The sequence below is a fragment of the Microbulbifer sediminum genome, assembly GCF_021729035.1.
GTDB lineage: Bacteria > Pseudomonadota > Gammaproteobacteria > Pseudomonadales > Cellvibrionaceae > Microbulbifer > Microbulbifer sediminum.
Genome location: NZ_JAJSAP010000006.1, coordinates 229,105 through 276,874 on the forward strand (window position 1 = coordinate 229,105; position 47,770 = coordinate 276,874).

The 47,770-nt window shown below is 62.9% G+C and carries 45 protein-coding genes (1 of these 45 cut by a window edge); 21 read left to right on the forward strand and 24 right to left on the reverse strand.

The features are described 5' to 3' along the window. Both LVD11_RS12340 and LVD11_RS12345 read right to left on the reverse strand, forming a co-directional pair. Positions 1-1,082: the 5' portion of a peptidylprolyl isomerase gene (locus LVD11_RS12340; protein WP_237059455.1), read on the reverse strand. It extends 262 nt beyond the left edge of the window; 1,082 of the gene's 1,344 nt are visible here — the first part of the coding sequence; the start codon lies at positions 1,080-1,082; the stop codon falls past the left edge of the window. 8 nt (positions 1,083-1,090) lie between these two features. Next, positions 1,091-3,658 (reverse strand): LPS-assembly protein LptD, encoded by a 2,568-nt coding sequence (locus LVD11_RS12345; protein WP_237059458.1) that lies wholly within the window; start codon positions 3,656-3,658, stop codon positions 1,091-1,093. Between the two features lie 207 nt (positions 3,659-3,865). Here LVD11_RS12345 and LVD11_RS12350 point away from each other — a divergent pair, with 207 nt between their 5' ends. The 8 genes from LVD11_RS12350 to trpC all read left to right on the forward strand — a co-directional run bounded on the left by LVD11_RS12350 (position 3,866) and on the right by trpC (position 11,439). Then, the gene (locus tag LVD11_RS12350) at positions 3,866-4,921 is read left to right on the forward strand and encodes an aminoglycoside phosphotransferase family protein (RefSeq protein ID WP_237059459.1); all 1,056 of its coding nucleotides are present in this window, start codon (positions 3,866-3,868) and stop codon (positions 4,919-4,921) included. 33 nt (positions 4,922-4,954) lie between these two features. Further along, a complete protein-coding gene (locus LVD11_RS12355) occupies positions 4,955-5,662 on the forward strand; it encodes a nucleotidyltransferase family protein (protein WP_237059461.1) in 708 nt (235 codons plus the stop codon). A gap of 15 nt (positions 5,663-5,677) precedes the next feature. Next, on the forward strand, positions 5,678-6,343 hold the full coding sequence (gene rpe, locus LVD11_RS12360) for a ribulose-phosphate 3-epimerase (protein WP_237059463.1): 666 nt from the start codon (positions 5,678-5,680) through the stop codon (positions 6,341-6,343). A gap of 270 nt (positions 6,344-6,613) precedes the next feature. Beyond that, entirely contained in the window at positions 6,614-8,146 is a 1,533-nt protein-coding gene (trpE, locus tag LVD11_RS12365; RefSeq protein ID WP_237059465.1) for an anthranilate synthase component I, read from the forward strand. After that, positions 8,139-9,002 carry an ion transporter gene (locus LVD11_RS12370; protein WP_237059467.1) on the forward strand — a complete coding sequence of 288 codons (864 nt, stop codon included), beginning with the start codon at positions 8,139-8,141 and terminating at the stop codon, positions 9,000-9,002. The genes trpE and LVD11_RS12370 overlap by 8 nt, the downstream gene beginning before the upstream one ends. After that, on the forward strand, positions 8,999-9,577 hold the full coding sequence (locus LVD11_RS12375) for an anthranilate synthase component II (protein ID WP_237059469.1): 579 nt from the start codon (positions 8,999-9,001) through the stop codon (positions 9,575-9,577). The genes LVD11_RS12370 and LVD11_RS12375 overlap by 4 nt, the downstream gene beginning before the upstream one ends. A gap of 21 nt (positions 9,578-9,598) precedes the next feature. Continuing rightward, positions 9,599-10,648 (forward strand): anthranilate phosphoribosyltransferase, encoded by a 1,050-nt coding sequence (trpD, locus tag LVD11_RS12380; protein WP_237059470.1) that lies wholly within the window; start codon positions 9,599-9,601, stop codon positions 10,646-10,648. Next, entirely contained in the window at positions 10,645-11,439 is a 795-nt protein-coding gene (trpC, locus tag LVD11_RS12385; RefSeq protein ID WP_237059472.1) for an indole-3-glycerol phosphate synthase TrpC, read from the forward strand. The genes trpD and trpC overlap by 4 nt, the downstream gene beginning before the upstream one ends. A gap of 113 nt (positions 11,440-11,552) precedes the next feature. Here trpC and crp read toward each other — a convergent pair whose 3' ends face one another. Next, positions 11,553-12,188 carry a cAMP-activated global transcriptional regulator CRP gene (crp, locus tag LVD11_RS12390; protein WP_255701134.1) on the reverse strand — a complete coding sequence of 212 codons (636 nt, stop codon included), beginning with the start codon at positions 12,186-12,188 and terminating at the stop codon, positions 11,553-11,555. Positions 12,189-12,535: 347 nt separating this feature from the next. Here crp and LVD11_RS12395 point away from each other — a divergent pair, with 347 nt between their 5' ends. Beyond that, a complete protein-coding gene (locus LVD11_RS12395; protein ID WP_237059474.1) occupies positions 12,536-12,943 on the forward strand; it encodes an OsmC family protein in 408 nt (135 codons plus the stop codon). Between the two features lie 24 nt (positions 12,944-12,967). Here the strand turns inward: LVD11_RS12395 and coq7 are convergent, their stop codons facing one another. The 11 genes from coq7 to LVD11_RS12450 form a co-directional block, all read right to left on the reverse strand. After that, the gene (coq7, locus tag LVD11_RS12400; RefSeq protein WP_237059476.1) at positions 12,968-13,615 is read right to left on the reverse strand and encodes a 2-polyprenyl-3-methyl-6-methoxy-1,4-benzoquinone monooxygenase; all 648 of its coding nucleotides are present in this window, start codon (positions 13,613-13,615) and stop codon (positions 12,968-12,970) included. Positions 13,616-13,640: 25 nt separating this feature from the next. Next, positions 13,641-14,939, reverse strand: coding sequence for a phosphoribosylamine--glycine ligase (gene purD, locus LVD11_RS12405; protein WP_237059478.1), 1,299 nt, complete (start codon positions 14,937-14,939; stop codon positions 13,641-13,643). A 127-nt stretch (positions 14,940-15,066) separates the two neighbouring features. Further along, on the reverse strand, positions 15,067-16,638 hold the full coding sequence (gene purH / locus LVD11_RS12410; protein ID WP_237059479.1) for a bifunctional phosphoribosylaminoimidazolecarboxamide formyltransferase/IMP cyclohydrolase: 1,572 nt from the start codon (positions 16,636-16,638) through the stop codon (positions 15,067-15,069). A 164-nt stretch (positions 16,639-16,802) separates the two neighbouring features. Next, the gene (fis, locus tag LVD11_RS12415; RefSeq protein WP_232940836.1) at positions 16,803-17,114 is read right to left on the reverse strand and encodes a DNA-binding transcriptional regulator Fis; all 312 of its coding nucleotides are present in this window, start codon (positions 17,112-17,114) and stop codon (positions 16,803-16,805) included. Continuing rightward, the gene (gene dusB / locus LVD11_RS12420) at positions 17,111-18,049 is read right to left on the reverse strand and encodes a tRNA dihydrouridine synthase DusB (RefSeq protein WP_237059550.1); all 939 of its coding nucleotides are present in this window, start codon (positions 18,047-18,049) and stop codon (positions 17,111-17,113) included. The genes fis and dusB overlap by 4 nt, the downstream gene beginning before the upstream one ends. Positions 18,050-18,281: 232 nt before the next feature. Further along, positions 18,282-19,415, reverse strand: coding sequence for a DUF3426 domain-containing protein (locus LVD11_RS12425; RefSeq protein WP_237059480.1), 1,134 nt, complete (start codon positions 19,413-19,415; stop codon positions 18,282-18,284). Positions 19,416-19,519: 104 nt separating this feature from the next. Next, a complete protein-coding gene (gene prmA / locus LVD11_RS12430) occupies positions 19,520-20,401 on the reverse strand; it encodes a 50S ribosomal protein L11 methyltransferase (RefSeq protein ID WP_237059481.1) in 882 nt (293 codons plus the stop codon). Positions 20,402-20,519: 118 nt separating this feature from the next. Next, positions 20,520-21,860: an acetyl-CoA carboxylase biotin carboxylase subunit gene (gene accC / locus LVD11_RS12435; protein WP_237059482.1), complete on the reverse strand. Its 1,341-nt coding sequence runs from the start codon at positions 21,858-21,860 to the stop codon at positions 20,520-20,522. Between the two features lie 15 nt (positions 21,861-21,875). Then, entirely contained in the window at positions 21,876-22,349 is a 474-nt protein-coding gene (gene accB / locus LVD11_RS12440) for an acetyl-CoA carboxylase biotin carboxyl carrier protein (protein WP_237059483.1), read from the reverse strand. Between the two features lie 42 nt (positions 22,350-22,391). Continuing rightward, on the reverse strand, positions 22,392-22,826 hold the full coding sequence (gene aroQ / locus LVD11_RS12445) for a type II 3-dehydroquinate dehydratase (protein WP_237059484.1): 435 nt from the start codon (positions 22,824-22,826) through the stop codon (positions 22,392-22,394). Between the two features lie 257 nt (positions 22,827-23,083). Continuing rightward, a complete protein-coding gene (locus LVD11_RS12450) occupies positions 23,084-24,868 on the reverse strand; it encodes a protein-disulfide reductase DsbD family protein (RefSeq protein ID WP_237059486.1) in 1,785 nt (594 codons plus the stop codon). A 135-nt stretch (positions 24,869-25,003) separates the two neighbouring features. Between LVD11_RS12450 and LVD11_RS12455 the strand changes: the two genes are divergently transcribed. The 4 genes from LVD11_RS12455 to LVD11_RS12470 all read left to right on the forward strand — a co-directional run bounded on the left by LVD11_RS12455 (position 25,004) and on the right by LVD11_RS12470 (position 28,679). Next, positions 25,004-25,744 carry an N-acetylglucosaminyltransferase gene (locus LVD11_RS12455; protein ID WP_237059488.1) on the forward strand — a complete coding sequence of 247 codons (741 nt, stop codon included), beginning with the start codon at positions 25,004-25,006 and terminating at the stop codon, positions 25,742-25,744. Between the two features lie 6 nt (positions 25,745-25,750). Beyond that, positions 25,751-26,197 (forward strand): copper chaperone PCu(A)C, encoded by a 447-nt coding sequence (locus LVD11_RS12460; RefSeq protein WP_237059489.1) that lies wholly within the window; start codon positions 25,751-25,753, stop codon positions 26,195-26,197. 63 nt (positions 26,198-26,260) lie between these two features. Then, positions 26,261-26,830, forward strand: coding sequence for a YajG family lipoprotein (locus LVD11_RS12465; protein ID WP_237059490.1), 570 nt, complete (start codon positions 26,261-26,263; stop codon positions 26,828-26,830). 127 nt (positions 26,831-26,957) lie between these two features. After that, positions 26,958-28,679, forward strand: coding sequence for a putative bifunctional diguanylate cyclase/phosphodiesterase (locus LVD11_RS12470; RefSeq protein WP_237059491.1), 1,722 nt, complete (start codon positions 26,958-26,960; stop codon positions 28,677-28,679). Between the two features lie 12 nt (positions 28,680-28,691). Here LVD11_RS12470 and LVD11_RS12475 read toward each other — a convergent pair whose 3' ends face one another. Continuing rightward, positions 28,692-29,720 carry an adenosine kinase gene (locus LVD11_RS12475; protein WP_237059492.1) on the reverse strand — a complete coding sequence of 343 codons (1,029 nt, stop codon included), beginning with the start codon at positions 29,718-29,720 and terminating at the stop codon, positions 28,692-28,694. Between the two features lie 221 nt (positions 29,721-29,941). Here LVD11_RS12475 and mrcB point away from each other — a divergent pair, with 221 nt between their 5' ends. Beyond that, entirely contained in the window at positions 29,942-32,602 is a 2,661-nt protein-coding gene (gene mrcB / locus LVD11_RS12480; protein WP_237059493.1) for a penicillin-binding protein 1B, read from the forward strand. Between the two features lie 9 nt (positions 32,603-32,611). Here mrcB and LVD11_RS12485 read toward each other — a convergent pair whose 3' ends face one another. Further along, positions 32,612-32,965, reverse strand: coding sequence for a winged helix-turn-helix transcriptional regulator (locus LVD11_RS12485; RefSeq protein WP_237059495.1), 354 nt, complete (start codon positions 32,963-32,965; stop codon positions 32,612-32,614). A gap of 192 nt (positions 32,966-33,157) precedes the next feature. Between LVD11_RS12485 and LVD11_RS12490 the strand changes: the two genes are divergently transcribed. Then, the gene (locus tag LVD11_RS12490) at positions 33,158-33,787 is read left to right on the forward strand and encodes an NAD(P)H-dependent oxidoreductase (protein ID WP_237059497.1); all 630 of its coding nucleotides are present in this window, start codon (positions 33,158-33,160) and stop codon (positions 33,785-33,787) included. Positions 33,788-34,075: 288 nt separating this feature from the next. Here LVD11_RS12490 and hemB read toward each other — a convergent pair whose 3' ends face one another. Continuing rightward, positions 34,076-35,089 (reverse strand): porphobilinogen synthase, encoded by a 1,014-nt coding sequence (gene hemB, locus LVD11_RS12495; protein ID WP_237059499.1) that lies wholly within the window; start codon positions 35,087-35,089, stop codon positions 34,076-34,078. Between the two features lie 132 nt (positions 35,090-35,221). Here hemB and LVD11_RS12500 point away from each other — a divergent pair, with 132 nt between their 5' ends. Next, positions 35,222-35,608: an MAPEG family protein gene (locus LVD11_RS12500; protein WP_237059501.1), complete on the forward strand. Its 387-nt coding sequence runs from the start codon at positions 35,222-35,224 to the stop codon at positions 35,606-35,608. A gap of 28 nt (positions 35,609-35,636) precedes the next feature. Here the strand turns inward: LVD11_RS12500 and hemL are convergent, their stop codons facing one another. From hemL to LVD11_RS12520, 4 genes are all read right to left on the reverse strand, one after another. Beyond that, positions 35,637-36,926 (reverse strand): glutamate-1-semialdehyde 2,1-aminomutase, encoded by a 1,290-nt coding sequence (hemL, locus tag LVD11_RS12505; RefSeq protein WP_237059503.1) that lies wholly within the window; start codon positions 36,924-36,926, stop codon positions 35,637-35,639. A gap of 133 nt (positions 36,927-37,059) precedes the next feature. Beyond that, a complete protein-coding gene (thiD, locus tag LVD11_RS12510; RefSeq protein ID WP_237059506.1) occupies positions 37,060-37,848 on the reverse strand; it encodes a bifunctional hydroxymethylpyrimidine kinase/phosphomethylpyrimidine kinase in 789 nt (262 codons plus the stop codon). A 92-nt stretch (positions 37,849-37,940) separates the two neighbouring features. Then, a complete protein-coding gene (gene hemJ, locus LVD11_RS12515) occupies positions 37,941-38,363 on the reverse strand; it encodes a protoporphyrinogen oxidase HemJ (protein ID WP_237059508.1) in 423 nt (140 codons plus the stop codon). A gap of 57 nt (positions 38,364-38,420) precedes the next feature. After that, positions 38,421-40,250 carry a chloride channel protein gene (locus LVD11_RS12520; protein ID WP_237059510.1) on the reverse strand — a complete coding sequence of 610 codons (1,830 nt, stop codon included), beginning with the start codon at positions 40,248-40,250 and terminating at the stop codon, positions 38,421-38,423. A 112-nt stretch (positions 40,251-40,362) separates the two neighbouring features. Here LVD11_RS12520 and argC point away from each other — a divergent pair, with 112 nt between their 5' ends. The 4 genes from argC to erpA all read left to right on the forward strand — a co-directional run bounded on the left by argC (position 40,363) and on the right by erpA (position 43,219). Next, positions 40,363-41,409, forward strand: coding sequence for an N-acetyl-gamma-glutamyl-phosphate reductase (argC, locus tag LVD11_RS12525; RefSeq protein ID WP_237059518.1), 1,047 nt, complete (start codon positions 40,363-40,365; stop codon positions 41,407-41,409). 61 nt (positions 41,410-41,470) lie between these two features. Then, on the forward strand, positions 41,471-42,214 hold the full coding sequence (locus LVD11_RS12530; RefSeq protein ID WP_237059520.1) for a DUF6776 family protein: 744 nt from the start codon (positions 41,471-41,473) through the stop codon (positions 42,212-42,214). Between the two features lie 72 nt (positions 42,215-42,286). Then, complete coding sequence (locus tag LVD11_RS12535) at positions 42,287-42,697, forward strand: bactofilin family protein (RefSeq protein WP_237059522.1); 411 nt, start codon at positions 42,287-42,289, stop codon at positions 42,695-42,697. A gap of 168 nt (positions 42,698-42,865) precedes the next feature. Next, positions 42,866-43,219: an iron-sulfur cluster insertion protein ErpA gene (gene erpA / locus LVD11_RS12540; RefSeq protein ID WP_237059523.1), complete on the forward strand. Its 354-nt coding sequence runs from the start codon at positions 42,866-42,868 to the stop codon at positions 43,217-43,219. An 82-nt stretch (positions 43,220-43,301) separates the two neighbouring features. Here erpA and LVD11_RS12545 read toward each other — a convergent pair whose 3' ends face one another. Both LVD11_RS12545 and LVD11_RS12550 read right to left on the reverse strand, forming a co-directional pair. Continuing rightward, entirely contained in the window at positions 43,302-44,411 is a 1,110-nt protein-coding gene (locus LVD11_RS12545) for an anhydro-N-acetylmuramic acid kinase (protein ID WP_237059525.1), read from the reverse strand. Between the two features lie 4 nt (positions 44,412-44,415). Further along, positions 44,416-45,798, reverse strand: a complete 1,383-nt coding sequence (locus tag LVD11_RS12550; protein WP_237059527.1) for a peptidoglycan DD-metalloendopeptidase family protein — start codon at positions 45,796-45,798, stop codon at positions 44,416-44,418. 278 nt (positions 45,799-46,076) lie between these two features. Between LVD11_RS12550 and tyrS the strand changes: the two genes are divergently transcribed. After that, positions 46,077-47,381 carry a tyrosine--tRNA ligase gene (gene tyrS, locus LVD11_RS12555; RefSeq protein WP_237059529.1) on the forward strand — a complete coding sequence of 435 codons (1,305 nt, stop codon included), beginning with the start codon at positions 46,077-46,079 and terminating at the stop codon, positions 47,379-47,381. Positions 47,382-47,526: 145 nt separating this feature from the next. Here the strand turns inward: tyrS and LVD11_RS12560 are convergent. Further along, a partial coding sequence (locus LVD11_RS12560; RefSeq protein WP_237059531.1) for a hypothetical protein occupies positions 47,527-47,770 on the reverse strand: 244 nt, incomplete at its 5' end.

Here is a 47,770-nt window from a genome sequence, read left to right on the forward strand (position 1 = left end):
ATGGCTTCGGTGAACTCAGGCACAAACTGCCCGGGCATGGACCAGCCCAGGTCACCGCCGGCGAGCATGGTGCCGATATCCTCTGAGTGCTCGCGGGCCAGCTCTTCGAAGCTGGCGCCGTCCTGGATCTGCTTGCGCAGGTTGATCAACAGGTTGTAGGCGTCGTCATCGTCGCGGATGGCGCTGGTCTTGACCAGGATATGGCGCACCTTGGTCTGTTCCACCACCTGTTCGTTGGCACCCCGCTGGGCGTGGATCTTCAGCAGGTGGAAGCCTGCATCGCTGCGGAACGGCTCGCTCACATCGCCGACCTTGAGGCCATTCAGCGCATTGGAAAACAGGCTTGGCAGCTCCACGGTCTTGCGCCAGCCCAGATCGCCACCGGACAGTGCGTTCTGGCCGGCGGAATTGGCAATGGCCAGCTCGCGGAAATCTGCACCGCCGGAAATCCGCTCAGCCAGTCGTTCGGCTTTCTTGCGAGCTTTCTCGACCTCGTCGGCGGGGGCGCTGGAGCTGACCGGGATCAGGATATGGCCCAGCTCGTATTGCGGCGACTTCCAGAACTCTCCCTCCTTGGAGCGCAGGAAGTTGTCGATATCCTGGTCGCTGATCTGGATCCGGTTGTTGACGCTTCCCTGTTCCACCCGGCGGATCAGGATCTCACGGCGGATCTGTTCGCGGAATTCCCGCATGGAGATACCGTCTTCCTCCAGCCGCTGCCGGAATTGCTCAGGGCTGGCGCCGGCATTCTGCTGTACCCGGGCCATGGCCTGCTCCAGCTCTGCGTCAGAAACAGTGACACCGGCGCGTTGCGCCATCTGCAGCTGCAGCCGCTCAATGATCAGCTGCTCCAGCACCTGGCGGCGGAGCACGTCCAGCGGTGGTGCCTGGACCTGCTGGGAGCGAATCTGGTTCTGGATGGTGTTGAGGCGCTGTTGTAACTCGCTGGCCATCACGACGTCGTCGTCGACAACCGCTACTACTCGGTCAAGCGCCTGCACCTGTGCCATCGCGGTACCGGTAAACAGGGCGCAGGCCGCGACCAGCGCCAGCAGGCTTTTCTTTGCGACGGACTTGGTCATTATTTTCTTCACTGTTTCAGTACTTCTCTCTGTTCAAAGTTGGGTATCCCCTGGCTGAGCATGTTCGTCACGGTGGTGCCCAGGCCGGCGAGACCTTTCAGCTGGAACTCAATATACACGCCTTCGTCATAAGTCAGCTCCTCAGGAGTTACCACATCCGCCAGGTCGTTGTCCAATGTGCGCCGCCAGGCCAGGCGCACCTGGTAGCAGCAACTGTCATATTCGACGCCCGCCATGTACTCCAGTTCCCGGTCGAAAGTGACGTCATAGTTGGCTCGTGCCAGCAGTGAGGTGCCGCCGGCGACAGGAAGTGCCATCGAGGCGTCCAGCTGCTCGATGGGACCCTGGGTCAGGTTACCGCTGTCGTCAAATTCTTCCTCCTGGCGCAGGTACCGGTAGCTCAGGTTGAGCAGGCGCAGGTCCTCGTCCAGGTAGCGCGCAGTGATATTGCCGCGGTTCAGCTCCGCCTCCTCCTCGTCGTAGATCAGTTCGCTGCTCAGGCGCAGTGACTGGACCGGCCGGCTCTCGAGGCGGGCGGCGAACTCCGAGCGGGGGGACTCAATAATGGGGTCCCTGAGGCCCACCTGGATGTCGTCGGAGTAAAAGATCTGGCCGACGCTGGCCGCGAGGAGGTCACGGCCACTGCGGGGATCGATAAAGCGGGTGGTCAGGCCCAGGGCAATCCGGTCGGCATCGTCGATGCGGTCGTTGCCATTGAACCGACTGTCACGGAAAAGCTGGTCATAGCTGAAGGTGAACAGCGAAGTATCAAACAACAGGTCATTGCCGCCGTCGCTGGGATTGGTGGTGATATTGGTGAAGTCATCCTGTTCGGCGTTGGAACTGACCAGACCAAACAGCCGCGGTTCCAGCGTCTGTACATATTCGTAGTCACGGAACTGGCCGTTGCGCTCGAAGTACAGGCCCGTATCCAGGGTAAATTGCGCGGCAGAGGCTTCGGGAGTGTCGGTGCTTTCCGGCTTCAGAAACTGGTCATCGAGGTCATAGCTCAGGTAACGCAGCGCCACACCGGGGGTGAAGTAGCCCCACAGCCATTGCCGGTCCCAGTCCAGCTCATAGTCCAGGCGGGCGCGGTCCGCGGTCACGAAGTCGCGTTCGCGCGTGGTGATACTGTCGAGGTTGCGGGTGTCATCGATAAAACGGATTGTCTGGGTCTCATCGTGATCGAAACTGGTCATCTCGTGTTCGAGATTCAACACCCAGTCCCCCCAGCGATAGTTGCCATCCACGTCCAGCCGTGGCAGCTGGCTGTAGGTGTCGAAGCGGTCCTTGACCAGCTGCTGGTATTCCTGCAAGCGGATATTGGCGGCCCAGTGATTGCCCAACAGCCCGAACTGGGCCCGCTGGCTGAGTGCGGTCTCTGCTGAGACACTCAGGTTGGACGTGTCCAGGTCGCGGAAGTAGTCGGGATCGCTGACCTTGGTGTAATCGATGGCGGTGCGCCAGGCGGAGCCACTGCTGCCCTGTTGTTCGACATTGACGAGCCAGCGATCCTCTCCCTTGGCGGGCAGTACCAGTTCCTCGGGGAATCCCTGGCGGATAAGCTCGCGGGCGTCCTCGTCGTCACCGCCCTCATCGTCCGGGAGACCGGCAACGCGGATCTCGGTGTTGAACCAGCGGTGCAGGTGGCGCACCTCGGCTTCCGCGCCGGTGCCGCGGTACTGGATATAGCGCGGCACAATAGTCGCGTCCATCTGTGGGGCGATATTCCAGTAGTAGGGTATTGCAACGTCCCAGCCGTTTTCGTCGCTGTTGCTGATGCTTGGGAACAACAGGCCGGACAGCCTTGCGTCCCCCACGGGGAAGCGGAGGTAGGGGAAGTAGAAGACCGGCACGTCGAGGATCTCGAGGCGAACATTGCGCGCCACACCCTGGCGCTCGACGTTGTCGATATTGATTTCGCCCCCGTTCATGCGCCAGACCACGTGGCCTGGCTCACAGCGGGTGTAATTGCCGCCGGAAAGGTTCAGCTCGCCACTGGCCTCGCGTGAGGCGAAGGCGGCACTGCCATGAATGAACTGGTCATGGATGACGTAGGTCGCATCCTCAATCTGTGCCGCCTTGCTGTCTGTTTGAATCTCTGCCGCGCGCCCCCGCACCAGCAGGTTGGGCTCGCGCATCTCGATGGCGCCGCTCAGATAGGCCGTGCTGTCCCGGCGGTCCACATCCACCTGGTCCGCAAAAAGCTGACGGTAGCCCTGGGTGATATGGACATTACCGCGCAGGCGGGCCGTGCCGTCGTCCAGCCACTCGGAAGCATCTGCCGTCGCCCGCAGAGGGGCCTCGTTCGGCAGTAGATCGGCGTCGGCATAGTTGCTCGGCGGTGCCACGAAGGCACCGCTGCACACCGGTGGCAGGCCGGCGCGCAGTTCCGGGTCCAGTTGCCACGCCGGCATCCAGTCCAGGAACAGGTAAGGGTTGTCTTCTCCGGTGGGGGGCTCCTGGGCCTGCGCCCACAGGGGTTGGGCGGCCATGAGGCCGAGGACCAGGGTTCGCGGGCGTGAAATCTGGGCGATCGCCAATGTCAGGCGGCGCCAGCGGGAGGCTTCCAGCATCAGGTGATAAGTTCCGACTATCTTTAGAGTCTCTTCCCTAGGGAGCAGTGCGCAAAAAACAGCGGGTGATTCTACTTGAATGTAATGATGGTTAACACTAATAGCACGTGTGCAGCCGGGCGTGGCGGCAAATTTTGCCGCGTTCGCTGGACGGCGCCACTGGCGCCGTTACAATGCGTGCCGGAACTGGTGGAGTAGTAGCGGCGCATGAGTGAGCGTTCGACAGATGAAGTAGACATGCGGCGCACGGAGCTTGGCCAGTGGGCCACGCGCGCGCTGTCGGCGGCACAGCCGGTGCAGCTGTGGCCACTGTCGGGCGATGCCGGCTTCCGCCGCTATTTCCGCGCCAGCGGTGAGCCGAGCCTGATAGCGGTGGATTCCCCGCCCGAGCGCACCAACCCTGCGCGATTTGTGGCGCTTTCGGACTACCTGCGCCGTTACGGCATCCATACTCCCCTGGTGGTCGCCGCCGATGTCAGCCAGGGCTTTATGCTGCTGGAGGACCTGGGTGACCGGCAGCTGCTGTCGCTGCTCAACGCGGACACGGTAGAGGGCCTGTATGGCGAGATGCTCACCGAGCTTTTGTGCCTGCAGCAGATTCCGCGTTCGGAGGAGTTACTGCCGCTGTACAGCCGCGAGTTGCTGCGGACGGAAATGCAGATCCTGCCCGAGTGGCTGGTGGAAAAGCTGCTGGGGTACACCCTGAGCGCTGATGAGCGGCGCTTGCTGGACAGGACTTTCGACCTGCTGCTGGACGCCGCAGAGGAGCAGCCCCGGGTGCTGGTGCATCGGGATTACCACAGCCGCAACCTGATGGTGCGTGAGGGCGAGCGCCCGGGCGTGGTGGATTTCCAGGATGCGGTGTGGGGGCCGGTAACCTATGACCTGGCTTCGCTATTGCGTGACTGTTATATCCGCTGGCCCCGCGAACAGGTGGAAAACTGGGCGCTGTGTTATGCGTCTACGGCCGAGTCGGCGGGTATCCTGCCGGCGGTGGATCGCGAGACGTTCCTGCGCTGGTTCGACTGGATGGGCCTGCAGCGACATATTAAGGTGCTGGGTATCTTCCCGAGGCTTTACCTGCGCGACGGCAAGCAGGGCTATCTGCCCGATCTGCCACTGGTGATTCGCTATACCCTGGAAGTCGCCGGCCGTTACCCTGAACTGAAACCCTTTGCCGAGTGGTTTGGCGCAGAACTTTTGCCTCTGGCCGAGCGTCAGAGTTGGTACCGCGACTACCGTACGGCAGGTGAGCGCGGCTGATAAACTCAAGCTGCGAACCGCACGAAGACTGGAATGAGCCAAGCAAAAGATAATCAGGTCCCCACAGCCATGGTGCTGGCAGCCGGGTTCGGCAAGCGCATGCGGCCACTGACCGATAACACACCCAAGCCGTTGCTGTCGGTAGCGGGCAAGCCGCTGATCGACCATGCCCTTGATCGGCTGGCGGCTGTGGGGGTGCGTCGGGTGGTGATCAACCTGGGTTACCTGGGCGAGAAGATTCGCCAGCACGTCGGTAACGGCGAGCGCTGGGGGCTCGAGGTGAGCTATTCGGTCGAGGGGGAGCCGGTGGAAACTGCCGGTGGTATTCTCAAGGCCCTGCCCCTGCTGGGCGACAGCCCGTTCCTGGTCGTCAACGGCGACGTCTGGTGTGACTTCGACCTGTCGGTCTGGCTGGAGCGGCCGCTGCCGGCCGGCTGCCCCGGCCGCCTGCTGATGGTGCCCAACCCGCCACACAACCCCGAGGGTGACTTCGGTATCGACGAGGGGCTGCTGTCTGGCACGGCCACTCCGCGCTACACCTTTGCCGGGATCAGCTGGTTGCGCCCCGAGACGCTGACCGCTTATCCGCGCCGGCGCACCTGCTTCGGCCTGGGGGAGGTCTTCGTGCACAATGAGGACCGCCTGCAGGCAGAGCTCTATGAGGGCGACTGGTGTGATGTGGGGACCCCGGAGCGCCTGCAGCGGCTGGACGCACGCCTGTGCGGTAAATCTGAACAATAAGTGACAGGAATCACCATGCCCGACTTCAAGATTGCCCCGTCTATCCTTTCCGCCAATTTCGCCCGCCTCGGGGAAGAGGTGGATGCCGTGTTGGCAGCGGGTGCCGACTGGGTCCATTTCGATGTAATGGACAATCACTATGTCCCCAACCTGACCATCGGGCCCATGGTTTGTCAGGCGCTGCGCAAGCATGGGGTCGAGGCACCCATCGACGTGCACCTGATGGTGGAGCCGGTGGATGACATGATCCGCATGTTTGCCGATGCCGGCGCGACCTACATCACCTTTCATCCGGAGGCGTCGCGCCATGTGGACCGCTCACTGCAGCTGATCCAGAGTCTCGGCTGCAAGGCGGGGCTGGTGCTGAACCCGGCCACCGGCCTGGAGTCCGTGAAATACGTGATGGACAGGCTCGACATGATCCTGCTGATGTCGGTCAACCCGGGTTTCGGCGGCCAGAAGTTTATCCCCGCCACCCTCGACAAGCTGCGGGAGGCGCGCGGCTTGATCGATGGTTCCGGTCGCGATATCCGGCTCGAGATCGACGGCGGCGTGACCCGGGACAATATCGCCGAAATCGCCGCCGCAGGTGCCGATACTTTTGTGGCCGGTTCGGCGATATTCAATGCGGGCGACTACGCCGAGGTGATCGGCGCGATGCGCCGCGAACTCGCTCCCTGATCCGGTTCGTCCCGCCCGGTACCCCTCCGGCCGGGGCGGGCCTTGCCCACCCGGCGGCAGGTTTGTAAACTTGCCAGCTCGAATGACGAGGCCACCCCGTGATCGCAACTGCTTCCCACTTCCACAGCTGGCGATGGCGCCACTGACCCGCTGACCGGTGCCCCCTCCCTGAAGGGCTTGCGCCTGGCAAACCGCGGGCGGAGTTTGTCCAATCCGCTCGGGCTATAACCCAGAACTATACGATTGGTTTCAATCTTCTCCGGAGTCGCCATGACCCCCAGTGAATACACCCAGCTTGCGTCTGCAGGATACAACCGCATACCGCTTGTCCGCCGTGTTTTGGCGGATATCGAAACGCCCCTGTCCACTTACCTGAAACTGGCCGCGGGCCGCTACAGCTACCTGCTCGAATCGGTGCAGGGTGGTGAGAAGTGGGGCCGCTACTCGATTATCGGCCTGCCGGCGCGCACCGTGCTGCGGGTCCGGGGTCACCAGGTTGAGATTGAGCGGGACGGCGATGTGGTGGAAACCGCCGAGGTTGCGGATCCGCTGGCTTTCGTCGAGTCCTTCCAGCAGCGCTACAGCGCTCCGGAACTGCCCGGCCTGCCGCGCTTCAATGGCGGGCTGGTGGGTTATTTTAGCTACGACTGCGTGCGCTATATCGAGCCGCGCCTGGCCGCCAGCTGCCCGCCGGATACATTGGGCAATCCGGATATCCTGCTGATGGTGAGCGACGAGCTGGTGGTGTTCGACAACCTGGCCGGCACGGTCATCTTTATCGCCCATGCCGACCCGTCACGGGACGGGGATTTCGAGCGGGCCCAGCAGCGGCTCGGCGATCTGGTGGCACAGCTGGCGCGCCCGCTGCCCGATACCCCGCCGCTGGACCTGGACGCCAGTGGTATCGAGGAGGGCGCGTTCCGCTCCCATTTCGGCGAGGAAGCCTTCAAGCGCAGCGTAGCCCGGGTAAAGGACTACATTCTCGCCGGGGACGTGATGCAGGTGGTGCCCTCGCAGCGACTGTCGGCGCCCTATAGCGCTCCACCGCTGAATCTGTACCGCGCACTGCGCAGCCTGAACCCGTCGCCGTACATGTATTTCCTCGACCTGGGGGACCACCAGGTAGTGGGTTCCAGTCCGGAGATCCTGGTGCACCTGGAAGACGGTGACATGACCGTGCGGCCCATCGCGGGCACCCGTAAGCGCGGTGATACCGAGGAAGAGGACGTGGCCCTGGAGCAGGAGCTGCTCTCGGACCCGAAGGAACTTGCCGAACACCTGATGCTGATCGACCTGGGGCGCAATGACGTGGGCCGGGTGGCGGAAACCGGCAGCGTCCGGGTTACCGAGCAGATGGCGGTGGAGCGGTATTCCCACGTCATGCATATCGTGTCCAATGTGACGGGGCGCATCCGGCCGGGCCTGGCCGCCATCGACGCCCTGCGGGCGGCGCTGCCGGCGGGAACCCTGTCCGGGGCACCGAAAATCCGCGCCATGGAGATCATCGACGAACTGGAGCCGGAAAAGCGCGGCATCTACGGCGGTGCGGTGGGGTATCTGGCCTGGAACGGCAATATGGACACTGCCATCGCCATCCGTACGGCGGTCATCAAGGACGGGCAGGTGTATATCCAGGCGGGCGCCGGGCTGGTCGCCGACTCGGACCCGCAATCGGAGTGGGATGAGACCATGAACAAGGCGCGGGCGCTCTTCCGTGCCGTGGCGATCGCGGTGGCCGGCGAATCCCGCCCGGCTACCGGGACAAGAGATGACGAGAGTAGTGAGACGGTAAATCATGACTGAAGTCACAGTGCCGGTGAGGGCCGGTATTGCCGATACCTGTGCCCGCCTGGTGGCGGCGCCGCTGTTTAACCAGGTGATTATTGGCCTGATCCTGCTTAACGGTGTGGCGGTGGGGCTCGAGACTTCGACCTGGGTCGTCGAGCGCTTCGGCGGTTTCCTGCACGGGATCAACCAGTTGATCCTGGTGTCGTTCGTGCTGGAGGCGATCGTGAAGATGGCCGCGCATGGCAGCCGCCCATGGCGCTATTTTGCCAGCGGCTGGAACTGCTTCGATTTCTCCATCATTGTGCTGAGCCTGGTTCCCGCCGCCGGTCCCATGGCCACCCTGGCGCGGCTGGTACGGGTGTTGCGTGTGCTGCGACTGGTTTCCGCGTTCCCCGAGCTGCGACTGCTGGTGGACACCCTGCTGCGCAGCCTGCCGAGCATGTTCCATATCGCGCTGCTGATGGGCATCATCTTTTATATTTATGGAGTCGCCGGTTATTTCCTGTTTTCTGAAATCGACCCGACCCACTGGCGCAGCCTGCCGATCGCGCTGCTGAGCCTGTTCCGGATCGTCACTTTCGAGGACTGGACCGACATCATGTACACCGCCATGGAGACGCTACCCTGGGCATGGCTGTATTTCGTCAGCTTCGTGGTCATGGGTGCTTTCGTGATGATCAACCTGTTTATCGGCGTGGTGCTCAACAACCTTGAGGAAGCCAAGCTGCGCCGGCTCGATGAACTGCAGCTGCCGCCCAGCCAGACCGAGATACTCCGCGAGCTCCGCGCCACACAGGATGCGCTGGCGCGACTGCAGAGACGTATGGACAAATCCGCCGCACAGCCAACAGGAGAGGCCACCGAACAATGATACTGATGATCGACAATTACGACTCCTTCACCTGGAATGTCGTGCAGTACATGGCCGAGCTGGGGGCGACCGTGGAGGTGCGCCGCAACGATGAAATCACCGTGACGGATATCGAGCGTCTGGCACCGGAGAAGGTTGTGATTTCGCCGGGCCCCTGTACACCGAATGAGGCCGGCATTTCCATGGAGGCAATACGCCGGTTTGCCGGCGAAATCCCGCTCCTGGGGATCTGCCTGGGACACCAGAGTATTGGCCAGGTCTTCGGTGGGCGGGTGGTCCGCGCAGGGCAGGTAATGCACGGCAAGACATCGATGATCGTGCACAACAACCGTGGTGTGTTCCATAACCTCTCCAACCCGTTCGAGGCCACCCGCTATCACTCCCTGGTGGTGGAGAAGGGCAGCCTGCCGGAATGCCTTGAGGTGACCGCCTGGACGGAAACCGAAAGCGGCGAGATTGACGAGATCATGGGCCTGCGCCACCGGGAGTTGGCGGTGGAGGGGGTGCAATTCCATCCGGAGTCGATCCTCACCCAGCATGGCCACGACCTGCTGAGAAATTTTGTCGACGCCTGATCAAAACCTGGGGGAAAGACTATGGATATCAAGCAAGCCATTGCCCGGTTAGTGGAGGGCGGGGGCCTGACCCGTACCGAGATGCGTGAGGCCATGGGCCAGATCATGCGTGGTGAGGCAGAGGACGCCCAGATCGGTGCGTTTCTGGTGGCACTGCGGATACGGGGAGAGACTGTCGAGGAAATCACCGGGGCTGTGGAGGTGATGCGTGAGCTGGCCACGCCGGTCGAGATTGACCAGGCACACGCGGTCGATATTGTCGGGACCGGTGGCGACGATGCCAACCTGTTCAACGTCTCCAGTGCGGCAAGTTTTATCGCCGCGGCTGCCGGGGCGCGGGTTGCCAAGCATGGCAATCGCTCGGTCTCTTCCAGTAGCGGCGCTGCGGACCTGCTGGAGGCGGCGGGCATTTACCTGCCCCTCTCGCCGGAACAGGTGGGTCGCTGTGTCGATACCATCGGTGTTGGTTTCATGTTTGCGCCGAGCTACCACAGTGCCATGCGCCATGCGATCGGGCCGCGCCGGGCACTCGGGCTGCGCACCATTTTCAACCTGCTGGGCCCCCTGACCAATCCGGCCGGTGTGCGCCGCCAGCTGATAGGCGTCTATGACCGCCGTTACTGTCGCATGCTGGCGGAGGTGCTTCAGAACCTGGGCGCTGAACACGTGATCGTCATGCACAGCGAGGATGGCCTGGACGAGGCGAGTATCGCCGCCGATACCTACGCGGTAGAGCTGAAAGGCGGCGAGCTGCGCGAGCGTACCTTCCGGCCAGAGGACTTCGGGATCGAACGCGACACTCTCGATGGGCTGGAAGTATCTGGCGCGGAAGAGTCGCTGGCGCTGATCCGCGATGCGCTGGGCAAATGCGAGACACCTGCGGGCCGCAAGGCCGCCGATATCCTGGCCCTGAATGCAGGGCTGGCGATCTACGTCAGCGGCGTTGCAGGCACCGCGGAAGAGGGCGTGGCGATGGCGCAGGACGCCATTGCCAGTGGCCTGGCTGGCGAAAAAATCAAGGACCTGGCGGCATTTACCAGCGCCTTCCGTCCGGAGGATGTGGAATCATGAGTACGCCGACGATCCTGAAGACCATTGTCGAGCGCAAGTGGCAGGAAGTGGCCGAGCGCAAGGCGCGCATGTCCCAGGCTGCCGTGCGCGGTCTGGCCGAGCAGCAGCCGGCCTGCCGTGGATTTGTGGATGCCATCGAGGGCAGGATTGCCGCAGGTGAGGCGGCGGTGATTGCCGAGATCAAAAAAGCCTCTCCCAGCAAGGGGGTGATCCGTCCCGACTTTATTCCCGCGGAAATCGCCAGCAGTTATGCCCGTGGCGGCGCAGCCTGCCTGTCTGTGCTGACCGATGTGGACTTTTTCCAGGGAGCCGACGAGTACCTGCAGCAGGCCCGCAACGCCGTGCGCCTGCCGGTGCTGCGCAAGGATTTTACCGTGGATCCATATCAGGTATTCGAGGCGCGGGCGATCGGGGCAGACTGTATCCTGCTGATCGCGGCTTGCCTGGACGACGCGCAAATGCGGGACCTGAATGCGCTGGCGACCGAGCTGGGTCTGGATGTACTGGTGGAAGTCCACAACCGCGCGGAACTGGAGCGAGCCCTGGCGCTGCCCAACCGTCTGGTGGGCATCAACAACCGCAACCTGCATACCTTCGAGGTCCAGCTGGAAACCACCTTCAAGCTGCTAGACCTCATCCCGGACGACCGCATTGTGGTCACGGAAAGTGGGATTCATACCACTGACGACGTAGCGGCCATGCGCGGTCATAACGTCAACGCTTTCCTGGTGGGTGAGGCCTTTATGCGAGAGGAGGAGCCGGGACGTAAGCTGATGGAAATGTTCAACTAGCTGCCCCACCCGGATTGTTGGTCGTGCGGGACAGCTTTATAGCCGCCCCGCAATAGAAAAAGGGCGAGCCTGTGCGGGCTCGCCCTTTTTCTATTGCGGTTCAGGCGGCGGCGTCAGCGGGTGCCGTAAACCACCATGGTCTTGCCCTTCACCGATACCAGACCCTGTTCCTCCAGGGTCTTGAGTACCCGGCCGACCATTTCCCGGGAGCAGCCCACGATGCGACCGATTTCCTGCCGGGTGATCTTGATCTGCATGCCCTCGGGGTGGGTCATGGCATCCGGCTCGTTACAGAGGTCGAGCAGGGTGCGGGCCACGCGGCCGGTGACGTCCAGGAAGGCCAGGTCACCGACCTTGCGGGTGGTATTGCGCAGGCGGCTCGCCATCTGCGTGGCCAGGGAAAACAGGAATTCCGGGTGCTGGCGGGTAAGCTCCTGGAACTTGCCATAGGAGATTTCCGCAACCTCGCACTCGGTCTTGGTGCGTACCCAGGCGCTGCGGGTGTCCTGGTCGAACAGTCCCATCTCGCCAAAAAAGTCGCCATCATTCAGGTAGGCGACGATCATTTCCCGGCCCTCATCGTCCTCGATCAGGACGGTCACGGAGCCGCGCATGATGAAGTAAAGAGATTCGCAGCGGTCGCCGGCATAGATGATTGTGCTCTTGGCCGGGTAGCGACGCCGGTGGCAATGGGCAAGAAAGTCTTCGATATTGCCAGTGGACATGGATTCTTCGGTAGCAACCGTCACGGATCTACTCCTTATTCTTAAATTTGTGCCTGATCCCCACCGGGAGTGCAATCAACACATGCCGGTGAATTATCCCCTGATTCGCCGGTTCCAAACAGTGGCACCACTCGGGAATCACTCGCGTTGTGACCTGAGACACCGTCACCGTGCCAACTGTTTTGCTATGGCCGGGCGGATACCCACAACGGAGTCTGTGAGAGGGCGGTCAGTACAGATGCCTACTATACCGCATTGAGCGCCTGCGAAAAGGCTGGGGCGGTGATTGGTAGTGACTCCCGGGACGCGTATAAGTTCCCGTGTGGTAAGCTTGCCGCCCAATTTTGTGAGATTGCAGGAGGAGCAGGCGCATGCAGGCCAGAGTAACCTGGGTGGATGGTGTCACTTTTGTCGGCGAAGCCGGTAGCGGTAACTCCGTGGTGATGGAGGGTGGCGAAAAAAACAATGGCATCCGGCCGATGGAGATGATGCTGCTGGGGGCCGGCGGTTGCGCATCCTACGATGTGGTCACCATCCTGCAGAAGGCCCGGCAGGAAGTCATCAGCTGCCACTGTGAGCTCAAGGGCGAGCGTCCCGATGCAACGCCGGCACCGTTTACCCGGATCGAGATGGAATTTGTCGTGCGGGGCAGGAATATCAAGGAGAGCCAGGTGGCCAGGGCTGTGGAGCTGTCTGCGGACAAGTACTGCTCCGCCTCCATCATGCTGAAAAATGCCGGCGTGGAGATTGTGCACCGCTACCGCATTGAGGAGGCGTGATACGCCTCCCCGTGCCTGCGGCCCCTAAACCCGGTAGCTGGCCGAAGTCATCAGCTTCGAGACCAGTGTCATCAGGCCCTTCACCGGAGCCGGGAAGCGGGCGCCGCCGGCGGCGAGTGCCGCGTGCTGGTGCTCGGCTTCATCCTCGCGCATCTGTTCGACAATTGCCCGGCTTTTGGTGTCCTGGGCCGGCAGCCGCTCCAGGTGGCTGTCCAGGTGTTTGCAGACCTGCTCCTCGGTGGCTGCGACAAAACCCAGGCTGACCCGGTCGCTGACCTTGCCGGCCGCAGCGCCGAGACCAAACGAAAGGCCATACCAGAGAGGGTTGAGGAGGCTGGGACGACTGTCCAGCTCGCGCAGTCGCTGTTCGCACCAGGCCAGGTGGTCAATCTCCTCCTCCGCGGCCTGCTCCATCTCCTCGCGTACGTCGGGCAGCTTTGCCGTCAGTGCCTGCCCCTGGTAAAGCGCCTGGGCACAGACCTCACCGCTGTGGTTGACCCGCATCAGGCCCGCCGCGTGGCGCCGTTCCCGGTCATCCAGTTGCGGTTCCTCGGTAGCCCGGGCCGGTGACGGCCGCGGATGGGCGGGCGCCCCGGGGCTGAGGGTCCGCAGGGCGCGGTCCGCCTGTAGCAGCAGGCGGTCCAGGCCGGTCAGTTGGCGCTCTCTGGACATGGCAGGACTCCGTTCGGTGTTCGGGTTATTGCTTGCTGGTTTGCTGTTCCCGTTCCACCGCACGATAGCCGATATCCTTGCGGTAGAAAACGCCATCCCAGTAGATGGCCCTGGCGGCGTTGTAGGCATTGGCCTGCGCTTCGGCAACGGTGTCACCGAGCGCCGTGGCACAAAGGACCCGGCCGCCACTGGTGACGACCCGGTCGCCATCCAGGGCGGTACCGGCGTGGAATACCTTGGCATCGTCCCCGTCCGCCCGCTCCAGCCCGGAGATGGCATCGCCCTTGCGGTAGCTTCCGGGATAACCGTTGGCGGCCAGCACCACGCCAAGCGCCGGGCGTGAGTCCCAGTCGACGCTTACCTGGTCGAGGCGTTTCTCTGTCGCTGCCTGGCACAGCTCCACCAGGTCAGACTTGAGGCGCATCATGATGGGCTGGGTTTCCGGATCGCCAAAACGGCAGTTGTACTCGATGACCTTGGGGGCGCCGTCCGCATTGATCATCAGGCCCGCATACAGGAAACCGGTGTAGGGCATGCCTTCCTCGGCGAGGCCGCGCACGGTGGGCTCGATAACCTCTTCCATGATGCGCTGGTAGACCTTGTCGGTGACCACCGGTGCCGGGGAATAGGCGCCCATGCCACCGGTATTGGGGCCGGTGTCACCGTCACCCACGCGCTTGTGGTCCTGGCTGGTGGCCATCGGCAGGATGTGCTCGCCGTCCACCATCACAATAAAACTGGCTTCCTCGCCGGTCAGGAACTCCTCGATCACCACGCGGCAACCGGCCTCGCCGAAAGCGTTGCCGGACAGCATGTCGCGCACCGCCAGCTCGGCTTGTTGCTCGGTTTCGGCGACGATAACGCCCTTGCCTGCGGCCAGGCCGTCAGCCTTGACCACGATGGGGGCACCCTGCTCACGGATATAGGCCACGGCTGGCTCGATCTCGGTGAAGTTGCGATAAGCGGCCGTGGGGATCTGGTGCCGTTCCAGGAAGTCTTTGGTAAAGGCCTTGGAGCCCTCGAGCTGTGCGGCCGCCCTGGTGGGGCCAAAGATCGGCAGGCCGCGGCTGTTGAACAGGTCGACGATACCATCCACCAGTGGCGCTTCCGGGCCCACAATGGTCATCTGAATATCATTGGTCTCGGCGAATTCCGCCAGCGCGGAGAAATTGTCCACGCCAATGGCGACATTCTGCAGCCTGGGCTCGCGCGCGGTGCCGGCATTGCCCGGCGCCACGAATACGGTATCGACCGCGGGGTTCTGCGCAGCCTTCCAGGCCAGGGCGTGCTCACGGCCGCCGGCGCCAATTACCAGTACATTCATCCTCAAATCCCCCTCTGTCGGCCGGTTGGATGCAAATTTGTTGCGCTATTTTAGCCCGGAATCACTCCGGGATTGTGGCGAACGGGCAAAGCCGGGACAAATCCCGGCTTTGCCGTTGCCGCTGCGATCAGTGCCGGAAGTGGCGCATGCCGGTGAAGACCATGGCCATATCGTGCTCGTCGGCTGCGGCGATCACCTCGTCGTCGCGGATAGAGCCGCCCGGCTGGATGACACAACTGATGCCGACCTTGGCAGCATTGTCGATGCCGTCGCGGAAGGGGAAAAAGGCGTCTGAGGCCATTACCGAACCCTGTACTTCCAGCCCCGCGTGATCGGCCTTGATGGCGGCAATACGCGCGGAGTTGACACGGCTCATCTGGCCGGCGCCCACACCGATGGTGCGGCCGTCCTTGCCATAGACGATGGCATTGGATTTGACGAATTTCGCGACTTTCCAGGTGAACAGCAGGTCGCGGATTTCCGCTTCGCTGGGTTGGCGCTTGCTGACCACCTTCAGGTCCGCGGCGGTAATGATGCCGTCGTCGCGGTCCTGCACCAGCAGCCCGCCATTGACGCGCTTGTAGTCCAGGGGCGGGGTGCGCTCGGTGCTCCACTCGCCGCAGGCCAGCAGGCGCACGTTTTTCTTCTCGGCCACGGCGGCCCGGGCCTCTGCAGAAATGGCCGGGGCGATGATCACCTCGACAAACTGCCGCTCGACGATGGCCCTGGCGGTGTCCCCGTCCAGTTCCCGGTTGAAGGCAATAATGCCGCCGAACGCGGATTCGCTGTCGGTATCGAATGCCAGGTCGTACGCCTTGCGGATATTGTCAGCGATGGCCACGCCACAGGGGTTGGCATGCTTGACGATCACACAGGCGGGTTCGTCAAAGGCCTTGACGCACTCCAGTGCCGCATCGGTGTCGGCGATGTTGTTGTAGCTCAGTTCCTTGCCCTGCAGCTGCTCGGCAGTGGCGATGCTCGCCTCGGCGGGGTTGGCCTCCACGTAAAAGGCGGACTTCTGGTGCGGGTTCTCGCCGTAGCGCAGGTCCATCTTCTTGATGAACTGGCTGTTGAAGGTACGCGGGAAGGGCTCCTTCTCTCCGTCCTTGATGGCGCCCAGGTAGTTGGCGATGGCGCCGTCGTAGCCGGCGGTGTGCTCGAACGCCTTGACCGCAAGGTCGAAGCGGCGGGCCTGGTCGAGAGCGCCGTCGGTGGCCTTCATCTCGGTGATGATGCCGTCGTAGTCGGCGGCATTGACCACAATGGCGACATCCTTGTGGTTCTTGGCGGCGGCGCGGACCATGGTGGGGCCGCCTATATCGATATTCTCAATGGCGTCAGGCAGCGTGCAGTCCGGCTTCGCCACGGTCTGGGCGAACGGGTAGAGGTTGACCACCACCATATCTATGGGGGTGATGCCGTGCTCTGACATCACGCTGTCGTCAGTGCCGCGACGGCCCAGGATGCCGCCGTGGACTTTCGGGTGCAGGGTCTTCACCCGCCCGTCCATCATCTCCGGGAAACCGGTGTAGTCGGAGACTTCAACCACCGGGATACCGGCTTCCTTGAGCTGGCGGTGGGTACCCCCGGTCGAGAGGAGTTCCACGCCCATGGCGGACAGCTCGCGGGCGAATTCAACGATTCCGGTCTTGTCCGACACGCTGATCAGCGCGCGGCGAATCGCAACCTTGTCAGTCATAACATTGGGTCCGTCTGTTTTCTGAAAGGGGTTGTGCCGCCGATCCCGTCAGCGGCGAGGCCCGGGGAGTCCCGGTGCCGGTAAAATCGACTTACAGTAAATAGTGAGGGGGGATGAGTGTCCCCATCCCCCCTCGCGATATACAGTGCGCTGTGCGCCCGGGCTCAGAGGAGTCCGTAACGTTTCAGTTTCTTGCGCAGGGTGCCGCGATTCAGTCCCAGCAGCTGGGCCGCACGGGTCTGGTTGTGGCGGGTGTATTTCATCACCACTTCCAGCATAGGCGCTTCGATCTCGGACAGGACCATATCGTAGACATCGGTGACCATCTGGCCGTCCAGATGCCGGAAGTAGTTCTCCATCGCGTGCTCCACCGCATCGCGCAGGGACTGCTGCTGCGGCTGCTGGAGTTGCGTCTGGCCCCCGGTGGCTACTTCTTCTTCGTTGCCCGTATCCGGAATGATTGCTTCGTTGTTCATGCCGCTTGTGCCCCTCTCGTTATTCGGCGTTCAAACCACTCTTGAACGCTGGCATGTTGTGCTTCTGCGCTGTCTAGTTGGAAAAAGGTCTTGCGAAAGGACTCGCTGTCCGCGAGTGTCTTCAGGTACCAACCCACATGCTTGCGGGCGATACGGACCCCCATCACTTCACCGTAAAAACGGTGCAATTCACCCAAGTGGGCGAGCAAAATATCCCTTACTTCTTCCGGTGAGGGTTCGGGCAGCCGCTCGCCGGTGGCGAGGTAGTGGGCTATTTCCCGAAATATCCATGGCCGTCCCTGCGCTGCCCGGCCAATCATCACTGCAGCGGCTCCGGTGTAGTCGAGCACCTCGCGGGCGCGTTCGGCACCGGTAATGTCCCCATTGGCGAAAACCGGGATCTTCACCCTGGATACAATTTCGGCAATGGTATCGAATTCAGCCTGCCCGTGGTAGCCACAGGCGCGGGTGCGCCCGTGTACGGCCAGGGCTGTGATGCCCAGTTCCTCTGCCATCCTGGCCACGGTGACACCATTGCGTGATTCCGTGCACCAGCCGGTACGGATCTTCAGCGTCACCGGCACCGGTACCGCTTCGACCACGGCCTTGAGGATTTCCCCCACCAGTTTTTCGTCCCGCAGCAGGGCGGAGCCCGCCGCTTTCTTGCACACCTTTTTTGCTGGGCAACCCATGTTGATATCGATGATCTGGGCGCCCCGGCGCACATTCTCCCGCGCCGCCTCGGCCATCATTTCCGGGTCCCCGCCGGCGATCTGTACCGAGATCGGGTCCTCTTCGCCACTATGGTCGAGCCGCAGGCGCGACTTGCGGCTGTTCCATAGGCGCGTGTCCGAGGTCACCATCTCGGATACCACCAGGCCCGCACCCATGCGCCTGCATAGTTGGCGGAAGGGGCGGTCGGTAACACCGGCCATCGGTGCCAGAATTACCGGGTTGCCGATAATGTAGGGCCCGATGGCGATGTTGCTCGACAAGATTTGCTCCGCGGACTGGGCGTCAAAAGAGGCGCCTATGATAGCGGCTGGCCCGGAAATGGAAAAGCGAAAAACCGTGCAAATTGGTTGCAAGCTGCGCGTTTAGGTTGATGATTGCGCAGTTTTCGCCGCTTTAAGCGCCAATTACGCCATTTTGGCGCTGTCTCCACGGTCATTCGGCCGTGAGCAATTCATAGTTGATGGCCTCCCGGCCCGGATCCTCGATCTCGATGGCGATATGCACCGGGCTGCCGGACGGCATTTCCTTGCGGCCCGCCAGCTCACCCTGCAGGTATTCGCGCGGGCGGAAGCGGCGGCTGGCGACCGGCTGGTTTTTCAGGTTGCTGAAGCGCAGCAACAGGTCCGGGAAGGGCTGGTCGAAGGCCGCTGTGTTCAGCATTACCGCATCCACCACCAGCGCGCCGTCGATCTCCGGATGGCTGCGGACCACCAGGTTGGAGGTGCGGATTGCGTGCAGGTCCCGGAGTTGCGGTAGCTCGCAGCCGAGTGTCGGGCAGGCCCAGTCGAACACAGTCCGCCAGGGTTGGAGGCGGGCCAGGCTGTCAAAGCGATAGAAGCCCAGTTGTGCCACCAGTCCTGCGGACAGCACCAGGGCCAGTATGGCCCACAGCCAGCCGGGCACACGTCGCTGTTGTTGTGGTGCCCAGCTCACCTCCAGTGGCGCCGGTTCGATTGAGGACAGCAGGCGCTCGCGCTCGGGGCGTTGATCCCCGGGCAGAGAGGTATCGGCACTGCTGCGAGTTCGGTGATCCTCCCCTGGACCCGGGGGAAGATCTCCGGCCGGTATATCGTCGTGTGGGGCGTATTCGTCCCGGCCCGGGCTGCGCAGGGTTTCCGGCAATTCGTCGCCTGCGACCGGGTCGCTGTCCTCCTTGAGCACGTCCTCGATGTCCGGCTCCGCCGGGGAGGGGGCATCATCTTCCCTGGCATCAAGGTCTCGCCACTGGCTCTCGCCAAAGGCGTCGCCGATCAGGGGCTGGTCAGCGTCCCCGGTGTCGCCGGCGGGGGAATCTGCTGTCGCACTGGTCGCCACGGTTGGCGGCGTCGGCCTTTCGCCGTCCTCCAGCAGTATGTCGTCGTGGATCAGGAAGTCGTCGTCTTCCAGCAGGGCTTCCAGATCCTTCTCCGAATCGACTTCGCTGTCGGCGAAAAGAATATTCTCGTCGGCGCGGAAGACCTGCAGGCAGGAACCACAGCGCACGGCGCCTCGAGCGGCACGTAGCTGCTGTTCGCTGACATGAAAAGACGTGCTGCAGTGGGGGCAGCGGGTAACCAGTTGCGACATTCGACTTTGGCAGAATTTATTGGGTGGCCAAGTTTAGGCGCCCTCGGAGCTGCGGGGCAAGACCGTGTAAGGGCGAGTATGTAGTCCGGGTGAGTGGTTGCTCCCTAACTGCGCCGGGTGCCGCTCAATCGAACCCAGTCCTCCCGCTGCCCGTCCTCCTCAAACTCGACCCAGGGACTGTACGCTTCGCGCACCTGCTCGGCCTGGGAGGCGAGGATGCCGGAGAGGCACAGGCGGCCGCCGGGGCGGGTGAGGGCGATCAGTTTGGGCGCCAGTTCCACAAGAGGCCCCGCCAGGATATTGGCCAGTACCAGGTCCACTGGCGCCTGCGGCAGCTTCTCCGGCATAAAGACCGGGAATTGCTCCGGGGCCAGCCCGTTGCGGACCGCATTGTCGGCGCTGGCGCGCAGTGCCTGGGGATCGATATCGGTGCCCAGCGCGTGTTCGGCACCCAGCAGCAGCGCGGCAATGCCCAGGATGCCTGAGCCGCAACCGAAGTCGATGACGCTCTTGCCCGCAACGGGCTCCCGCGCCAGCCACTCGAGACACAGGAAAGTGGTCGGGTGGGTGCCGGTGCCGAAGGCCAGGCCGGGGTCGAGCATCAGGTTTACCGCGTCCGGTGCCGGCGGCTCACACCAGCTGGGGCAGATCCACAGGTTGTCGCCACACTGGATCGGGTGGTAGTGGGCCATCCACTCGCGCTCCCAGTCCTTGTCCTCAAGCTGCTCCCAGCGCGCATTCGGCAATGCCTCGCCCAGGCTGGACGCCGCACGTGCCTCGGCGACTGCGGTATCCACCTCGGCGTCGAACAGCCCGGTAACCCGGGTCTCATCCCAGAGTGGCACCTCGCCCAGGCCCGGCTCGAGGATTGGCTGGTCGGCGTTGTCCTGCAGGGTGACGGATACTGCCCCCGCGAACAGCAGGGCATCCTCGATCTGTTCTGCGCGTTCGCGGTTGGTGTCAACGCGCAATTGTAGCCAGGGCATGGCAAAAACCTCAGGTAGGGAAGGGGCGCCAGGATGCGCACGGGCGGGTAAGGTAGTCCGGCAGGTGGCCGGGAGCAAGCCCGCCGCGCCTTTCCCTGGCGCGGCCGGCTGTGCCGGGTCAGAGACCCAGCTTCTTTTCCAGGTAGTGGATATTGACCCCGCCCTCGGCAAAGGCGCTGTCGCGGACCAGCTCCTCCTGCAGCGGGATATTGGTCTTGATGCCGTCAACGATGAGCTCGGAGAGGGCCACGCGCATACGCGCCAGCGCCTCCTCACGATTCTCGGCGTGGGTGATCACCTTGGCGATCATCGAGTCGTAGTTGGCCGGAACCGTGTAGCCCGAGTACAGGTGTGAGTCCACCCGCACGCCCAGGCCGCCGGGGGTGTGGAAGTTGTTGACCTTACCGGGGCAGGGGAAGAAAGTCTTCGGGTCCTCGGCATTGATGCGGCATTCGAAGGCGTGACCGCGGATCACCACGTCTTCCTGGCGGATGGAAAGCTTCTCTCCGGCGCACACGCGGATCTGTTCCTTGATCAGGTCGACGCCGGTAACCATCTCGGTAACCGGGTGCTCTACCTGGATGCGGGTATTCATCTCGATGAAGTAGAAACGCTCGTCCTCGTACAGGAACTCGAAGGTGCCAGCACCGCGATAACCGATATCGATACACGCCTGGACGCAGGACTCCTGCACGTCGCGGCGGACATCGTCGGGAATGCCGGGGGCCGGCGCTTCCTCGAGCACCTTCTGGTGGCGGCGCTGCAGCGAGCAGTCGCGGTCGCCCAGGTGAATGGCGTTGCCCTGGCCATCCGACATTACCTGGATTTCCACGTGCCGCGGGTTCTGCAGGAACTTCTCCATATAGACGGTGCTGTCGCCAAAGGCGGCACCGGCTTCGGACTTGGTCACGGAGATGGCATTGAGCAGGGCCGCCTCGGTATGCACCACGCGCATGCCGCGGCCACCACCGCCGGCGGCGGCCTTGATGATCACCGGGTAACCGATCTCCCGGGCGATCTCGATACAGCGGTCGCCGTTTTCAGGCAGTGACCCGTTGGAGCCCGGCACGGTGGGGACGCCGGCCTTCTTCATGGCGGCGATCGCGGATACCTTGTCGCCCATCAGCCGGATCACGTCCGCGTCCGGGCCGATAAAGGTGAAGCCGCTCTTCTGGACCTGCTCGGCGAAATCGGCATTTTCGGCGAGAAAGCCGTAGCCGGGGTGCACCGCCACGGAATCGGTGATCTCCATCGCCGAGATGATCGCCGGAATATTCAGGTAACTTTGCGGGGACGGGTTGGGGCCGATGCACACGGCCTCGTCGGCGAGGCGCACATGCTTGAGGTCGCGGTCCACCTGCGAGTGCACGGCAACGGTGGAGATGCCCATCTCCTTGCAGGCGCGCAGGATACGCAGCGCGATCTCCCCCCGGTTGGCAATCAGTACTTTATCAAACATGCTGGATTATCCCGGTCAGACGATGGTGACGAGCGGCTGGTCGAATTCTACCGGCTGGCCATCCTCAACCAGGATGCTCTCGATGGTGCCGGCCTTGTCCGCCTCGATCTGGTTCATCATTTTCATGGCCTCGACGATGCAGACCACATCACCGGGCTTCACCTCCTGGCCCACCTTCACAAACGGCTCTGCGCCCGGGCTGGGTGCGGCGTAGTAGGTGCCAACCATCGGTGACTTGACCGCATGGCCGGTCAGGGCCGGCACGGATTCCTCAGGCTCGCCGGCCGGGGCTGCCGGGGCTTCCGCGGGAGCGGCTGCCGGGGCGGCGGGCGCTGCAGCCATCTGGGCCGGCATCTGCATCATCGGTTGCGGGGCATTGCTGACGCCGCGGCTGATGCGCACCGACTCTTCGCCTTCCTTGATCTCCAGCTCGCCGATATCCGATTCTTCGAGCAGTTCAATCAGTTTCTTAATTTTGCGGATATCCATAGTTCTCACTCGCAGTCTTGGGTGATGACAGTATTGGGTTGGTTAAAGGTCTTGCAGCGCCGCCTCCAGCGCCAGGGTGTAACTTGCCGGGCCGAAGCCGCAGATCACTCCCCGAGCCAGGTCGGAAAAGAATGAATGGCGGCGGAATTCTTCCCGCGCATGGACGTTCGACAGGTGCACCTCGATAAACGGGATTGCCACTGCCGCCAGCGCGTCGCGCAGGGCCACGCTGGTGTGGGTGAAGGCGGCGGGATTGATCACGATGCAGTCGATGCCCTCGCGGCCCGCGGTGTGCACCCGCTCAATAAGTTCCGCCTCACTGTTGCTCTGCAGGGATTCCAGCTGGTGTCCGGCGGCCGCACATTGCTCGCGCGCCGCATGATCAATTTCCGCCAGCGTGGTTGCGCCATAAACCGCCGGTTCCCGCGTGCCCAGCAGGTTGAGATTGGGTCCGTGCAGTAGAAGGAGGCGTGCCATAGCTTGTCCTGAAGAAAAAGCGTGAAACGGTCACAAAAAAATAGCGAAAATTGGCTAACTTGCCGGGAACAGTCACATTTCCGTCCCGGAGGCCCACAATCGGGGCGAGTGTGCCCCAAAAATGACCCCCTGTCCATGCTCTGGCGCACGGATTATTGACGTTAGGCGCAGTTCGACGAAATTTGCCGCTATATCAGCTAACTATGCGAGGCGCGCTGGCTTGATTGCCGGGCTGGTTGGCTATAAAGACCGGTTGGTCACAGGCTGGCGGACGCGGGCGGCCGGGCTGCTGCGTCCAGGGCCTCCAGGAGATCATCGCGGCTGAGGACCTGGGGCAGTATGCGGGGCTCCCCACCGCCGGCGGGATAGAGCAGATAGAGGGGTACGCTGGTGCGGCCGTGACGTGCGAGTAGGTCACTGATCCGCGGATCCTGGTTGGTCCAGTCTCCCTTGAGGGCCACAATGCCCAGCTCCTCGATGGCACTGGTCACATCCTCGCTCGAAAGTACCACTTTTTCATTGGCCAGGCAGGTGATACACCATGCGGCTGTCATGTTGGCCAGCACCGGGCGACCCTCGCTGCGGGCCCGCTCCAGCCGTTCCGGTGAGTAGGCTTCCCAGTAACCGGAGCTGGTCGCCACCTGGTTCACGGTTTCCAGGCGCGGCAGCAGGGCCGCGGCGACCGCAATGGCGGCAATAGCCGCACCGCCCCTGACCCAGTGCCACTGGGGCCTCGGCCACAGCCAAAGTGCGAAGGCGATGGCCACGGCGCCCGCAAGCACCAGCGCCACGCCGTCGCTGCCGCTCTGCCGGCCCAGCACCCACAGTAGCCAGACCGCGGTGAGGTACATGGGAAAGGCGAGCAACTGCTTGAAGCGGTCCATCCAGGGGCCCGGCCGTGGCAGCCGCTCCACCAGTGTCGGTACATACGTCAGGGCGACGAAGGGGGCGGCCATCCCGGCACCCAGTGCCGCGAATACCGACAGGGCCACGGGTGCCGGCTGGGTGACTGCAAACCCGAGTGCAGAGCCCATCAGCGGGGCGGTGCAGGGGCTGGCCACGATTGAGGCGAGGGCGCCGGTGGCGACCGAACCGCGCAGGCCCTTTGCGTTGCCGACACCGTTGCCCAGGCCCATCAGGCGACTGCCGAGCTCGGTGACCCCGGACAGGCTCAGTCCCATGGCAAAAAAGAGGTAGACAAGGGCTGCCACCAGAACCGGTGACTGGAGCTGGAAGCCCCAGCCGATCGCCTCACCGCCGGCACGCAGCACCAGCATCAGTCCGGCAATGCCCACGAAGCTGGCCACCACGCCGGTGGCATAGGCCCAGCCGTGGGCATGGCGTTGTGCGGGTTCGCGGGCCGCCTCGCTGATTGCCAGCAGCTTGATGGACAGTACCGGGAAGACGCAGGGCATGAGGTTCAGGATAAGGCCGCCGATAAAGGCCCCCAGCAGGGCAAAGGGTAGGGACAGTGCCGGGCTGTCAGCGCCGGTACCGGCTGCGGGAGGTGCTACGGGCGGGACGCTGGTGCTGACCGGGATTGCGTTGCCCTGCTGGTGGTCCAGGTCGAATTGCCGGGTCTGTGGCGGGTAGCACAGGCCGGCATCGGCGCAGCCCTGGTAGTGGAGTTCCACGCGCGTGATATCGGTCGACTCCGGCAGCGGAATCTCCAGTTGCAGCCGATAGACTTCGGTCTCCTTCTCGAAGTAGTCGTCCCAGATGACCTCGCCCGCGGGAAGGTTGAGGGGCAGCTCTGTGCGCTGGTCGCCATCAATGCTGTAGAGGGCGAGCTTGTCGCGGTAAAGGTAGTAGCCATCGGCGATCTGGAAGATGGTACTGGCGCCTGCGGCACTGAACAGGAAGTCCTGCCGGTAGGCCTCATCGACCGGGAGAAAGGCGTCGTCCGTGGTTGCGCCGGTGGCCGGGGGGCCAAATGGCGACTGGGATGCCTGGGCAATAGCCTGTGCCCCGCCGAGAATCAGGGTGGCCAGAATCAGCAAGACGGGGAATTTTTTTCGTAAACCGTTGGTCATCACAGTCATCACAGTTCAAATTCATTACAGTCAGCATTAATCTGACTGTCCGGACTGGCACTGGTTCATTGCGCAACCGGCGCCGGAAGCAGTATAACGGTGACTGCGGTGCAAAAAAACGGTACAAAAAAACAACATCGAGGAATGGGCTTGTCCACAGTTTCGGGCTTCCGTGCAGTTGCCGTCGCGACGGTGCTGGCGTCACTGGTCACTGGGTGTGTGACTTCGCCGCCGGCTCCCGTGCCGCGCGCGGTGCCGTTGCCGGAGCCGGCCAAGCCGGCCGGTCCTTCGCCGGAAGAAATCCGCCAGCGCAACGTTGAGTTTTTCCTCGCCCGTGCAGAGGCGGCACAGCGCCAGGGCTTCCTGACCCGGCCGGCTGGTGCCAGTGCCTTTGATTACTATCTTCGTGTGCGCCAGCTGGACCCGGACAACCGACGTGCGGCCAGTGGTATCCAGACGATTGTGATCGAGTTCGTTGAGCGGGCAAGGGATGCGCTACGGCGCCGGTCCTTCGGTGAGGTCAGCACCTACCTGAATCGCGCCGACGAACTGGCGCCGGACAACCCGCTCGTCGATGAGGTCCGCGCCCAGCTGGCGCAGGAGCGCAGCCGGGCCAGCGCCGGGTTGCCGGAGGGGGAGTCGGTCCCGCTATCTCCGGGGGCGCTTTCGGCAAAATCCCCGGACATGGTGGCAAAACTACAGGACCTGGCCCGGCGTATCCGCCGGGAAAACCAGCGCATCATCATTGTGGCGCGCCAGGACGCCGAGGGCCGCTGGATATACCAGCAGCTGCGCGAGGCCGTGCCGGGCTATCGCGTGCGTGGCGATATCAAGGTGGGTGGCACGCCACAGGTCATCCTTACCGGCTCCATGGGAGATAACTGAACCGTGATGAGAGCATCTCTTTTCACCCTGGTACTGGCGCTGCTCTCCAGCAACGCCCTGGGGGCAGGAGTCCTTGAAGTCGGCGGTTATGCCCGCGAGACCCTGCCCGGGGCCAATATGGCAGCAGCCTACCTGACCCTGCGCAACGACGGGGATACCCCGCGCAGCCTACAGAAGGTAGAGTTAGCGCAGTTTGAGCACGGCAGCGTAAGCTTGCACACCACCGTCAGTGAAAGCGGCGTCAGCCGCATGCGTCCCCTGGCGACACTGCCGCTTCCCGCAGCCAGTACTGTCACCATGGCTCCGGGCGGGTTACACCTGATGCTCAGTGGGGCAGAACTCGCGGCGGGAGAGCAAGTCCAACTGCGACTGCACTTCGCCGACGGCGAGGTGCGGCTCGTCAATGTGCCGGTGCGGAGTGCGGCCGAACAGGCCCACCATCACCATGGCTAAAGCGCTAAACAGGAATGCAGGGCCCGCAGGTGCGGGCCGAGAATGACAAACCCGGAGGTATCGATGAAAAAAATCATGATCAGTCTGCTGGCGGTATGGATGGTGGCCTGTGCCCACAGCCCGGTGGAGATTCAGGTACGCCCGCAGGTGGATGTTGCTCCCGAGGCTTTCGGTACCGGCTTCACGGTCAGTGTACAGGGGGCCGACAAGCTGCCTGGTGGGGGGCTCGGTTCGCTCGGGGGTATTTATGCCGACCAGTCCCAGGTACGGCTGGGTAATAACGTCGAGGATGCACTGGCGGAAACACTCAAGGAGGGCTTCCGGGCCTGGTCCTTCGAGCCGGTCTTCAGTGGTGCGGATGTGCAGGTTGTTGCCAGCCTGACCAGCCTGAAGTACGACAGCCCGAATGGCCTGGTAACGAGCAAAGTGGATTCATCCGCGGAAGTGCAGCTGGCCGTAACCATTGGTGGTTCCACTTACTACGGCAATTACCGTTCCAGCGGTAAGGATCGCAACCTGATCAAGCCGGCCAAAGAGGAAGTGGAAGGGCGGATCAATGGCCTGCTGAGCGCGACTCTGCAGCGGGCATTCGAAGACGAAAAACTCAAGAGCTTCCTGCGTGCAAACCTCTGACAGGCGTTTGCGACCCGGTGCCGGCGCGCCGGGAGCCGCATCCCCGGCGGGCGCCTAGCGCACGCGAGGCAGGGATAGCCGAGAACACTGTGAGCCCGCAACCTTGACTAAATTCGATCCGAAAACCATGTCTGAACTTGGGCCGCTGACCCTGGCGGGGCATGCCCAGGCCGCGGCCGGCCGGATCAGCGGGGCAGCCGCTGAGCTGGCGCTGGGAGCCGTGGCCGATGGCGTGCTGGTAACCGATGCGAGCGGCAGGATCACCTATTGCAACCCCCTGGTGGCGGAGCTCACCGGGGGCGCGGCAAGCCTCCTGCCGGGCGAGTTGCTTAATGAGCGATTGTCTCTGTGGGACGAACACGGTGAGCGATTGCCACCGCTGTTGCTTGAAGGCGTCGATGTGTCCTCCCATGAATTGACGGCCTACCTGCAGTGCCCCGGGGGAGACCAGGACCCGCCGCCCCCCCTGAGCCTGTCTGTGAATGTGGTGCGCGAGGGGGCCGCGGTTGAGGGGTTCGTCGTCATCCTCCGCGATACCTCAGCCGCGCGTCGCCTCTCCTCCCGCCTCAGCTGGCAGAACACCCACGACGCCCTGACGCACCTGCCCAATCGACAGTTGTTTGAGTCGGAACTCCAGCAGATCCTGGCTGCCTGCGAGGACCGGCGCCGACACCACGTGCTTCTTTACCTTGATGTGTACCAGTTCAAGGTCGTGAACGACACCCTGGGATACCGCGCCGGTGATCAGTTGCTGGTGCAGCTGGCGGAAGTGCTCGCGGCCTGCCTGGCCCGGGGGGACCTGTTCGCCCGGGTGGGCAGCGACGAGTTTGCCATCCTGCTGCGGGACTGTTCCATCGAGGAGGCGCGACGAGTGGTGCTGCGCCTGCGGGAGGCAGTCAAGGCCTTCTCGTTCCAGTGGGAAGGCAGTGACAGCCGGGTGGCGCTGTCCATCGGTGCGGTCACCGTCGATCACCATGCCAGTTCGGTGAGCCAGCTGCTGGCTTCGGCCAATGATGCCTGCAGTGCCGCCCGGGACCAGGGGCGCAACCGGGTCAAGCTGTTCAGCGATTCGCGCAAGGTGCTTGAGAAGCGTCGCCAGACAATCTGGGTGGCTGAAATTCACGCCGCCCTGCGGGAAGACCGGTTGTTGCTGCACCGCCAGCCGGTGGTGAGCCTTGCGGGCGAGTGCGCTGTGCACCACTACGAGGTTCTGGTGCGGATGCGCGGCCTCGACGGCGACGTGATCCCTCCCGGAATGTTCCTGCCGGCGGCAGAGCGATACGGCCTGATCGAGGAAGTGGATCGCTGGGTCATTCGCCGGGTATTCCAGCATATGGCGGCAGAGCAGGGCGGTGAGCAGGCAAGTTATGCCATCAATATTTCTGGCTTGAGCCTGGGAGATGAGTCTTTTGTCGAGTTTGTGCTGGCAGAGCTGGCGGATGCGGGGGTGGCCCCCTCCCGTGTGCAGTTCGAAATTACCGAGACCAGTGCCATCAACAACCTGCAGCGGGCGCTGATCTTCATCCACAGGCTGCGGGCGGCAGGCTGCAGCTTTGCGCTGGATGATTTTGGCCAGGGTGCATCTTCCCTGGCCTACCTGCGACAGCTCCCGGTGGATTACCTGAAAATCGATGGCAGCTTTGTGCGCAATATGCTTGAGGATGAAATCGACAGCGCCATGGTGAGTACCATCGATCACCTGGCCAAGCAGATGGGTATCAGTACCATCGCCGAATACGTGGAAAGTCCAGAGCTGATGGAGAGGCTGCGGCAGATGGGAGTCGATTACGCCCAGGGATTCGGTATCGCGGCAGCGGCCGAGTTTCCCGCCGTGGACTCCGGCTTCTGAGGTCCCCGGGCTTCAGTTCGCCGCGCCGCCGTTACCTTCCGCCAGTGCCGGTTCCTGCTGCAGGTCCCCATACTGTCCAGCCCGCAGGCGCGGTCCGTACTGGCTGACCACCCGGGCAGCGGCGCGGCAGGCCAGTCGACCCGCTTCCGCAAACCCCATGCCCCGGTTAAGGCCGTACAGGAATGCTCCTGCGAAGGTATCGCCGGCGCCGTTGGTATCGATGGCGTGCACTTTCGGTGCCGTTACCCGGTGCTGCTGCTCGCCGTCCCAGACCAGTGCGCCATCTCCGCCCAGGGTGATGGCGAAGCTGCGGCACCGTTGCATCAGTGCTGTCGCGGCGGCCTCGATGGAGTCCGTGCGGGTATAGCCCAGGGCTTCATCCCGGTTGCAGAACAGCAGGTCAACGCCGTTGCCGATCATTTCTCCGAGCCCCTTATGGAACAGCTGGACCATCGCGGGGTCCGATAGGCTCAGGGCTGTTTTGACGCCTGCGGCCTCGGCTTCCTCGCGGAGGGTGATCGCTGCTTCCCGGCCGGTGTCGGAAGAGACCAGGTAGCCCTCGATATAGGCCCAGCGGGACGCCCGCAGGGCCTCGCGGTCCAGCTCGGCCACGGACAGCTGCCCGCTGATCCCCAGGAAGGTGTTCATGCTGCGCTCGGCGTCCGGTGTCACCAGCACCAGGCACTTCCCGGTGATGCCGGCGTCGGCCTGTTCCAGCGCGCCCGGGTAGGACACGCCGGCGCGGGACAGGTCGGCCCGGTAGAAGTCCCCGTTGTCATCATCAGCCACCTTGCAGGAATAGAAGGTGCGCAGCCCGAGGTAGCTGGCGGTGATGACGGTATTGGCCCCGGATCCACCGCAGGCGCGCTTGGCGGTTACCAGGTGGTCGCGCAGGTCACTGACCAGCTGTGCCTGGCGCGGCTCATCCACCAGGGTCATGACGCCCTTATCGACGCCCAGTGACTGCAGGTCGCCGTCGCTGACCTCAATCTCGGTGTCCAGGAGGGCGGCGCCAATGCCGTATAGATCGTACTGGTGCATAAGGATCCTTGCTCGGGGATGGATTCGGGGCTGGTTCAGGGGGCATTATGGCCGCCGGCAGGCCAAGTGCAAGTCGGGCGGGTTTGACATGTCCGGCGCAGGGCTTATAAATGCCCGGCCCGGGGTGTGCATTGCTGGCCCGGGCTCTGGCAGGACATTTAGGGAACGGCGCCGGCGTCTCCCTATCTATAGTTTACGTATTGGGTTGGTACTGCATCGCTATGGCTGCAACTAAGCGCAAGCGCACGAAATCTTCAAAACAGGCACGACTGCACCGCTGGCTCGTCAGGCTGGGGCTGTTGGCGCTGGTCGGCGCCCTGGCCCTAGCGGGCTATATGGTCTACCTGGACATGCAACTGCGTGAGCGACTCGATAGTCGCCAGTACCAGCTGCCGGCCAGGGTATTTGCACGCCCGCTGGTGCTGCGGGAGGGAATGGCCCTGCGCCCCGATGAGCTGATGGCGGAATTCGATGCGCTCTCCTACCGGGAGAAAAAGCCGCTGACAGAGCCTGGCCAGTGGCATCGTGAGGGCATGGCGTTCCGTATCTGGCGGCGTGACTTCGCCCATGCCGATGGGCGCGAGCCGGCGGCCCAGGTGACGTTCCGCCTGCGCAATGACGAACTCAGCAACCTGCGCGATGAAAATGGCCAGAAGATTGCCAAGTTTCGCCTGGATGCTGCACCTATAGGCACCCTGCTGGGAGGCGGCGATGATCGCAACCCGGTGCGCTTCGCTGATATTCCCCCGCTGCTCGCCAACACGCTGATCGCGGTGGAGGATCAGGACTTCCTGCGTCACTTCGGCGTGTCCCCGCGCGGTATTGCGCGGGCCATGATCGCCAATATCAAGGCCGGTGGTGTGGTTCAGGGGGGGTCGACGATCACCCAGCAGCTGGTCAAGAACATCTTTTTCGACCACAAGCCGAGCCTGCGGCGCAAGATCAATGAAGCGCTGATGGCGATCCTGATGGAGCTGCATTACGACAAGCCCTATATCCTGCAGGAGTACATCAACGAGGTGTGGCTCGGGCAGCAGGGCAGCCGGGCCATTTATGGCTTCGGCCTGGCGGCCGAATTCTATTTCCAGAAGCCGCTGGATACCCTTGAACCCCATGAGATGGCCTTGCTGGTGGGCCTGGCGAAGGGTGCCTCCTATTACAATCCCTGGCGCCACCCCAAGCGTGCGCTGGAACGCCGCAATACAGTCCTCGATGTGATGATGGAGCAGGGGCTCATCACCGCGGAGGAGCACAAGGACTACATTTCCCGGCCACTGGATGTGGCCAGTGCCGGGGCCGCGGCACAGAACCCCTACCCGGCGTTTACCGAGCAGTTGCTGGAAGAGCTACGCCCCTACTATTCCTATGAAGAGTTGCGCACCGCCGGCTTGCGGATTTATACCTCGCTTTCGCCGTCGATCCAGAAACTGGCGGAGGACGCGGTGAGCGCCCGTGCCGAGCAGATTGAGAAGGACCGCGGTATCCAGGCGGATTCGCTGCAGGCCGCAACGGTGCTGCTGGATAACAATAGCGGTAATGTCCTGGCGATGGTGGGTGACCGCCGGCCCCACTATCCGGGGTTCAATCGCGCACTGGAGGCGCGCCGCCAGGTCGGGTCGCTGATCAAGCCAGCGGTGTACCTCACGGCGCTGGAGCGCCCCCATCAGTACAACCTGGCGACAAGGATTGAAGATGCGCCCATCCGTGTTGAGGGCGACAATGGCGACGTGTGGATGCCGGCCAATTTCGGTAACAAGAGCCATGGCCCAACGCCGCTGTATCTCGCACTGGCTAAATCCTACAACCAGGCCACTGCCCGTCTGGGACTGGACCTGGGACTGGAGAATGTGCGCCAGACCATCCGCCGGCTGGGAGTGCAGGCCGACCTGCCACGGGTGCCGGCCCTGTTGTTGGGTGCCGTGGAAATGACCCCGTTTGAGGTTGCGGGCATGTACCAGACCATCGCCAATGGCGGCGAGCACGTGGAGCCGCGGACACTGCTGGCGGTGGCCAATGCGGACGGCGAGCAGGTACAGCGCTTCCGCCGCCGCAGCAACCGCGGTGTGGACGCAGTGCCTGCCTACCTGTTGCGTTATGCCATGGAGCAGACCATGCGCGAGGGTACCGGCAAGAGTGCCATGCGGCGCCTGCCGGGCAGTGTGGCCTTTGCCGGCAAGACCGGCACCACCAATGACTACCGCGACAGCTGGTTTGCCGGTTTCTCCCCGGACGTGACCGCGGTGGTCTGGCTGGGCCGCGATGATAATGAACGTACCAGCCTGACCGGTGCCACCGGCGCGCTCACCATCTGGACCGAGATCATGCGCAAGCTGCCGCATCGTCACGGCCGGGTGGAGCCCCCGCGTGGTGTGGAGTTCAAGCCGGTCAATGAGCGTGGCCAGTATATGAACCCGGAGTATTGCCGGGGCGGCAAGGAGTTGCCGTTTTCCCATGAAACGCGGCTGGAACCGGCGCCGGAATGTCGCGGTCGCGACCGTTTCCGCTGGTTCCGCGATTTCTTCGGGGATGACCAGGACGACAGCCGCAGGGATGATGCCGCCCCGCGCGAGGATATGACCCCGGGCTGGGGCGTGGACCCGGACGAGGAGGACCGGCAGCGGGAACGCGAACGCCAGCTGCAGGAACAATTACGCCGGGATGACCAGCGGCAGCAGCCGGGTTGGGAGGAGGAACCACTCCAGCTACCCCGGGATGACGCCTGGCAGGAGGAAGAGCGCCGCGCCGCAGAGGAGCGGCGGATACTGCAGGAGCGCCTGCAGGAAGAGGAGCGGCGGCGGGAGGAGCTGCGCCGCCGTGGCCAGGAGGGGGTCCCGGTGGAGGAGGCCGAGCCCTGGCCCGGGGAGGAGGACCAGTGGCCCTGACCCACCGGGTCAGATGTCGTTGGTCTCCGCCCAGTCTTTTAACTGTTCCAGTACCGCCAGAGAGGAGCGCCCGAACGGGGTGATCTCGTAGGCTACTGCGATTGGCCGGGTGCTCAGCACCTGGCGGCGCACCAACCCCTGGATTTCCATTTCCTTCAGCCTCTGGTCCACCATTTTCTTGCTCGCACCACCCAGCTGGCGCGCCAGTTCGTTGAAGCGAACCGGGCCATGCTGCAAGTGCCAGAGAATCGAACCTTTCCACTTCCCGCCAATAATGCGCATGCCCCGTTCGATCGGGCAGGGCTCCAGGCAGGTGTCTGCTTCGCCGGTGTTAGCGGGGCGTCCGCTTCTGGTTTCACTCATTGGTCACATTACCGTTTGGACTCGGCCGGGCGGCTCCCTTCAACCACTGGCGGCCAATACAGGCTGCGGGCGGTCGAGGTGCGGCCACGCCAGCGCTCCCTGTGGTTACAAAAAGTATACTGGTTGACAGTGGTAACCTAAGGTAACAGTATTCCGCCCGCTTATCCATTCACTGTATTTGCGGAGTCACGAGTGAACCTCTTCATCATCAATACCCACCAGTACTATCCCTTCTCAGAGGGCAAGCTGAACGCTGCCATGGTCGAGATCGCCAGGGAAGAAGCCGAAGCCGCCGGCCACGCGGTCAGAGTCACCACCATGCAGGATGCCTATGACGTGGAGGGGGAGCTGGAAAAGCACGAGTGGGCTGACGTCATCCTGTTGCAGACCCCGGTCAACTGGATGGGCGTGCCCTGGCCCTTCAAGAAATATATGGACGAGGTCTATACCGCCGGCATGTCCGGGCGGCTCTGCGCGGGCGATGGCCGGCACCGTGACCAGCCTGAAAAGCAGTATGGCACCGGTGGTGTGCTGGGCGACAAGCGTTACATGCTCTCACTGACCTTCAACGCGCCGGCGGATGCGTTCGGGGACAGGGATCAGTTTCTGTTCCAGGGGCGTAGTGTCGACGATCTGTTTATGCCCGCTCATATGAATTTCCGCTTTTTCAACATGTCCCCACTGGAGACATTTGTCTGCTATGACGTGATGAAAAACCCCGATACCGAGAACGACAAGCTGCGTTTTCGTGCGCACCTGCGCAAACACCTCAATCTGGACGGCGCTGCGCGGGAGAGCGGTGCAGCCTTAGAGAGCCAATAAGTCAGGATAGGGAATCAGGGCGTTCCCTCTGTCGTGCTATTCCCTGTCCCCGAACAGACATTTGCAGCAGCCCTGGTGCCTTGCCGTTTACCTCCGGGACGCTTCCCGCGTTCTCGGACGTGGAGATACTCCCCACGATCACTTTGTCATTGGGCAGCGATCTGCCCGGAATTGGGGCTGGCAGTGAATAGCCGGCTGCGCCTCAATGGTGGCCTGGCTGGGGGCCGCTGAGCATATGGCCAGCGGCCACTGCCCCGTCGCGAATCGACGTGACGGGGGCGTGGCAGGTCACGACCGCTGGATCAGTTCAGCGGCCTCTTCGGCAAAGTAGGTGAGGATACCGTCTGCACCGGCACGCTTGAACGCCAGCAGTGACTCCAGTATTACCGGCTCGCGCGCGAGCCAGCCATTATCGAAAGCGGCGCAGTGCATGGCGTACTCACCGCTGACCTGGTAGGCGAATGTTGGCACCTTCAGCTCTTGCTTGACCCGGGTCACCACGTCCAGGTACGGCATGCCCGGCTTTACCATAATCATGTCTGCGCCCTCGCGAACATCCAGTGCGCATTCGTGCAGGGCCTCGTTGCTGTTGGCCGGGTCCATCTGGTAGCTGGCCTTGCTGCCGCCTTTCAGGTTGCCGGCGGATCCCACGGCATCGCGGAAGGGGCCATAGTAAGCCGAAGCGTATTTTGCTGCGTATGACATGATGAGCGTGTTGACCTGCCCATCATGCTCCAGCGCAGCGCGGATGGCACCGATACGGCCGTCCATCATGTCTGATGGGGCCACCACATCAGCCCCCGCCTCGGCATGGGACAGGGCCTGCTCGACAAGTACCTCGACGGTGTCGTCATTGACGATATAGCCATTGTCATCCATCAGGCCGTCCTGGCCGTGGCTGGTAAAGGGGTCCAGCGCCACATCGGTGATAACGCCAAGTTCCGGCGCGGCGTTTTTCAGCTCGCGTACGGCGCGCTGGGCCAGGCCATCCGCGGCGTAGGCGGCGCGGGCGTCTGCCGATTTTGCCGACGGATCAACCACCGGGAACAGCGCCACCGCCGGAATGCCCAGGCTAACCAGTTTTTTCGCCTTGGTTGCGAGCAGGTCGACGCTCAGGCGCTCGACCCCGGGCATGGAGGCCACCTGCTGGGTCTCGCCGCGTCCCTCGATCACAAACAGGGGCAGAATCAGGTCGTCGCAGGAGAGCTGGTGCTCCCGCACCAGGCGACGGGCAAAATTCCGGGCGCGCAGGCGGCGCATGCGGGTGTTGGGAAAGGGGCCGCGCTCAAGGCTGATACTCATGGGACTGGACCTTGTGAGGAAAAGTATTGGATCGATTTGAGAGTGATTACCCCGGCCGGCAGTGCCGGGCCCTGCCGCTGCGACTCGCACCGGGTCATCCGGGCGGCAATGATAACAAAAGGAGAACCATCGATGTCCGTTGCCCTGTGGTGCCTGCTGGCGGCCGCCGTTATGCCTTACCTGTTCACAGTGACCGCGAAACTCAGTGGGCGCGGGCGCTATAACAACCGCGCTCCGCGCCAGTACCTCGAGGAGCAGAAGGGGCTGTCACAGCGGGCAGACTGGGCACAGCGCAACAGCTTTGAGGCGCTGCCGGTATTCGCCGCGGCGGTCCTGGCGGCGCTGGTGGCAGGGGTTGCTGAGCCCTGGCTGGCGGGATTATCGCTGGCCTTTATCGGCATTCGCGTGATCTATGGCGCCTGCTACCTGTGCGACTGGCACGCGGCCCGCTCCCTGGTATGGTTCGCGGGCTTCGCCTGCTGCATGACACTGCTGGTCATGGCGGCGTTGACCGCCTGACGGCACTGCCGCCAGGCGAGCCCCGGTTTCAGCTGCCGGCAATAGAAGCCAGCACCCGGCGGGCGGCAGCGATCGTATACTCGATGTCTTCACTGCTGTGGGCGGCGGACATGAATCCGGCCTCGAAGGATGCCGGGGCCAGGTATACCCCTTCGTCCAGCATGCCGTGGAAGAAACGGTTGAACTGCTCGTTATTGCAGGCCATGACCTGCTGGTAGTTGGTCACCCGGGGTTCGTCGGTGAAGAAGAAGCCGAACATGCTGCCGGCCCGGTTGGCAGACATGGGTATCCCCGCTTCCTTCGCAGCTTCCAGGATCCCGTTAACCAGCGTTTCCGTCCGCTCGTTCAGCTGCTCGTAAAGCCCGGGTTCCTGTACCAGGCGCAGGGTCTCCAGGCCCGCCACCATACCGACCGGATTACCGGACAGGGTGCCGGCCTGGTAGATCGGCCCCAGGGGCGCGATCTGTTCCATGATCTTCCGTTTGCCGCCGAAGGCACCTACCGGCATGCCGCCGCCGATGACCTTGCCCAGTGTGGTGATATCTGCCTCGATACCGTAATGACCCTGCGCGCCGGTCAGGCTGACGCGGAATCCGGTCATCACTTCATCGAGGATCAGCAGCGCGCCGTGCTGGTCACACACCTCCCGCAGGGTTTCGAGGAAGCCGGGTACCGGTGGCACACAGTTCATATTGCCTGCCACCGGCTCGACGATGATGCAGGCAATCTGGTCGCCGATTTCAGCAAAGCACTGTTTTACCGATTCCGGGTCGTTGTAATTCAGGGTGATGGTGTGGTCCGCGAGGGAGGCAGGCACGCCGGGGGAGGAGGGTACGCCCATGGTCAGGGCGCCGGAGCCGGCCTTGACCAGCAGGGAGTCGGAGTGTCCGTGGTAGCAGCCCTCGAACTTCACGATCTTGTCGCGGCCGGTATAGCCGCGGGCCAGCCGGATAGCGCTCATGGTGGCCTCGGTGCCGGAATTCACGAAGCGCACCAGATCCATGTTTGGCCACAGGCGGCACAGCTCTTCTGCCAGTTCTGTCTCCAGCTCGGTAGGGGCCCCGAAGCTGAGGCCGGACTGGGCCTGCTCCACCACGGCCTCAATGACCTCCGGCCGCGCGTGCCCCAGCACCATGGGCCCCCAGGATTGCACGTAATCGACATAGCGCTTGCCGTCTGCATCGAACAGGTAGGCGCCCTCGGCGCGTTCGATAAACAGCGGTGTGCCACCGACCGCGCGGAAGGCGCGCACCGGCGAATTGACGCCACCGGGAATGAATTGCTGGGCTTCGGCAAAGAGTTGCTCGGATTTGCTCATATCGATTTGCGGCCTTGCTGATTGGCTGAAAATTTGGCGGGTATTATCCGGATGGGCGACGACAGGAGCAAATAGCGCAAGGGGTTGCGATGGCCGCCATGGGACGCCCGCAAAGGGTGTTCCCCTCGGCGCTTTAGCGCTTGGTCCAGAACAGGCGGTTTGGCACCGGGCGACCCATACCCAGCCGCCGGCTATCGGCGATAGCGCTCCAGGTGAACTGCTGGCTGCGGCTAACGGCCTCGATGACCGTGAGACCGTGGGCTATATGGCAGGCGATGGCAGTGGCGAGCGTGCCACAGGTGCCATAGGCGGCCGGCGGCAGGCGCCGCCAGAGGAATTGGCGCATCAGGCCCCGTTCATCGTAAAGCCGATTCTCCAGCTGCTGGTCTGCAGCGGGTACGCCGGTGAGCAGCAGGTAGCGGCAGCCGCTTTCCAGCAGTTCCTGGGCCTGGGCATCGAGTACGTCGGCCTCCACTGCCATGGCCCGGGCCTCGCGGCGGTTGGGGCAGACCATGGTGGCGAACGGCAGCAGGAGCGAGGTCATCGCCTCCCACAGCGGGGGTGCCAGCATGCTCTCCTTGTCGGACAGGGTGGCATCCGGGTCGATCACAATGGGGATGTGCGGGTAGTCGGCCAATACGCTGTGGAGGGCGCGGACGTTTTCCACCGATCCCAGGTAGCCGATCTTGATCGCCGCGACCGGGAGATCCTCGAGCACCGCCCGGGCCTGTTCCACCAGCAGGGTGTCCTCTACCGGTGCCACGCCCTGGAGCTCGCCGGTATCACAGACACTGATTGCGGATACCGCGGACGTGCAGTGGCAGCCCAGGCTCACCGCTGTCTCGGTGTCCGCGGTAATGCCCGCACTACCACTGGGGTCGTGGTGGGTGATGGTCAGTATGATGGGTTGGCGTGTATCCATTTCCTGTCGGGTACGCTATCGGGGCATTGGGCTCGACCAGAGATTTCCTAATTCTAGTTGTTATCTGGCGGCGAGCCCGAGTGATCCGGTGCCTAAAAGGGCCGCACGACCGCCAGAATCACGATCGCCACCAGCACCAACACCGGCACCTCATTAAAAATACGGAAATAGCGCCCGGATTTGGTCACGGTGCCTGCAGCAAACTGGCGCACGTAGGCGCCGCACATATGGTGGTAGCCGATCAGCAGCACCACCAGCAACAGTTTGGCGTGAAGCCAGCCGGCACTCTTGTAGTAATCGACGTTGAAGGTGATCAGCCAGCCGCCCAGCAGGATGGTGGCGATCATCGATGGCATGCCTATGCCCCGGTAAAGGCGGCGTTCCATAATGCAGAAGCGGTCCCGGCTGGTGGCGTCGGTGGCGTCCCGGTGGTAGACAAACAGGCGCGGCAGGTAGAAGAGCACAGCGAACCAGCAGACCATGGCCACAATATGGAAGGCTTTGACCCAGAGCATTGCGTATTCCTTGTTGTTGTCGTTCTCGCGATCACACCGGCCCCGCTGGGGGCAGGATCACTTGCGGTAAAAGTTGTCGATATCTGCCGGCAGGATAATGCCCGCGGCGTCATTGTCCAGTGTGCCGGCGTGGCCACGTGCAATGTAGAGAGCGTCTGCCTTGCTGGTTTCCAGTTCCTGCTGTGCCTCCAGCAGCGTACTGCGCCAATTGAGGCTGGCGAGGGCAAAACGCTCCCCCGGTAGTTTCAGCAGGTCTACCGGCGGTTCCGCGGCTTCATCACTACTGTCTTCCTGCGGGCCACGCTGCGCCGGCGCCTCGCCCCTCTTTTCCTCTACCCGCTGCAGGAAGCTGGCGAGGTCGGCTGCCCGCAGCAGCTGGTGGGCCGGTTCCTCCGACAGCTCCACCAGTACCCACAGCGGGTGTCGCTGGATCAGTCGCTCGGCGTCGGCGCGACTGACCTTTTGGGGCGATACCACGAAACGCCGCTCCATCACGCTTGCGACCCCCACCCGGCTGAGCATCTGCGCGCGCCAGCTGGGCGTGCCGCTTTTATCCAGTGCCCGCAATGTTTCCTGGAAGATGCCCTGGGAGGCGAAGAAGTAGCGGCTCACCAGGCAGGCAACCACGATCATCATCATGCCGGGAAACAGCACGTTCGGGTTGTACGTCAGCTCCAGGATTGCCAGTAGCGCCGCGAGCGGCGCATCCAGCAGTGCGGCCATCATTGCCGCCATGCCCACCATGGCGTAGAAGCCCGGGCTGGCGGTGTACTCGTCCAGCCACAGGTTGGCGAGGCTGCCGGCAATCCCCCCCAGGCAGGCGCCCAGGAACAGGCTCGGGCCGATCACGCCCCCGGGGATACCGAGCCCGGAGGCAAAGGCCGTCGCCACCAGTTTCGCCGCCACGATCACCAGCAGGGAGCCGAGGGCGATTTCCCCCAGCATTGCCAGCTCCAGAGTGTCGTAACCGGCACCGAGTATTTCCGGCACCCATATGCCGAGTGTGCCGGTCACCAGCCCGACCGCGAGGAAGCGCAACAGCGGTGCACGGCGTTGCATGGGCACCAAGTGCCGTTGGGCGCGAATGAACAGGGCCGCCAGGGTGCCGATCACAACAGCGCAGAGTACCAGCACCGGGAGTTCGGCCAGGGTGCTCAGTTGGATTGAGGGGACATTGAAGGCCGGCTGGCTGCCGAACGCCAGCTGGGTAATGGCGCTGCCGATGGCTGCGGCGAGGATCACCGGCAGGAAACCCACAACCGAGTACTCCAGCATCACCACCTCCATGGCGAACACCACGCCTGCAAGGGGCGTATTGAAGGAGGCGGCAATCGCGGCAGCCACACCGCAGGCCAGCAGGCTGCGCACCGAGTTGTTGGGCAGCTTCAGCTTGCGTCCCAGCCAGCTGCCGCTGGCAGCGCCCAGGTGGACCGCGGGACCTTCGCGACCCACGGACTGGCCGCTCACCAGTGCGATTGCACCGGCGAAAAACTGCAGCACGGCATTGGCCAGGGGCATATTGGCCTGGTGGTTGTGCAGCCTGTCGACGACATGGACCACGCCGACCAGCCGCACACTGGGATTCAGCAGGTGATATATCGCCGCGAGGAGCAGTGCGCCGAGCACGGGCAGGCCAAAACGCCACTGGACCGGGAGCCCTTCATAGCGCTCCGGTATGGTCAGGAACAGTTCGGCGGGGATTTCACTCAGCAGGCGGAAGGCGACCGTCACAGCGCCCGCCAGGATACCGGTCAGCAAGGCCATGGCCAGTAGCGGCGCCAGGGCTTCCTGTGATGAGAGCTGCAGACGCCATCTCTCCAGTCCCCGCTCGCGCAGGGGCCATGTGGGCGTCTTCTTTGAACCTGTGGGGCGGGCTTTCGTGGGCACCGTGCGTCCTTTCCCGTTAGTGGCTTGTGGTAGAGTGCAGCCTCCATTATACAGACCGCGCCGGCGGTACATGGGTGAGCCGGATACGGATATAGCAGCGAGGAGTGAGACAGTGATTAAAGTAGCCATCGTCGGCGGGACAGGATATACGGGAGTGGAGCTGCTGCGACTGCTGGCGTTGCACCCGCAGGCGAGTCTGGCCGTTATCACATCGCGGGCCCTGGCGGGCCAGCCGGTGGCGGAACTTTTCCCCAGCTTGCGGGGTCACTGTGACCTGGCTTTCTGTGCACCGGACCTGGAACAGCTGGCGTCCTGCGACCTGGTGTTTTTCGCCACACCCCATGGTGTGGCGCAGGCTCAGGTGCCGGCGCTGGTGGAGCGCGGGGTGCGGGTTGTGGACCTGTCGGCGGATTTCCGCCTGCGCGACATTGCCACCTGGGAGCGCTGGTACGGCCAGCCGCACGCTGCGCCGGAGCTGGCCGCACGGGCGGTTTACGGCCTGCCGGAGGTGAATCGTGAGCAGATCGCCGGAGCGCAGCTGGTCGCCTGCCCGGGTTGCTACCCGACCGCAATCCAGCTCGGCTGGATCCCGCTGCTGGAGCGGGGGCTGGTGGAGCCTGAACACCTGGTCGCCAGTGCGGCGAGCGGCGCCACGGGTGCGGGCCGGCAGGGGAAGACAGAGCTGCTGCTGGCTGAGAACAATGACAGCTTCCGGGCCTATGCGTCCGGGGGGCACCGCCATCTGCCGGAGATCGAGCAGGGGTTACGCCGGGTGCAGGCCGGGGGCAGCCCCGAGCCGCGGGTGACTTTCGTCCCGCACCTGCTGCCAATGGTCCGGGGTATTCATGCGACCCTCTTCGCGCGGCTGAGTGGGGATGCTGAGCTGGCTGCACTGCAGGAACACTATGAGCAGCGCTATGCCGATGAGCCATTTGTTGACGTAATGCCGCTCGGCAGTCACCCGCAGACTCGCAGTGTGAGGGGCTCCAATATGTGCCGTATCGCCCTCGCCAGGCCGGAAGAGCGGGATACGGTGGTGGTTATGTCGGTAATCGACAATCTCGCCAAGGGGGCTTCGGCCCAGGCCATCCAGAATATGAATATTATGTTTGGCCTGAATGAGAACCTCGGACTGGAGAGCCCGGCGCTGCTGCCTTAGAATCGTCAAATTCAACAGGCTCATCAATCACGATTAGTGAGATAAGAACACAACGGATGTCATGGCGCATAAAGTAAAAGGCAGTAAACAATACCGCATGAAGGTGGTACCGCACCGGCCATATTCCGGCGCCCTGTCCGTGCTGGGGGTGACACTGCTGGTACTGGCCACGTCGGCGGCCGCCTACTTTGCGGGGCAGTATCACCTCCGCAAAGGGCTCGACCGCAAGACCCTGGCCCATGAAGAGTCCCTTGATAGACTCGAGGCCCTGCAGCGGGAGAACGAGGCGCTGCGGCTCCGGGTAGCCACGGCTGAGCAGTCACTGGCAATCGGTGAGCAGGCGGACGAGAAAATACGCGCGGAACTGGTGGAGAAGGAAAACCGCATTGCCGAGCTAAAGCAGGAGATTTCCTTTTACCGGGGCGTGATGGCACCGGATGATGACGGCGATGGCGTTTCCATCGGCCGCTTCAGTCTTTCGCAGATGGCCGATGAGAGGCGCTTCCAGTTCAAGCTGTTGGTGCAGCAATCGGCCACGCGACACAGCGTGGTGACGGGACATGCGACTTTCACCGTGGTGGGCAGTCAGGATGGACAGCCAAAACGCTATCCCCTGAGCGACCTGTCGCAGCAGGTGGAGAGCGAAAAGATCGCCCTGCGCTTCAAATATTTCCAGAATATTGAGGGCGAGCTACAGTTGCCTCATGGCTTCGAGCCGGAAGGCGTTGAGCTGTCGCTCAAGTCCAGTGCGCGAAAGGGGTTCAATATTGAGCAGCGCTATGGCTGGCTGGTTCAGAAGAGCTGATGCCAGGCGCTGATTTCACGAGGTTTCGACTCAGTTATGTTTAAAAAGCAAGAGAAAGAGAAGACGACAACTATGGCTAGCTCTGGAAGTAACCACACGACTCTGATCGCACGCCAGACCGAGGTGAGCGGCGACCTGCATTTCCGCGGTAACCTGGTGGTTGAAGGCACTGTGAACGGCAATGTCAGCGCACACAGCGACAGCGACGCGCGGCTACAGATTGTCGATGGTGGCAAGGTCGAGGGTGAGATCCGCGTCCCGCACGTGGTGATCAACGGCAACGTCAAGGGGGATGTCTACGCCGTGCGCCACCTGGAGCTCTCCGCCAAGGCGATGGTCGAGGGCAACGTGCACTACAAGCTGATCGAGATGGTCAAGGGTGCGCAGGTCAACGGCTCCCTGGTCTCCAACGTCGAGGTGGACACTGCCGGCGAGCCCCGCATGCTCGAGTACTCCGAGGAGGCCTCGGTAGACGCCGAGTAATCCTGACCCCCTGCCGTCGGTCGGTCAGTCGCTGCCTGCGAGCCGGCCGGCAGCCCCGGCAAATACTTGACTGATTTCGTCGGTTTTAGCACTATGGCGACCCCCGTGCCCTGCTCAATACAATGAGTCTGTGGGCTGCTGGGTCCCATATTCTGCCGAGAGAGACTTATGTCAGAAGCTGTTTCCTTTTCTCCCGAGCCGGTGATCGTCACCGACAAGGCGGTGGCCAAGGTCAAGAGCCTGCTGGAAGAGGAAGGTAATCCAGAGCTGAAACTGCGGGTGTTTGTCACCGGCGGCGGTTGTTCCGGTTTCCAGTATGGGTTCACCTTCGATGAGCTGGTGGCCGACGACGATGCCCTGGTAGAAAAAGACGGCATTGAGGTCGTGGTGGACCCCATGAGCTATCCCTACCTGGTGGGTGCAACGGTGGACTATGAGGAGGGCCTGTCCGGATCGCGATTTGTGGTGCAGAACCCCAACGCGTCCTCCACCTGCGGATGCGGTTCCTCATTTTCGATCTGATGCCCGAACCCGGGTCCACGACGGGGCCCGGTATGCAACTTACCTTTACTTCCCCTCGCAGCGTTTATTTCCCGACCGGCGGCTAGGCCGGATAGATACCACCAAGGATCGTTTCGCGGTCGGCGCCGGTCACGCCGGGACAGTTGCCCGGCAGCCCGCGCATGGTCTGGCGTGCCAGCCATGCAAAGCCCACGGCCTCCAGCCAGTCGGCGTCGATACCGTAATTGCCGGTGCTGGCGATGGACCATGTGGGCAGACGCCGGCGCAGTCGTCGCATCAGGTCACCATTGCGCGCACCGCCGCCACAGATCAGCAGCTCACCGCCATTGGCAAAGGCATGCACGGCATCCGCAATGCTGGCTGCCGTGACTTCCGCCAGGGTCGCCTGAACATCCGCTGGCGCCAGTTCCAGCCCCTCGCCGGCCCGCTCCAGCCAGGTCGGGTTGAACGCCTCGCGCCCGGTACTTTTGGGGGGTGGGGCGTTGAAATAGGGGTCGGCCATCAGGCGATTGAGGAGTTCCGGGCTCACGCGGCCGCTGGCTGCCCAGGCGCCGTCACGATCAAAGGGCTCGCTGCGGTGCAGGCCGATCCAGTAATCCAGCAGCGCGTTGCCGGGCCCGGTATCGTAACCCCGGACCGTGCCATCGGCGCACAATTCGGTGATGTTGGCCATGCCGCCTATGTTGACCACCGCGCGGTCGCGGTCGGCGGAAAAGGCTGCTTTGTGGAAGGCCGGCATCAGGGGGGCGCCCTGGCCGCCGAGGGCCATATCCCGCCGGCGAAAGTCTGCGACTGTGGTGATGCCGGTCCGGGTGGCGATGGTATTCGGGTCGCCCAGCTGCATGGTAAAGGGGTAGGCAACGGAGCCGGGCGGGCGGTGCCGAACGGTCTGGCCGTGGCTGCCGATGGCTGTCACGACGGCTGGCTCGATCCCGGTATTTTCCAGTAGCGCCAGGGTCGCATCGGCGAATAGCTGTCCCAGCTGGCAATCCAGCTGGCCGGCGCGATCCAGCTCAGAGGGACCGGGCGCGCACAGCGCCAGGACGGCGTCGCGCAGGATAGGTGGAATCGGGTGGCCCAGCGTGGCGACAATATCGGCCCCGGATGATGTTTCCCCTGAAAAATCGACCAGCACCGCGTCGATACAATCGACGCTGGTGCCGGACATCAGGCCGACGTAAAGCTCGCCCATATTGTCAGTTGACGTTTTGTTGGTTTTTTTCTTCGCTGCGTTGTGCCAGCGCCGGTTGCTCGTAATTTTCCAGCTTCGCCAGCAGGGGCTGGGTCTGGGCGCGAAAGCGCGCCATTTCCGCTTCCGGTATGGACTTGGCCTTCGGTAACTTGCGCACAATCGTGGCTGGGTTGCGGTGGTGGCCGTCTACCAGGAACTCGTAGTGCAGGTGGGGGCCGGTGGCGTAGCCGGTAGAGCCCACGGTGCCGATGACCTGGCGCTGTTTGACCCGGTCCCCGACTTTCACCTTGCGCTTGTTGAGGTGCAGGTAGCGGGTGATGTAACGCTCGCCATGCTTGATAAATACGTAGTTGCCGTTGGGGCGGCTGTAGCCCGCCCGGATGACCCGCCCGCTGCCGGCAGCATAAACGGGTGTGCCGGTGGGGGCTGCGTAGTCCGTGCCATTGTGGGGGCGGCGGGTTTTATGGATCGGGTGTAGCCGGCTCGGGTTGAAGTGCGAGCTGATACGGGCAAAGTCCACGGGGGTGCGGATAAATGCCTTGCGCATGCTTTTCCCGTCCGGGGTGTAGTAGTTGGCGTCGCCATTCTGGTCGACATAGCGCACGGCACTGAAAGTCTTACCCTGGTTGACGAAGGTCACGGCCTGGATCGGGCCGTTGTCTATTTTCTCTCCGTCGAGGAATTCTTCCTCATAAAGGACGCTGAAGTGGTCCCCCTTTCTGATATCGAGGGCAAAGTCGATATCCGAGCTGAATACCTGCGCCATTTCCATGATCAGGTTGTTGCTCAGGCCGGCGTTGTTACCGGCGACGAACAGCGAGCTCTCGATTTCTGCCTGGCGATAGGCGGGATAGCTGTCGGCTTCCCGCTTGTGCAGGGCATAGCTGAAATCACCGGTTTCGCCGCGCTTGAACTCCAGGCGGCTGAGGCGGTCCCGGTGCAGTTCCAGGCTTTTGAGGGAGCCATCGGCGGCAATGTGGAAAGTGAGTTCCTCGCCCGGGCTCAGGCGTGCCAGTCCCTTTGCTTCCTTGCCGCTCTCCAGTAGCTCGTACATGTGCCGGGCATCGACACCGGCGCGGTCGAACAGATTGGACAGAGTGTCGCCGTTGCGTACCTTCACCCGCTTGGTGCTGAGCGTGGCGGGAGCCGCTGCGGAGGCCTCCGGCGCTGCGCCAGTTGCAGCTTCGCCGGCTGTGGGTGCTGCTTCCTCGACTGAGGAGAGGGTCACGGGGAGTGAGTGGCGTTTCGCTTCTACCTCTGGGGTGGAAACGAACATGGCGAGTGCCAGCGCGCAGCTGGCACCACCGGCTGCGAGAGCGTGAGTGCGCGGGAAGTGCTGGCGCAGGGCGCCCAGCAGGCGCGGCTTGGGAGTGCGATGATTCTGCATGGTCTTAACAGGAGGCGCTGCTTGTACTTGTATTGCGTGCTTGGGAGTGTCTAAAAAACGAACACCAAGCGTTCTTTATACCAAAGATTTTACCTTGATTCACGGGGTAATTGACCTGTCTGTCCATGACGGAGTTCCTTTGCCTTAACATCCCGCAGTCGCTAATGCGCCAGGGGGGCGCTTGTATTTCATCCAGTATCGGGTAATGTTGCTGCCGCTCCGCCGCCAGCGAGCGGCGCAACAGACAATTAATGCAAGAGAATGCACGAGGGAAAACAATGGCCGGGGTCGATACGACACTGCTGAAAGACTTGGACCGCCGGGGGCTGATCAACCAGGCCACCGGGGATGGGGAACTTACCGAGCATCTGGCGCAGTCCCGCACCCTCTATTGCGGCTTCGATCCCACCGCTGATTCCCTTCATATAGGGAGTCTAGTACCCCTGCTGACTTTGAAGAGGTTTCAGGCGGCAGGACACAAGCCGATCGCGCTGGTTGGCGGCGCAACCGGCCTGATTGGTGATCCTTCCTTCAAGGCGCAGGAGCGGAACCTGAATACCCCCGAGGTGGTTGCCGGGTGGGTGGACAAGATTCGGGCGCAGGTTTCCCGGTTTATCGATTTTGACTGTGGCGAGAACAGCGCCATGGTGGTGAATAACCTGGACTGGACGAAAGACCTCAGCGTACTGGATTTTTTGCGCGACGTGGGCAAGCACTTCTCCGTCAATAATATGGTGAACAAGGAGTCGGTCAAGCAGCGGATCCAGCGTGAGGGCGAGGGTATCTCCTTTACCGAGTTTTCCTACATGCTGCTGCAGTCCATGGACTTCTCAGAGCTCTACCGGGGATACGACTGCACCCTGCAGATCGGGGGCTCCGACCAGTGGGGTAACATCACCGGTGGCGTCGACCTGACGCGGCGCCAGCATCGGGGCAAGGTGTTTGGCATGACAATGCCCTTGGTTACCAAGGCCGACGGAACCAAGTTCGGCAAGACCGAAAGCGGCACCATCTGGCTGGACCCGGCGCGGACTTCACCCTATGCCTTTTACCAGTTCTGGCTGAATACGGCTGACGCCGATGCCTATAAGTTCCTGCGCTACTTTACTTTCCTGAGTGTCGATGAGATCGACGAGATCGAGCGTGCTGACGCGGAGCGTGCCGGCAAGCCCGAGGCGCAGGGCATCCTGGCGCGCGAGGTGACCCGTGAAATCCATGGCGAGGAGGGGGTGGCCGCCGCCGAGCGTATCTCCCGGGCGCTGTTCTCCGGCGACAGCACCGAGTTGTCCGAGAGTGACCTGGAGCAGCTGCGCCAGGACGGCCTGCCGAGTTCCGTGCTGCCTGCCGACTTCGGTGACCAGAGCCTGATCCATGTACTCGTGGAGGCCGGCATGGCCCCATCCGGAAAGCCGGTCAAGGATGCCCTGGGCCGCAACGCCGTGCTGGTGAATGGGCAGGCGGTGGGGATTGATCGCAATAGTGATCCGGCCGGGGTGTTCAGCCAGGCTCATGCCAAGTGCGGTCGCTTCTTTATCGTTCGCCTGGGCAAAAAGAAGTACCACCTCTTTACCCTGGCTGGCTGATTGCTTTTCAGGCGTTTTTGGGGTGGCAGAGACTTTTTTACGGTTTTGTCACAAAAGCGCTTGCACCGGTCTCTGCCAGTCCGTATAGTTCGCGCCCTCGCTGCTTGAGAAGTGGCGGGGAGGCAGCTCCAAGTGATTGATTTTCTTAAGAAAATTTCTTCAAAAAAGAGCTTGCCAGACACGGAGAGGCCGCTATAATGCGCGCCACTTCGGAAGGGCCGGGCGGTCCTTCGGGGTCGGGAAAAGACGCCTTCGGGCATCGGTTTCCGGCACTGAAAAAAGCCTTCAAAAAAGGCTTGCCAAGCACGAAGAGGTCGATATAATGCGCGCCCCTTCGACGGTCACCGGAAGCGGTGGTCGGGGATCCCGGAAAGGCCCGAGCGGCCGGC

What these genes read in the sequence shown, in the direction of transcription:
- LVD11_RS12345 (WP_237059458.1), bottom strand. Translation starts at nt 3,658, where the DNA reads ATGCTGGAAGCCTCCCGCTGGCGCCGCCTGACATTGGCGATCGCCCAG.
- LVD11_RS12350 (WP_237059459.1), top strand. Translation starts at nt 3,866, where the DNA reads ATGAGTGAGCGTTCGACAGATGAAGTAGACATGCGGCGCACGGAGCTT.
- LVD11_RS12355 (WP_237059461.1), top strand. Translation starts at nt 4,955, where the DNA reads ATGAGCCAAGCAAAAGATAATCAGGTCCCCACAGCCATGGTGCTGGCA.
- rpe (WP_237059463.1), top strand. Translation starts at nt 5,678, where the DNA reads ATGCCCGACTTCAAGATTGCCCCGTCTATCCTTTCCGCCAATTTCGCC.
- trpE (WP_237059465.1), top strand. Translation starts at nt 6,614, where the DNA reads ATGACCCCCAGTGAATACACCCAGCTTGCGTCTGCAGGATACAACCGC.
- LVD11_RS12370 (WP_237059467.1), top strand. Translation starts at nt 8,139, where the DNA reads ATGACTGAAGTCACAGTGCCGGTGAGGGCCGGTATTGCCGATACCTGT.
- LVD11_RS12375 (WP_237059469.1), top strand. Translation starts at nt 8,999, where the DNA reads ATGATACTGATGATCGACAATTACGACTCCTTCACCTGGAATGTCGTG.
- trpD (WP_237059470.1), top strand. Translation starts at nt 9,599, where the DNA reads ATGGATATCAAGCAAGCCATTGCCCGGTTAGTGGAGGGCGGGGGCCTG.
- trpC (WP_237059472.1), top strand. Translation starts at nt 10,645, where the DNA reads ATGAGTACGCCGACGATCCTGAAGACCATTGTCGAGCGCAAGTGGCAG.
- LVD11_RS12395 (WP_237059474.1), top strand. Translation starts at nt 12,536, where the DNA reads ATGCAGGCCAGAGTAACCTGGGTGGATGGTGTCACTTTTGTCGGCGAA.
- coq7 (WP_237059476.1), bottom strand. Translation starts at nt 13,615, where the DNA reads ATGTCCAGAGAGCGCCAACTGACCGGCCTGGACCGCCTGCTGCTACAG.
- purD (WP_237059478.1), bottom strand. Translation starts at nt 14,939, where the DNA reads ATGAATGTACTGGTAATTGGCGCCGGCGGCCGTGAGCACGCCCTGGCC.
- purH (WP_237059479.1), bottom strand. Translation starts at nt 16,638, where the DNA reads ATGACTGACAAGGTTGCGATTCGCCGCGCGCTGATCAGCGTGTCGGAC.
- fis (WP_232940836.1), bottom strand. Translation starts at nt 17,114, where the DNA reads ATGAACAACGAAGCAATCATTCCGGATACGGGCAACGAAGAAGAAGTA.
- dusB (WP_237059550.1), bottom strand. Translation starts at nt 18,049, where the DNA reads ATGGCCGGTGTTACCGACCGCCCCTTCCGCCAACTATGCAGGCGCATG.
- LVD11_RS12425 (WP_237059480.1), bottom strand. Translation starts at nt 19,415, where the DNA reads ATGTCGCAACTGGTTACCCGCTGCCCCCACTGCAGCACGTCTTTTCAT.
- prmA (WP_237059481.1), bottom strand. Translation starts at nt 20,401, where the DNA reads ATGCCCTGGCTACAATTGCGCGTTGACACCAACCGCGAACGCGCAGAA.
- accC (WP_237059482.1), bottom strand. Translation starts at nt 21,860, where the DNA reads ATGTTTGATAAAGTACTGATTGCCAACCGGGGGGAGATCGCGCTGCGT.
- accB (WP_237059483.1), bottom strand. Translation starts at nt 22,349, where the DNA reads ATGGATATCCGCAAAATTAAGAAACTGATTGAACTGCTCGAAGAATCG.
- aroQ (WP_237059484.1), bottom strand. Translation starts at nt 22,826, where the DNA reads ATGGCACGCCTCCTTCTACTGCACGGACCCAATCTCAACCTGCTGGGC.
- LVD11_RS12450 (WP_237059486.1), bottom strand. Translation starts at nt 24,868, where the DNA reads ATGACTGTGATGACCAACGGTTTACGAAAAAAATTCCCCGTCTTGCTG.
- LVD11_RS12455 (WP_237059488.1), top strand. Translation starts at nt 25,004, where the DNA reads ATGGGCTTGTCCACAGTTTCGGGCTTCCGTGCAGTTGCCGTCGCGACG.
- LVD11_RS12460 (WP_237059489.1), top strand. Translation starts at nt 25,751, where the DNA reads ATGAGAGCATCTCTTTTCACCCTGGTACTGGCGCTGCTCTCCAGCAAC.
- LVD11_RS12465 (WP_237059490.1), top strand. Translation starts at nt 26,261, where the DNA reads ATGAAAAAAATCATGATCAGTCTGCTGGCGGTATGGATGGTGGCCTGT.
- LVD11_RS12470 (WP_237059491.1), top strand. Translation starts at nt 26,958, where the DNA reads ATGTCTGAACTTGGGCCGCTGACCCTGGCGGGGCATGCCCAGGCCGCG.
- LVD11_RS12475 (WP_237059492.1), bottom strand. Translation starts at nt 29,720, where the DNA reads ATGCACCAGTACGATCTATACGGCATTGGCGCCGCCCTCCTGGACACC.
- mrcB (WP_237059493.1), top strand. Translation starts at nt 29,942, where the DNA reads ATGGCTGCAACTAAGCGCAAGCGCACGAAATCTTCAAAACAGGCACGA.
- LVD11_RS12485 (WP_237059495.1), bottom strand. Translation starts at nt 32,965, where the DNA reads ATGAGTGAAACCAGAAGCGGACGCCCCGCTAACACCGGCGAAGCAGAC.
- hemB (WP_237059499.1), bottom strand. Translation starts at nt 35,089, where the DNA reads ATGAGTATCAGCCTTGAGCGCGGCCCCTTTCCCAACACCCGCATGCGC.
- LVD11_RS12500 (WP_237059501.1), top strand. Translation starts at nt 35,222, where the DNA reads ATGTCCGTTGCCCTGTGGTGCCTGCTGGCGGCCGCCGTTATGCCTTAC.
- hemL (WP_237059503.1), bottom strand. Translation starts at nt 36,926, where the DNA reads ATGAGCAAATCCGAGCAACTCTTTGCCGAAGCCCAGCAATTCATTCCC.
- thiD (WP_237059506.1), bottom strand. Translation starts at nt 37,848, where the DNA reads ATGGATACACGCCAACCCATCATACTGACCATCACCCACCACGACCCC.
- hemJ (WP_237059508.1), bottom strand. Translation starts at nt 38,363, where the DNA reads ATGCTCTGGGTCAAAGCCTTCCATATTGTGGCCATGGTCTGCTGGTTC.
- LVD11_RS12530 (WP_237059520.1), top strand. Translation starts at nt 41,471, where the DNA reads ATGGCGCATAAAGTAAAAGGCAGTAAACAATACCGCATGAAGGTGGTA.
- LVD11_RS12535 (WP_237059522.1), top strand. Translation starts at nt 42,287, where the DNA reads ATGGCTAGCTCTGGAAGTAACCACACGACTCTGATCGCACGCCAGACC.
- erpA (WP_237059523.1), top strand. Translation starts at nt 42,866, where the DNA reads ATGTCAGAAGCTGTTTCCTTTTCTCCCGAGCCGGTGATCGTCACCGAC.
- LVD11_RS12545 (WP_237059525.1), bottom strand. Translation starts at nt 44,411, where the DNA reads ATGGGCGAGCTTTACGTCGGCCTGATGTCCGGCACCAGCGTCGATTGT.
- LVD11_RS12550 (WP_237059527.1), bottom strand. Translation starts at nt 45,798, where the DNA reads ATGCAGAATCATCGCACTCCCAAGCCGCGCCTGCTGGGCGCCCTGCGC.
- tyrS (WP_237059529.1), top strand. Translation starts at nt 46,077, where the DNA reads ATGGCCGGGGTCGATACGACACTGCTGAAAGACTTGGACCGCCGGGGG.